Raw genomic sequence first — 56,027 nt, 5'->3', positions numbered from 1 at the left:
CGTCCTGGTGCCGTGGCCGGACGGGACGATCACCCGCTGCTTCGGCGCGGACCAGCTCCGCGAGCTCCTCGCCGAGGTCGGGCTGGAGGTCTGCTGGATCCGGCCGCGCACGGCGCTGTCCCCGTCGACCGTCGAGCACGTCCTGGCCTCGTCCCCGGACGCGCTGCCCCGCCTGGTCCGCACCGAGCTGAACGCCCCGCCCGGGGACGAGTCGCTGGGCTTCCACCTCCTCGCCAGCGCCAAGCGGCTCTAGCCCGCAGCCACCGGACGGCTCAGCGCCCCCGCCGGTCGTGCCGGGCCTGGCAGGGCACGCAGCGCGCGGCGTCCGGACGGGCCTCCAGGCGGCCTTCGGGGACCGGGCGGCCGCAGCCGACGCACTGCCCGTAGGTGCCCGCGCCGACGCGGTCGAGGGCGGCCTGGACGGCGGCGCGGTGCCGGCGCAGCGAGTCGACCGCGGCCTCGACGCGGTCGCGGTCGGAAAGGCCGGAGCCCGCGTCCGCCGGGGAGTGGTCGCGCTCCGGGCTCTCCCCGCGCAGAATGGCGATGGAGCGATCCAGATCCTCGATCATGGCCTGCAGGCGGGAACGGGCTGCGGCTGCGTCCACGGGGTCCGAACTCCTCCCGGTGGGGGTCTCCGGGCAATGCCGTCCGGCAATGGCGCTTCCGGTCCCGGCCGCCGGCGCCGGGAGGGCCGGGCGGCGGTCGGAACCGGTCAGAACAGAGAGCCGGAATGGTTGTCGGAACTATCCCCGTTGCCGGACGGTTCTATGAGTTCCGGCCCGTTGTTTTTCACGCTGTTGACCGCTTTCGACACCGGATAGGCGTCCATCGTGCCGGCCATCGCGGGGACCAGCAGCCCGCGCACCCGCTCGGGATCGGTCAGCTCCGGGTCGAGCCAGGCGTCCCACCGGTCGGGCTCGACGATCATCGGCATCCGGTCGTGGATGCGGCCGAGGTCGTCGGGCGCGTTCGTGGTGATCACCGTGCACGTCCACAGCCAGTCGGCGTCCTCGTCGTCGCGCGGCTTCCACAGTTCGTAGAGCCCCGCCATCGCCATCACGGCGCCGTCCTTGGGGCGGATGAAGAACGGCTGCTTCTGCGGCTTCCTCTTCGCCTTCTTCTCCCCCTCCGCCGGGTCGTCCGGGGATTCGAGCGTGTACCACTCGAAGTAGCCGTCGGCGGGCAGCAGGCAGCGCCGCTTGGCGAACGCCCGCCGGTACGACGGCTTCTCGTGGACGGTCTCGACCCGCGCGTTGATCATGCGGGAGCCGATCGACAAATCCTTGGCCCACGACGGGACCAGGCCCCAGCGGAGCGTGCGGAGCTGGCGCACCGCCTCCTCCTCGCCGTCGCCGGCGTCCTTCGGGCGCCGGTTCAGGACGGCGGGGACCTGCTTGGTCGGGGCGACGTTGTAGTCGGGCTGGATCTCCCCGCCGGCCGCGTCGACCTGCACCTGGAACTCGTCCAGAAGCTCCTGACGCGCACGGGTGGTGGCATATCGACCGCACATGGTCCCCATACTGCCGCGCTTGAGGCGCCTTGTGGCGGGCATGTAGCGGGTCATGCGACCCATCGAGACCCTGGCCCGCCCCCTGGTGGCGGCCCCGTTCATCATGACCGGTCTGGAGGCGGTCCGCGATCCGCGCCCGCGCGCCGAGCAGGTCGGGCCGTCGGTGAAGCCGATCGCCGACCGGATCGACTGGATGCCGAAGGACCCCGAGACCCTCGTCCGGATCGAGGGCGCGATCAGCCTGGGCACCGGCGCGCTGCTGGTCATGGGCAAGTTCCGCCGGCTGACGACGCTGCTGTTGGCCGCGCAGATGGTGCCCGCCCTGGCGACCGAGCACCGCTACTGGACCGAGGACGACCCCGAGCGGCGCGCCGACGAGCGCGCCCACCTGCTGAAGAACGGCGCCCTGTTCGGCGCGCTGCTGATGTCGGCGACGCAGCCGCGCCGCGCGCCGCGGCTGGCCGAATTGCGCCGCGTCGCCCGCGAGTCGCAGATCAGGACCGGCGCCGAGGCCAAGGCGATGCGCAAGGAGGCCGCGGCGACGCTGCGGGAGGCCCGCCGCGAGGCGTCCCGGCAGGTCCGCGTGGCCCGCGCCGAGGGCGGCCGGAAGGCGGCCAAGCGGGCCGCGAAGGCCGCGAAGGCCGGCAGCGGCGGCGGTGCCCTGCTCGGCGCCAAGCTCGGCAAGGCGTCCGCCAAGGCCGGGAAGGCGTCCGGCAAGGCGTCCGGCGTGATGACGCAGGCCGGCAAGTCCCTCAAGGCCGGCGCCGCGACGCAGGCCGCCAAGGCCGCGAAGTCGGGCCGGGGCGGCGGCGCCAAGCTCGGCATGAAGCTCGGCCGGAGCTCCGGGCGGGCCTCCGGCCGGGGCGGCGCGCTGCTCGCCGGGCTGAAGCTCGGCAAGGCGTCCCGCAAGGGCGGCCGGTTCGGCCTGAAGGGCGGCAAGGCCGCCGGGAAGGCCGGCTGGGCGTCCGGCAAGGCGTCCGGCATGGCGTCCCAGGCCGGCAAGACCGTGAAGGCCCAGACCAGCGCGCAGGCCGCCAGGGCCGCGAAGGCCGGCCGGACGGTCGGCAGCGGCACGGCGGTGCAGGCGGGCAAGGTGCTCCAGGCCGTCAAGCACTGACCGCCCGAGCGCCCGGTTCCCGAAGGAAGCCTTAACGCGGTCTCAAATCGGTTGAACCGCGTGCAGGGTCGCCCGCGTACTGCCTGGTGACCGCCCGCTCGTGGGTTCTTCGACCGACACGGAGACGCCCGGCCATGGCAGTACCCGGATCGACCCGCCGGACCGGCGGCCTGCGGAGCCTGCTCCGCAGGCCCGGCCCGGACGGCGGCCCGCGCCCCGCACCGGAGGGCGAGGAGCTGGTGGCGCGGCTGTACCGGGAGTACCAGCGGCCGCTGCTGTCGTTCGTGCTGCGGCTGACCGGCGGCGACCGGCAGTGGGCCGAGGACGTCGCGCAGGAGACGATGATCCGGGCGTGGCGCAGCGCCGACCGGCTGGACGTCCGCTCGTCCTCGCTGATGCCCTGGCTCGCCACGGTGGCCCGGCGTATCGTGATCGACGACCGGCGGTACCGCGACGTCCGGCCGCCCGAGGTCGGCGACGCCCCCCTGGAGAACCTCCCGATGGCGGACGAGATGGACGGCCTGCTGCGCAAGGTCGTCGTGACCGAGGCGCTGGCCTCGCTGTCGCCCGCGCACCGGCAGGCGCTGACCGAGACGGTGCTGCGCGACCGGACGGTGAACCAGGCCGCCGAGCACCTCGGCATCCCGGTCGGCACGGTGAAGTCCCGGGTGTACTACGCGCTGCGCGCCCTGCGCGTCGCCTTGGAGGAGAGGGGGGTGACCTCATGAGTTCCCAGGTCGAGCACACCGACGTCGGCGCCTACGCGCTGGGGCTTCTCGAAGCCGATGATCGGCGGGCCTTCGAGGCGCATCTGGCGGGGTGCGGCGCCTGCCTGGCCGAGCTGCGCGAGATGGGCGCGATGGCCGAGGCGCTCTCCGGGATCGACCCGGCGGCGGCCGAGCCGCCGGGTGAGCCGGCGAGGCCGCCCGCGCCGGTGATCGACCTCGTCCGGCGCAAGCAGGCCCGGGACCGGCGGACGCGGCGCTTGGCGTACGCGGCGGGCGCGGCGGCGGCCGCCGCGCTGGTGGCGGTCGGCGTCGGCGTCGGGACGACGCTGGGCGGCGACGAGGAGAAGCCGCCGCCGCAGCCGCAGGCGATCGTGGGCGAGCGGCACCAGGCGACCGACGCGCGGACGGGCGCGTCCGGCACTGTCGGGCTCGTGAACAAGAAGTGGGGCACGCAGATCAGCTTCGAGCTGACGAAGGTCAAGGGCCCCCTGAGGTGCCATCTGGAGGCGGTGTCGGCGTCGGGCGCGCGGACGGTCGTCGGCGGATGGCGCGTTCCCGCGCCCGGCTACGGCGTCCCTGGATCCCCGAAACCGCTCACCATGCAGGGCGCGACGGCGCTGTCGCGCACCGAGATCAGCCGCTTCCAGGTGGTCGTGGACGGCGGCGGGACCCTGCTCACCATCCCCCTCTGACCCGGAAACCGGTTCGCCCGGCCCTCGCGCGCGCCCGATAACCTTGGGGCATGCCCTCTCCGCACTGGAAGGCCCCGGTCGCCGGCGGCCCGATCGACGCCACGGTCCGGCTGCCCGGCTCCAAGTCGATGACCAACCGGGCGCTGATCCTCGCGGCGCTCGCCGAGGATCCGGTGCGCATCACCCGGCCGCTGCACAGCCGCGACACCGAGCTGATGGCGGACGCGCTGCGCGCGCTGGGGGCGAACATCGACGAGGACTCCGCCGACTGGCAGACCGTTCCGGGTGAACTGCGCGGACCCGCGCGGGTGGACACCGGGCTCGCCGGGACGGTGATGCGGTTCGTCCCGCCCGTCGCGGCGCTGGCCGCCGGCGAGGTCGCGATCGACGGCGACCCGTACGCCCGCAAGCGCCCGATGGGCCCGATCATCGCCGCGCTGCGCGCGCTCGGCGTCGCGATCGACGACGGCGGGCGCGGCGCGCTGCCGTTCACCGTGCACGGCACCGGCTCGGTCGGCGGCGGTCCGGTGACGATCGACGCGTCGGGGTCGTCGCAGCTGGTGTCGGGGCTGCTGCTGGCGGCGGCGCGGTTCGACAAGGGCGTGGAGGTCCGGCACGAGGGGCCGCCGGTGCCGTCCGCGCCGCATCTGGCGATGACCGTGGCGATGCTCCGCGAGCGCGGGGTGACGGTCGAGACCGAGGAGAACCTCTGGCGGGTCGCGCCGGGGCCGGTCCGCGGCGGCGAATGGGTGATCGAGCCCGACCTGTCGAACGCGGCGCAGTTCCTCGGCGCGGCGCTGGTCACCGGCGGGCGCGTGACCGTCCCGGACTGGCCGGCGGAGACGACGCAGCCGGGCGACGCGCTGCGCGGCCTGCTCGCCCGGATGGGCGCGGAGGTGACGCTCGGGCCGGACGGGCTGACCGTCCGCGGGCCCGGCGGGTTCTCCGGGCTGGACGCCGACCTGCACGACGTCGGGGAGCTGACCCCGGTGCTCGCGGCGCTCGCCGCGCTGGCCGACTCCCCGTCCCGGCTGACCGGGATCGCGCACCTGCGCGGCCACGAGACCGACCGGCTGGCGGCGCTCGTCACCGAGATCAACGGGCTCGGCGGCGACGCGCGGGAGCTGCCCGACGGCCTGGAGATCCGGCCCCGCGCGCTGCACGGCGGCGTGTTCCGCACCTACGACGACCACCGGATGGTGATGGCTGCGGCGGTGCTGGGCCTGGCCGTCCCGGGCGTCGAGGTGGAGAATCCGGGCACGGTGGGCAAGACACTTCCAGGCTTCACCGAGCTGTGGACGTCGATGCCGGCGTCCGCCTGAGAACGGGGACGGACCACTGGCACGACGAGTACAGGACTACGACGAGGACGACGTCCGGGTGCGGCCCGGGCGCCGCGGGTCGCGGCCGCGCACCCGCCGCCGCCCGGCGCACGAGGACGCCTCCTCCGGTTTCGTGACGGCGGTGGACCGGGGCCGGTACCGCTGCCTGGTGGACGGCGGGGCCCGCGGCGAGCGGGCCGTCGTCGCGATGCGCGCCCGCGAGCTCGGCCGCAAGGGCGTGGTGGTCGGCGACCGGGTCGCGCTGGTCGGGGACGTGTCGGGCGCGCCGGACACGCTGGCCAGGATCGTCCGGGTGGAGCCGCGGACGTCGTCGCTGCGCCGCACCGCCGACGACACCGACCCGTTCGAGCGGATCATCGTGGCGAACGCCGAGCAGCTGGTGATCGTGACGGCGCTGGCCGATCCGGAGCCGCGGCCCCGGATGATCGACCGGCAGCTCGTCGCCGGCTACGACGCCGGCATGGACCCGCTGCTCTGCCTCACCAAGGCCGACCTCGCCGACCCCGCCGAGCTCGTCGCCGAGTACGCGCCGCTCGGCGTCCCGTACGTGGTGACGCGGCGCGGCGGCGACCTGGCGGAGCTGCGCGGGCACCTGTCCGGCCGGATGAGCGTGCTCGTCGGCCACTCGGGGGTCGGCAAGTCCACGCTGGTCAACGCGCTGGTCCCGGACGCGGAACGCGCCGTGAGCCATGTGAACGCGGTGACCGGGCGGGGCCGGCACACCTCGTCGTCGGCGATCGCGCTGGAGCTGCCCGGCGGGGACGGCTGGATCATCGACACCCCGGGGGTGCGCAGCTTCGGGCTGGCGCACGTCGAGCCGGAGAACGTGATCAACGCGTTCGAGGACCTGGCGGAGGGCGCGGCGGAGCGCTGCCCGCCGCTCTGCGACCACCTGCAGGAGGCCTGCGGCCTGGACGGATGGGTGGCGGACGGGCACGCCAGCCGGGCCCGGCTGGACTCGCTGCGCCGGCTGCTCGCCAGCCGGGAGGGCGAGCCGGAGTAGCCCTCCACTGCCGGCGACTCGCCGCGATCCGGGCGAAAACGGCGCTTCACAACACGGGGGACATCGGTATCGTCGCCCGCATGCCGCACACGATCCACGAGGGCCGCTACGAGCTTGTGGAGGAGCTGGGCCGGGGCGGGATGGGCGTGGTGTGGCGGGCCCGCGACACCAAGCTGCGCCGCGAGGTGGCGATCAAGGAGGTGTCCCCGCCGCGCGGCCTGGACGAGGCGCAGGCCGAGCGGATGTACGCGCGGACGATGCGGGAGGCGCAGTCGGCGGCGAGCCTCGGCCAGCACCACGGCATCGTCACCGTCTACGACGTCGTCGAGGAGGACGGCCGGCCCTGGATCGTGATGCAGCTGGTGCGGGCCCCCGCCCTGGACGCGGTGATCCGGCGGGAGGGCCCGCTGGCCCCGGACCGGGTGGCGCGGATCGGGCTCGACCTGCTGGAGGCGCTGCGGGTGGCGCACCGGGCGGGCGTCGTGCACCGCGACGTCAAGCCGGGGAACGTGCTCCTCACCGACCGCCGCGCCGTCCTCACCGACTTCGGCATCGCGACCATCGTCGGCGACGAGACGCTCACGCAGACCGGCGCGATCGTCGGCTCCCCCGCCTACCTCGCGCCGGAGACGGCCCGCCGGGAGGAGGCCACCCCGGCGTCCGACCTGTGGTCGCTCGGCGCCACGCTCTACGCGGCGGTCGAGGGGCGCCGCCCGTACGAGCGTCCGGACATCTTCGGCCTCATGGGGGCGCTGCTCAGGGAGGAGCCGGACCCGCCGCGGCTGGCCGGCCCGCTGGAGCCGGTGCTGCGCGGGCTGCTGCGCCGGGACGCGGCGGACCGGATCGGCCCCGACGAGGCGGAACGGCTGCTGCGGGCGGCGGCGGTCCCGTCCGGCCCGCAGCCGGTGCTGGAACCGGTCCGGCTCGACACGACCATGGGAGGCGGCGGCGAACGGACGCTGCCGCCCGGACCCTCGCCTCAGCCAGGACCCGCCTTCCCCGGGCCGCCGCCTCAGCCAGGACCCGCCTTCCCCGGGCCGCCGCCTCAGCCAGGACCCGCCTTCCCCGGGCCGCCCTCTCCGCATCCGCCGTCTCCGGGATCTGAGCCGGCGCCGCCCCGGCCGCGGCGCCGCTGGGAGCTGATCGTTCCGGCGGGCGTCCTGGCGGCCGCGCTGGTCGCGGCCGTGGTCGTGTTCGTGGTCTTCGTCGGCGACGGCGGTGACGGCGAACCCGGTCGCGGTGCCACCCCGTCCGCCTCGGGCACCGCGAGTCCAGGCACCGCGAGTCCGAGCACCGCGAGCACCGGCATCCCGTCCGGATACCACCAGTACCAGGGGTCGGCGTTCGTGGCGGCGGTCCCCGACGGCTGGAAGGCGGACGGCTCCGGGGACGACGTCACCTTCTCCGACCCCGCCAAGGGGGTGACGCGCGGCGTGGCCGTCTCGCGGGTGCAGCCCGGCCTGCTCGACTCCCGCGACCCCGGGGACGCGCTGGCGTCGGCGGCCGAGGGCTTCGACGACAAGGACTCCGGCTACACCGGCTACCGGCAGGTGTACTTCCGCCGGAACGTCCCCTACCGGGGCCAGGACGCGGCGGAGATCGACTTCACGTTCGTCAAGAACGCGACGCCGGCCCACGCCCGCGTGCGGGTGTTCGCGTTCGACGGCGCGCTGTACCAGATCATCGCGGTGGCCGACCAGGCGCACTGGGACGCGACGCTGCCCGTCTACGACACGTTCCTGAACACCTTCCGCGCACCCGGCTAGCGGCCGGCCGCTAGCCGGGCGGCTCGCCGGAGGGGTCGCCGAACAGGGTGCGGGCGCGGGCCTCGGCCTCGTTCAGCGCGCGGACGTGCTCGGGCGCCAGCTCCTCCACGCAGCGGGTCATCTCCTCGGTGACCCGGCTGAACGCGCTCTCCTCCGCGGCGCGCAGCGCGGCCCGCACGCTGGCGGAGCGGGCGCCGAGCGCGGCCCACTCCAGCTCCAGCCGCATGACGGCCTCGTCGAACGCGTGGGCGGTGTCGGCGCCCGCGTCCTTCAGCGCGGCGGGGATCGGGCCGCGGCCGGACTTGCGGGCCTGCGCGGACAGCCCGGAGATCCGGCTGGCGAGCACCAGTCCCTCGCGGGCCAGCGGCAGGACCTCGGTGATCAGGTCGGTGACGGTCTTGGCCAGCTCCTCCACCCGGGTCAGCAGGGTCTGCGTCGCGTCCTCCAGCGCGGTGGAGGTGCGCGCGGCGACCCGCTCGGCCACGTCCTGCCGGCTGCGCGCCAGCACGGGGACGACGTCGCTGTCCAGCCGGCGGCGCAGGTCCTGCTCGCGGGCGTCGCGCTCGCCGGTCCCGGCGCGCCGCGCCCAGTCGGCCCAGAGCCGTTCGAGGCGCTCGTCCCCGGACGCGGCGATCTCCGCGGTGATCTCCTCCAGCGCCTCGCCGGAGCGGGCCTTCAGCCGCTCCACCCGCCCGTACAACGCCTCCCGCTTGAACGGGTCGTTCAGCTCGTTCAGCTGGGCCTGCAGGCGGCGGGAGACGTCGATGGCGTGCTCGGCCAGGGGGACGAGGCGGTCGGCGAGCTCGTCGAGCGTCCGCGCGCGGCGCGGGTCGGTGAGCTCGGCGACCCACCCGGGTAGGTCGTGGGCCATGCGCCCATGCTGCCAGGTGCGCGCCGCGCGGACCGGCCGCCGCGCCTCACGGCCCGGCCGAAAAGCGGTAACGGCACGGGCGAGTGTGTCGGCGCGGGGCGTGATCGCGGTAGCGTGGCACGCCGTGGCGGGCTATTCCGATGACCTGCGTCTCGCGCACGTGCTGGCGGACGGGGCCGACGACATCACGACCAGGCGTTTCCGCGCCCTCGACCTCAGTGTCGAGACCAAGCCGGACCTGACGCCGGTGAGCGACGCCGACCGCAGCGTGGAGGAGCAGATCCGCGGCACGCTGAAGCGGGCCCGGCCGCGGGACGCGGTGCTCGGCGAGGAGTACGGCCGCACCGGCTACGGCAACCGGTGCTGGATCATCGACCCGATCGACGCCACCAAGAACTTCGTGCGCGGCGTCCCGGTGTGGGCGACGCTGATCGCGCTGATGGAGAACGACGAGATCGTCGTCGGCGTGGTGTCGGCGCCGTCGCTGAACCGGCGCTGGTGGGCGGCGCGCGGCGGCGGCGCCTGGACGGGCCGCAGCCTCACCCGGGCGTCCCGGATGACCGTGTCGGCGGTGGCGGAGCTGTCGGACGCGTCGCTGTCGTTCTCCAGCCTGGGCGGCTGGGAGGAGCAGGGCCGCCTCCCCCACTTCCTCGACCTGACGCGGCAGGTGTGGCGGACGCGGGCGTTCGGCGACTTCTGGTCGCACATGATGGTCGCCGAGGGCGCGATCGACATCTCCACCGAGCCGGAGGTGTCGCTGTGGGACCTCGCCGCCCTCCAGGTGATCGTCGAGGAGGCCGGCGGGATGTTCACCGACCTGTCCGGCGTGCCGGGCCCGGACGGCGGCAGCGTCGTGTGCACCAACGGCCGGCTGCACGCCGAGGTGCTGCGCACCCTGGGCGGCGGGCAGCTGTCGCTGCGGGTCTGAGCACTGGCTTCGCGCGGACTCGCGACATATCGTGGAACAGCGGTCGGCGGACGGCCGTTGAACCATGTGAGCGGCCCGCAAACGGAGGTATCGGATGTCGACCCAGACCAAGATCGCGATCGGCGGCGTCGTCGTCGGCCTGATCACCCTGTTCATCCTGCCCGCGTGGGTGAGCCTCGTCATCATCCTGGTGGCGCTCGGCATCCCCGTGGCGGGGTACCTGATGCTCGACCCGTCGCAGCGCAAGCGGCTGCGCGCCCAGGGGCGCAAGCGCCTGGGCAGCTGACGCAAGCGCCCGGGCGGCTGAGCAGGCACCCGGGCCCGGGCATCTGGCGCAAGCGCCCGGGCGGCCGACGCCCGCCCGCACGACGGGCCGTAGCATTCCGCCGTGGCGGAGATACGGGTCGGTGTCGTCGGGGCCGGGATCCTGGGGCTGGCCATCGCGCGCCGGCTGACCCGGACGCGGCCGGACATGAAGGTGACGGTCCTGGACAAGGAGGCCCGCGTCGCGGCCCATCAGACGGGCCACAACAGCGGCGTCGCCCATGCGGGCCTCTACTACGCGCCCGGATCGCTCAAGGCGACCCTGTGCCGCCGCGGCATCGGCCTGCTGAAGGAGTACTGCGCCGGCAAGGGCCTGCCGTACGAGGAGTGCGGCAAGGTCGTCGTCGCGCGCGACGCGGGCGAGATCGGCCCGCTGGAGGAGATCGAACGGCGCGCGGCCGCCAACGGGGTGCCGGGGCTGCGGCGGCTGACGGGCGCCGAACTGCGCGAAATCGAGCCGCACGTCGCCGGCGTCGCCGCGCTGCACTCGCCCACCACCGCCATCGTCGACTTCCCGGCGGTGGCCCGCGCCCTCGCCGCCGACGTCACCGACGGCGGCGGCGAGGTCCGGCTGGGCTTCGAGGTCGTCCGGCTCGGCCGGGCGGGCGAGCGGGTCCGGGTCGGGTCGCCGGACGAGGAGCTGGTCCTCGACCTGCTGATCGTGTGCGCGGGCCTGCAGTCGGACCGGGTCGCGCGGCTGGCGGGCGACTCCCCCGAGCCCGCGATCGTCCCGTTCCGGGGCGAGTACTACCGGCTGGTGCCGTCCCGCACGGACCTCGTCCGCGGCCTGATCTACCCGGTGCCCGACCCGCGCTACCCGTTCCTCGGCGTCCACTTCACCCGCCGCGTCGACGGCGGCGTCGACGTCGGCCCGAACGCCGTGCTGGCGCTGGCCAGGGAGGGGTACCGGCGCCGCGACGTCCGCCCCGCCGACCTGTGGGAGACGCTGCGCTTCCCCGGGTTCCGGCATCTGGCGCGGCAACACTGGCGGACGGGCGCGAAGGAGCTGTACGGCTCGGCGGTCAAGCGGGCGTTCGTCGCGCAGGCGCGCGGGTTCGTGCCCGAGCTGACCGCGGACGACGTCGTCGCCGCGCCCGCGGGCGTCCGGGCCCAGGCCGTGGACCCGGACGGCTCGCTCGTCGACGACTTCCGGATCGGCCGCCTCGGCCCGATCGTGACCGTCCGCAACGCCCCGTCGCCCGCCGCGACGTCGTCGCTGGCGATCGCCGAGCACATCACCGACCGCCTCTGACGGTCAGGGCCAGAGCTTCCGGTCGTCGCCGCGCGGGTCGTGGACGATCCCGTCCGAGGGGTGGTCGAACAGCTTCACCGCGCGGGCGGACGGGTCGAACCGGTCCCAGCCGGGGTCGCCGTCCACCGCGAACGACACCCAGGCGCGGTGCATCCGGTCGGCCAGCTCCTGCGGCGGGTTCGGGCCCGCGAGGCCCTCGGGCTCGGCGGTGAGGTTGTCGAAGACGAACCCGAGCTCCAGCGCGTGGCAGGCGCCGAGGTCGTGGTTCGGGGACTTCCAGCCGAACTCGTACATCCACGTCCCGCCGGCGCCGCCGGACGCGGCGTGCCGCTCGGCGAGCCGGTTCGCCGGGACCCGGAACAGGCTGTCGGTGATGATCGTCGCCATCAGCTCGCCGGGCGCGGCGCCGGGGTGCCGCTCGCGGTAGGCGGCCGACACCGCCGGCGGCACGCCCATCCCGGCGGTCGCGGCGAACACCAGGTCGTCGGTCAGGGCGGCGGCGATGCCGGTCGGCATCAGGAACAGCCGGAACTCCTCGGAGGTGTAGCCGGTGAGCAGGTCGACGTCGCGTCCGGCGCCGTCGCCGACCGCGTCCTCGGGCCGCCGGGCGAGCAGCTCGCCGTCCAGGACGGGGGTGAGCGACATGCCGCCCGCGGCGGTCGTGGCGCCCCACCGGCCCGGGTCGGGCAGCGCGGTGACCTCGGCGGCGATGGCGGACTGGATCGGCAGGACCGCGGCCGGGGCGAGCGCGGCGAACCCCTCGGCGGTCGGTTCCACGCCGAGCCGCGCGGCCATCTCCTTGGTGACGAGCAGCGCGTCGGCCGGGTCCTGCGCGATGGAGCCGGCGCCGCTCTGCGCGATCGCCCGGTGGAACAGGCCGAGGTCGAGGGAGAGCAGGGTGCTGACGCTCATCGCGCCGGCCGACTCGCCGAACACCGTGACGCGGGCGGGGTCGCCGCCGAAGCCGGCGATGTTGTCGCGGACCCACTCCAGCGCGAAGATCTGGTCGAGCAGCCCGCGGTTGGCCGGGGCGCCCGGAAGGTGCGCGAAGCCTTCGACGCCGAGCCGGTAGTTGATGCTGACGCAGGCGACCCCGTCACGGGCGAAGTTGCGGCCGTTGTACACGTCGACGGCACCGGACCCGTTGCGGAACGCGCCGCCGTGGATCCACACCATGACCGGCAGCCCCGACCCGCCGGGCTCGGGCGTCCAGACGTTCAGGTTGAGGCAGTCGTCTCCCGGGACGACCGGGTCGGGCAGCAGCCGGTCGTAGGGACGCGGATAGCCGGGCTTGGGGGCCGTCGGCCCGAACTCGACGGCATCGCGAACGCCGTCCCAGGGCTCGGGCGGCTGCGGCGCCTTGAACCGGTGCGCGCCGAACGGGGGCGCCGCGTAGGGGATGCCGAGGAACGCGGTGACGCCGTCCCTGGTCGTGCCGCGAACATCGCCGTACGCCGTCCGAACGACCGCCTCCATGCCGCGCCTCCGATTCTAGAACGAAATTCGACAAACCAGAGAGTACGGGACGCCCCCAAGCGAAGGAACCACCTTGCGAGAAGCACGTTCTTCCCCAGCCACGCAACAACCCGAACCGTCGCGATCGCGAGCGAAGCCAAGTTCGAGCTTGCGAGAACTTGATCGCGCAGCGAGGCCCCCAGGGCCGAGTCGAAGCGATGCAGCGATCGCACGCAGTGCCCGCCGAAGGAAGGCGCCCTGGCGCCTGACGCCAAGGGCGCTGCCTTAGGAACGCAACATTCGGGTGAGGTAGTCGCGGGCGAAGGTGCGGATGGCGTCCTCGTCGTCCAGGGCGAGGCCGCCGCCGGGGACGAGCAGCAGCGACACCGCGACCCGCAGCAGCACCTCGGCGACGGCGTTGTGCTCGTCGGCGCGGTCGGGGCGGGCGCGGCGCAGGCGGTCGGCGAGGATGTCGCGGGCGGCGAGCATCACCGCGCCGCCGTTCATGCTGAGCTGCGGCAGGAACGCCTCCGGTTCGCTCTGCAGGACGCGGGTCATCAGCGGGTGCGTGCGGGCGCTCTGCAGTCCGGCCACGAACCCCTCGACCACCGCGTCCTCGGGCGAGGCCAGGCCCTCGGTCGCCCGGGCGATCCCGGTCAGGAAGCGGCGGCACTCGCGCAGGATCACCGCCTGGAGGAGCTGCTCCTTGTTGGTGAACCGCCGGTAGATGGTGGTGCGCGCGACGCCGGCCCGCTTGGCCACGTCCTCCACGCTGACCCGGCGCAGCCCGTAGGTCTCGAACTCGCCGAGCGCGGCGTCCAGGATCCGGGCGTCGAGGCCGTCGCCGTCGGCGGCGGGGTCGGAGAGGCGGGCGAGCAGCCCGTCCGCCCGGCGGTCGTCGGACGGCCGGGCGCCGGTCAGGGAGGTCGCGTCCGTGGTCATGCAGGCACCCTAACCGCCCCGAAGGGCCCCTCCGCGCCCGCGGGTGCAACATAGCTACAATTATCGTTGTTCTGTTCCATCCGCGTCTCCCCCCGGCGGTGCCCATGTCCGACCCAGCGCCCACTCCCCTCGGTCCCGGCTCGCTGACCTGGCGGTACTTCGGCGACACCCGGATGCTGCTGGTCGGCCCGCGCGCCGCCGTGCTGCAGAACATGCTCCCGGCACTCGGCCAGGGCGTCCTGGACCACTCGGTGTTCTTCTCCGAGACGTTCGCGCGGCTGAAGCGCTCCGCCGGACCGATCCTGGACACCGTCTACGGCGGCGACCGCTCCGCCGCGACGGGCCGCCAGGTCCGCGACTTCCACGTCGACATCAAGGGGACGATGCCGGACGGCTCCCGCTACCACGCGCTCGACCCCGAGACCTACTACTGGGCGCACGCGACCTTCCTCGACGCGATGCTCTACTGCATCGAGACGTTCGTCCGGCCCCTCGGCGAGGCGGAGAAGCGCCGCATCTACGACGAGTCGAAGACCTGGTTCCGCATGTACGGGGTCAGCGACCGGGCCATGCCGGACGACTGGGAGGCGTTCCAGGCGTACTGGAAGCGGATGCTGGACGAGGAGATCGTCGCGCACAAGACCGCCCGGTACGGCGTCGGCTACGTCACCAAGGGCCTGCCCGCGCCGCCGAAGGTCCCGGCGCCGGTGTGGCGGGCGGTGTCGCCGCCGCTGAACGCGGTCGCCCGGTTCATCACGGTCGGCGGCCTCCATCCCCGGATGCGCGAGCTGCTGGACCTGCCGTGGACCGAGGCCGACGAGCGCCGGTACCGCCGGTTCGCGGCGATCGTCCGGAGCGGGAACCGCCTGTGGCCGCTGCTCCCCGAGACCGTCCGCTACCTCCCGCAGGCCCGCCGGGCCTTCCGCCGCGCCCGAGCCACCCACCCCCCGCGTTGAAAATCACGGGGCGGAGCGGATTCTGGCGTCATAGGCCTTGCGCGCTTCGGGGTCGTAGTCGAGGAAGAGCGTGTCGAGGCCGTAGCGGCGGGAGACGGCCTGCTTGAGCCGGTCCGGCAGCAGGGCGCCGAACCGGATCTGCCGGCCCAGCGCCTTCGGCACCACGACCTGCGGGCGCGGCCGGGCGATCAGTTCCGCGACGGCGGCGGCGATCTCCTCCGGCTCGCAGTTGCGCATCCCCTTCGGGCTGCGCGTCCCCGCGATCAGGTCGGTGTTGGTGAACGTCGGCAGCACCGCGGACACGTGGACGCCGCGTCCCTGCACCTCCAGCCGCGCCGCCTCGGTGAACGCGACGACGGCGGACTTGCTGGCGTTGTAGAGCGCGAGGCCCGGCGTCGGCAGCACCCCGGCGACGGACGCCACGTTGATCACGTGGCCGCGCCCGCGCGGCAGCATCCGGGCCAGCGCCAGCTTGGTCCCGAGCATGACGCCGTGCACGTTGATGTCCAGGCAGCGGCGGGCGTCGGCGTCGCTCTCGCCGGTGACGGGGCCGATCGGCATGATCCCGGCGTTGTTCACCAGGACGTCCAGCGGCCCGGCCGCGTCCTCGGCGTTCGCCAGGAACGCCTCGAACGACTCGCGGGCCGTCACGTCCAGCGGGAACGCGGCGACGCCCAGCGACTCGCCCGCCTCCTTCACGGCGGCCTCGTCGATGTCGCCGATGACCACCGAGGCGCCCCGCGCCTTCAGCGCGCGGGCGGTCGCGAGGCCGATCCCGCGCGCCGCACCGGTGATCGCGATGACCTTGCTCATGGCGGCCTCCTAGAGCCGGTCGAGGCGGACGGGCAGGCCGTCCTTCGGGGACGGCAGCGACGTGGTGTCCAGCGGCCATTCGTACCGCGCGGGCACGCTCCACCGGTACCGCTGGAGCACCTGGTGCAGGATCGTCTTCACCTGCATCCCCGCGAAGTACATCCCGATGCACTTGTGCGCGCCGCCGCCGAACGGCGACCACGCGTACTTGTGCACCTTGTCCTCGCGGCGCTCCGGCGAGAACCGCTCGGGGTCGAAGGTGTCGGGGTCCTTCTACCACTGGGCCATGTGGTGGTTGCTGAGCATCGGGACGACGACGGTCGTGCCGGCGGGGATGTGGTAGCCGAGGATCGAGGTGTCCTTGACGACCCGGCGCGGCAGCGCGGGGACGGGCGGGACCATCCGCAGCGACTCCTTCATCACCATGTCGATGCCGGTCAGCGCGTCGAGGTCCGCGTACTCCAGCGACGGCCGACCGAGCCGCTCGGCCAGCGCCTGCGACTCGTCCCGCAGCCGCTCCTGCCATTCGGGGAACTTGGCCAGGTAGTAGGCCATCGTGGTGAGCGTGATGGTGGTGGTGTCGTGCGCCGCCATCAGCGCGAAGATCATGTGGTTGACGACGTCCTCGTCGGTGAAGCGCTGCCCGTCGTCGGTCTCCGCCTCGCACAGCGCCGCGAACAGGTCGTCGCCGCCGTCGCGCCGCTTGGCGGGCAGGTGCTGGTAGAAGAACGCCTCCAGCTCCTTGCGGGCCCGCAGGCCCTTGTTCCAGCGCAGGCCGCGGACGTTGAACCGGACGTAGGCGGTGCCCGCGCGGACGGCGTCGATGAACGCGCCGTTGACCCGGTCGGCCTCGGCGCGGTCCAGCTCGACGCCCATGAAGACGTCCGTGGCGAGGTCGAGCGTGAGCTGCTTGACGTGGTCGTAGACCTTGAAGCCGGACCGGGCGTCCCACGCCTCGACGCCCCGGACGATGCCGGGCGCCATCGCCTCCATGTACGCCTGCAGCCGGGGCCGGGTGAACGCCTGCTGCATGATGCGGCGGTGGTGCAGGTGCTCCTCGAAGTCCAGGAGCATGATGCCGCGGTGGAAGAACGGCCCGATGAAGTAGCTCCACGCGGGCCCGTTGGCGAACGCCTTGTCCCGGTTGACCAGCACCGCCTCGGCGGCCTCCGGGCCCTGGACGGTGCAGGTCCGCATGCCGAGCAGCCAGCCCCACGCGATCGGGCCGTACTCCTCGTAGCGCCGCCGGGCCATCCCGATCGGGTCGCGCATGACGCTGAGGGTGTTGCCGACGTACGGGATTCCGGGGACGCCGGGGACCGCCTTGAGACCGCTGCCCTCCGGCGGCGGCGCGAGCACGCTCGTCATGAACCCTCCGGACGCGCCGCCCGGGCCGATGCCGGGCGTGCAACAAAAGTGCAGTTTCTGTCGCTTTGTTGTAACGCAGCGGACGTCCGTAAGTCCAGGCTTACGCCGGGTGAGTTATGCCTCCGGGACGGCACGGGAGGGATGCGGGTCCGGGCGCTCAGCGCGCCTCGCGGGCCGCGGGCGCGCGCAGCAGCCGCCGCCGCGCCGCCTCGGTCAGCGGACGGTACGCGCCCGACCGGTCCCGGTAGTAGACCCGGCCGTCGTCCACCGCGGGGATGCCCTCCTCGCGCAGCGGCGCCGTCCGCAGCCGCCGCCCGCCCGTGACGGGCACCTCGTCCACCACCCGGACGATCGACGGCCGCAGCCCAGGATCCACCCGCAGCAGCGCCTCCGACAGGTCCACCGGCTTCAGCCCGGCGCCCTCCGCGGACGAGGCGCCCCCGCGCAGGCTGACGGCCGCCGCGGCGAGCTCGCGGTCACCCACCGGGACGCCGTAGACGGCGACGGTGTCGATGTAGGGCAGGTCGCCGAGCGCGTCGCGGATCGGCCCCGGCGGGACGATCCCCTCCGCCGTGCGGATCAGCTCGGCGTCCCGGCCGACCAGCCAGAAGTCGCCGTCGGCGTCGCGCCGGAACAGGTCGCCGGTGATCGTCCACGCGTCCTCGGGCCGGAACACCCCGCGCACCGTCCGGGAGCCCGATCCGGGGGGCCGTCCTCCCTCGTGGGACGCGGCTGCCGCGAGCGCCGACGGGCGGACCCGCGCGAGCAGCATGCCGATCTCCCCGGGCTCGCACTCGATCCCGAGGCCGTCCGGGCCCTGCACCAGCCGGCCGCTCTCCAGGTCGTAGCGGGCCAGCCGCACCTCGGCGCTGCCGGGCAGCGGCCGGCCGAGCGACCCGGGCTTCTTGCCGCTCAGGTTCACCAGCACCGCCTCGCCCTGGGTCGAGGCGTAGAACTCCAGCACCCGGGCGGGCGCGAACCGGTCCTCGACCCGCCGCCACAGGTTGCGCGGCATCCCCGACCCGATGAACAGCCGGACGGCGTGGTGCCGCTCGGCCGGGTTCGGCGGCGCGTCGACCAGGTCGCGCAGCAGCGTCCAGGTGTAGGACGCCACGGTCACCCCGTAGCGGCGCGCCTCGTCCCAGAACGTCTCGGGGTCGTAGCCGCCGGCGAGCGCCAGCCGCGCGCCGCCCGCGACCGCGCCGCCGAGGCTCATCAGCAGCGCCGACGGATGCTGCAGCGGCGTGATGCTGTAGACGGTGTCGGCCGGGGACAGCGCGGCGGACGAGGCCGTGCCGAACGCCGACAGCGCCCACCGCCGGTTGGTGATCCGGTTCGCCCGCAGGTGCTCGCCGTCCCCGCTGAAGAGCACGAACGCGAGGTCGCCGGCCCGGCCGGGGTTCGGCCGGAACCACTTCGGCGGTTCGACGGCGTCCGGGTCGATCAGCTCCATGTCGGTCAGCGGGCCCCGCTCGCCGTTCCGGCCGCCGTGCCGGCCGCCGCCTCCCCCGCCGCCGAGCACGAACCCCTCCACGCCGTCCAGCCGGGCGGCGCGCGCGGCGTGCTCGGGGTCGGCGATCACCCGGGTGATCCCGCCGAGCGCCGCCTCCGCCGCCGGATCGCCGTCCGGGCGCAGCAGCACCGCGACCGCGCCGAGCCGGCTCAGCGCCGCGACCAGCGCCAGCGCCGACGGGCGCGTCCCCATCAGCACGCCCACCGCCTCGCCGTGCCGGACGCCGATGTGGAGCAGCCCCCGCACGATCGCGTCGATGCGCCGCTTGGCCGCGTCGTGGGTGTGCGCGCGCCCCTGGTAGAGGAAGAACACCTCCTCCGGCATGCGCCGGGCCTGCTCGTCCAGCAGCAGCCCCATCGACATGCGGGTGTTGGAGTGGATCCGCTCCAGCCGGGCGAGCCGCGGCAGGTTCTGCGCGGCCTCGCCGGTCAGCTGCCGCGTCCCCTGGACGGCCCGCGCCGCCGTCCGGAACGCCGAGCGCGCCGCGCTCGTCCCGACGCCCATCGCCAGCTGCAGCCCGTAGCCCGCGGGGCCGCCGGGCAGGGCCGCGGACGGCACCTCCTCGTCCCCGGTCACCGGCGCGACGATCTCCGGCAGCTCCCCCTCGCCCTCGCGCCAGCGCACCCAGGCCGCCACCGACGGCCACGTCCGCGAGATCGCGTGGCTCCCGACGACGAGCCCGAAGTGCCCGGCCCGCAGGCACGCCTCGTACACCTGGGCGCGCGGCGCGGCCCGCCGGATACCGCGCACCATCGGCGGCGCCGCGATCTCGTCGACCTCGCCGACGAACGTCAGCACCGGGCAGGTGATGTCGGCCAGCGTCACCAGCCGGTCCCCGATGACGAACCCGCCCGTCAGCATCCGGTTGTGCTGGATGAACTGCCGGATGAACTCCGCCAGCGCCGGGCCCGGCCACGACACCCAGCCCTCCCGCTCCAGGAACCGGCGCTGCCGCTCGCGCGGCGCGAGCCGCTCCCGGTCGTGCAGCTGCATGATGAACTCGGCCCGCGACCGCACCGACTTCACCGGGCTGAGCAGCTGGAACCCCAGCCGCGTCACCCAGCCCGGCACCGCGAACCCGCCGAGCATCCAGTCCGGGATCCGCTCGGCGCCCTCGGTCGCGATCCAGCTCGGCAGCCCGAACGGCAGCCCGACGCTGGTGTCGGCCGGGCTGCCGAACGTCACCACCGACGCGACGCCCTCGCTGCGCCGGTACGCGGCCGCCTGGTAGACGAACATGCCGCCCTGCGAGTACCCGGCCAGGTGGACGTCCCGCCCGGTGGCCGCGCGGATCCGGTCCACGGCGTCGGAGACCGCCACGACGTGGTCGGTGACGGTCCGCTCCAGCCCGCCGGGCTCGCGCTCGGGCGCGCCGAAGTCGACCACCCACGGGTCGGCGCCGAGGTCGCGCAGCACCCCGACCGCGCTGACCCGCGAGGAGATGTCGTACACCTCGGCGGTGATCATCAGCGGCGGGACGAGCAGCACCACCGGGCCGCCCGCCGCGTCCGGGAAGTAGTGCCGCAGCCGGTACACCCGCTGCTCGGTCACCACCTCGAACGGGGAGGCGTCCTCCTCGGTGTCGAGCCCGCCGAACCGGGCGACTTCGAGGGCGTTCTGGGCGGTGGAGCCCAGGCGGGCGCCCAAACTCAGGAGCGCAGCGACCCGGGGGGCGTGGGGGGTCGTCCCCCCTCGAACTACGCGGAACAGCGACTTGGCAACCGGCATCGTCGACCCTTCAGAGCGTCAACGCCATGTTGTCCGTTATCACCGGCATTAGCAATTGGACGTCGCGTTCAGCGGCTCACTTCACAGTGCGGGCACCGTCCATCTGGCCGTCCTTGAGCCGCTCCCACATGTACCGGCGGCGCGGCTTGCCGCTGGACGTCCGCTGGATGAGCCCGGTGCCGACCACGATCGTCACCTCGACGTCCTCGCCGACGCGGCGGCGCAGCATCTCCCGCACCTCCGGCACCCACGCCTCGTCCAGCGTCTCGGCGAACAACGCCAGGCCCTTCTGCCCGGCGCCCGGCACGCCGACGACCACGATGCGGCCCTTCCCGAGCCCGCTCACCTCGGCGATCTTGGACTCGAGGTCCTCGACGTAGACGGACCGGCCGCGCACCTTGATGCTGTCGCCCATCCGGCCGAGCACGAACAGCTGCCCCTCGTGGAAGAAGCCCGCGTCGCCGGTGTAGACCTTCCCGTCGATGAACCGCGTCGACTTGGCCTCGGCGCCCGCGTAGTAGCCGGGGCACGCCGACGCGCCGCCGACGACGATCTCGCCGAGCACCCCCTCGGGCATCTCGCGGCCGTCGTCGTCGACGATGGTGACCGGGACGTCCTCCTCCGGGGTGCCGCACCCGACGACCCATCCGGCCTTCGCGCCGCGCGACCGCGGACCGAGCGTGTGCTGCTCCAGGATCCGCACCGGCTCCCCGAACGACAGCGACTCGGGGTCCGGCCGGACGGCCAGCGGGTCGCGCAGCTCCTTGTCCATGGTGACCAGCAGCGTCGTCTCGGCCATCCCGTACGCCGGGCGGAACGCCGTGCGCGAGAACCCGAACGGCTCCAGCAGCTCGGCGAACACCTCCAGCGAGTGCGGGTCGATGGGCTCCGCGCCGATCAGCGCCATCTTCCAGCCCGACAGGTCGAGGCCCTCCAGCTGCTCCGGCTTCACCCGCCGCGCGCAGTACGCGTACGCGAACGGCGGCGCCGCCGTGTGCTGGGCGTCGGCGAAGCAGCGGATCCACCGTGCGGGGTCGCGGATGAAGTGGTCGGGGCGCATCAGCCGCAGGCTCCCCTGCCGCGCGATCGGGGTGATGAACGTCCCGATCAGGCCCATGTCGTGGTAGAGCGGCAGCCACGACGCGACGACGTCGGTGTCCTCGAACCCGGCCGTGCGCGCGATCAGCTCGCTGTTGGCCTCCAGGTTGTCCCAGGTCACCATGACCCCGCGCGGCGCGCCGCTGGACCCGGAGGTGAACTGCAGCAGGGCCAGCTCCCCGGCGGGCTGCACCTCGGCCTCCGCCTCGGCCTGCCGCGGCAGCCAGGGGCTCCCGCCGAGCCCCGCCTGCTCCATCGCGCGTCCCGCGTAGTCCGAGAGCCCCTCGGACGCGACGACCAGCGCCGGCCGGGCCTGCGCCAGGATCGCCGCCACGTGCGCGACGTAGTCGTCGCCGTCCTGGAAGAGCGGGGGCGTGATCAGGCACACCGTGGCGCCGGCGGCCCACACCCCGTAGTAGGTCTCGATGCAGGTGAAGTCCGTGGGCAGGATCAGGCAGACCACATCGCCCGGCCGGACGCCCTCCTCGATCAGCGCCCCGGCCGTGCGGCGCGCGGCGGAGGCCAGCTCACCGTAGCCGCGGAACTCCCAGCCGCCGTCGTCGGCCGCCAGGTGTACGCCGCGTCCGGTGTTCGGCTTGTCCAGCCAGTCCCGCAGCGCAGATGCCATCGTGTCCCCTTCGACATGCTTGCTCGGTCACCCACGTGACTCGCGGGTAACTTCACCAGCACCGCGCATCCGGCGTCAATCGGCCCGACCGGCAAACAGACCGCCCGGTCATTTGGAGAGATCCAACAACTCAGACACGCTCGGGTTTGTCACCCCGGACGGCCTCCAGACCCCGCACCGCGCCCCGCCAGCCGACCAGCACCAGTCCCAGGAACACCAGCGCGACCAGCACGAACGTGAACGCGATCCCCTGCCCCGAGACGACCCGCAGGACCATCCCCACCGCGACCGTCGACAGCCAGACGCCGGCCCCCACCGGAACCGCGTCGGCCCGGCGCCGCCACACCCGCAACAGGGCCCACCCGACCGCAACCCCCACCAGGAACGGCCATGCGGTGTTCAGGAACCCCGTCACACTGGCCGCCTCGTCATGCGAGCTGCGCCCGATCCCCACGAACACGAGCACGCAGCAAACATCGAGCACACCCGCCACCACGTTCCGCATAACTCCAGGTTATGTCCGCCTTCCCGAAGTCCCGCGACGCCCCCGACACATCGTCCTACGATGGTTCTGCCGCCGACGAGAGGACCGGCCATGACGTTCGTCCTGGTGCACGGAGCCTGGCACAGCCCCTGGTACTGGCGGGAGGTGACGCCCCACCTGAACGCGCCGGCCGTCGCCGTCGACCTGCCCAGCTGCGGCCCGCCCCACGGCGACATGCATGACGACGCCCGTGCGATCCGCGACGTCCTGGACGCCCACACCGACGTCACCCTCGTGGCCCACTCCTACGGCGGCATGCCCGCGACCGAAGCGGCTGCGGGCCACCCCGCCGTGCGCCACCTCGTCTATGTCGCCGCCTACAACGCCGACGAGAACGAGACCCTCATGACCTTCGCCGCCATGGCCGGCACCGAACCCAACATCAACCCCCAAGTCGACTGCGACTTCGAGGACGGCCTCCTCGTCTTCAAGCCCGACCGCGCCGAGCACGTCCTCTTCCACGACTGCCCCGACCCCCGCGAGGCCGCAAGCCACCTACGCCCCATGGCCCCACCCTTCGCGCAGCAATCCCCGAACGCCGTCGCCTGGAAGACGATCCCCTCCACCTACGTCATCTGCACCGAAGACCGCGCGACCGCCGTGGGCGTCCAGCGAACCCTCGGCACCCGCGCCACCCACGTCCACGACCTCCCCTCAAGCCACTCCGCGTTCCTCTCCCACCCCACCCGCCTAGCCGAAATAATCAACACCGCCCACTAGCCGCCACAGCTACCGCGCTTGCCCTTCAACGCGGCCGTGAGCGCGTTCGCGAACGCTTCGGCAGTCGGCTTCCTGGCGCCCCGCATCCCGGCACGGGCGTTGAGCACCTGCTCGACGCACCCGCGGAACGTCTCGCTGAACTGCGCGTAATACGGCGTGACCGGCCGGAGACGGGCCTGGTACAGCGCGGCCTTGAGGGTCGTGGCGAATTGCGCGAACCGCTCGGGCGTGGGCAGCTCCTCCGGCGTGTACTTCGGGTCCTTGCAGGGCGTCGTGTCGTCGAAGACCGATGTCCGGGTCGGAGTGAACCCGCCGCAGACGAACAGCTGATGCTGGGAGTCCTTGCTTGTGAGGAAATCGATGAGCCGTCCCGCCTCCGCCGGGTGCTCGGAGCGCGCGGACACCGCCAGGTCCCATCCGCCGAGCACGGTGAGCCCGGGCTTCGGCAGGGTCGCCACATCGAAGCCGCTGCCGACCCGCGGATCGGCGGTGAGCGCCCTGAACGCGAACGGCCAGTTCCGCATGAGCCGGGCGTGGCCGCTCGCGAACGCCTCGAGGGAACCGTCCTCCATATAGGCGCGCGATGCCGACAGGGCCGGTCCGGCGCCCGCGAGGCGGTCGAGCCCGTTCAGGACGACCTGCGCGGTCTTCGCGTCCACCCGGCCCACGTCGCCGCTGAGAACCGCCCCGCCCTGGGTGTTCCAGATGACCTCAAGGGCGTTGGCGGTGAGCCCCTCGTAGTTCTCGAGCTGCGCCGCATACCCCTGGCGGAGCAGCTCGTCCCACGACTCCGGTGCCTTCTCGCCCTTCCGCACATAGAGCAGTCCGGCATCGGTGAACCACGGAACCGCGTACTGATCCCCGTCCCACCGTCCCGTCGCCATGGTCTGCGGAACGAAGTCGGCCGGGTTGTCGATCCATGACCGCCGGACCTTCTCCAGGAAACCGCGCCGCGCGTATTCGGGCAGCCACGCGACATCGACGAGCAGCACATCGTAGGCGCAGCTTCCGGACTCCAGGGCGGCGGCGATCTGGCTGCGCGTCGTGTCCGTCGACCGCGACACCTCGATCAACGTGGCCGGCTGCTCCGGGTGCGTCCTGTTCCACCCCTCGACCAGGGCGCGCCGCTGGAAGTCCGGGCTGACGTCGACGTCCGTCGCGATGGTCAGGCCGCGGTGCTTCCCGCACCCGTGGAAACGGGGACGGTAGCCCATCGACCACCTCACCCCGAGCCCAGCGGCCACCAGCAGGACCAGCGCCGCCAGCGAGGAGCAGAGGCGCTTGTGCCTTGCGAAGAAGCGGACGTGCACCGTCACCCCCAGAAGACGTCGGCCATCACGAGGCTCACGAGGTCCTCGACGGCGGCCTGGGGCCTTCCGATGCAGGACCCCGGGCCGAACGTGGCGGCGATCGATGCGACGGGCTCGGCCCCGCAGTCCCCCGGCCCGGTCGGCACGATGAGCAGGCGCAGTCCGGGCTTGTCCGCCCGCAGCCGTCCGGCCAGACCGCGGGCCTGAGCGGCGCCGTCGCGGTTGGTGGCGGCGGCCTGCCCGTCGGTCAGCACCACCAGCGTCTGCTTGCCGCGGTGCAACCGGCCGGCCGCCTGCTCAATGGCGGTGGTCAGTGCCAGATCCCGCCCGTTGGTGACGGCCCGCTGGATCGCGGCCTGCACGTCGGGACGCGTCGCCTCGTTGCCGGACGAGGCGATCGGCCCGGTCTCCGGCCTGGTCACGGCGGAGAAGAGGAACAGCGATGTCGGCGCGGTCGGCCGGACGTCGCCCACGATGCGCAGTGCCAGGTCCTGCGCGCGGCCGAGCCGCGGGCCGCCCTTGGTCACGGGATTGGCCATCGAGCCGGAGACGTCGACCAGCAGGCTCAGCGGATACGCCGGCCGCGCATCGGCATAGCAGTCCTTCACCTCCTGCAGCGACCCGACGCAGCCGGCGTCCCCGCGCAGGTGGTGCGGCGGCATGGCGTCGGGGACCACATGACCGTCCCGCAGGCTCCGCACCACACCGTTCCCGGCGGCGAGCTTCCCGGAAACGGTGCGCAGACCCTCCCGCGCGAGTTCTCCGCCGTCGAGCCATTTCCGGAAGGCCGCCACCGCCTCGTCACGCCGGGCGGTGTCCTCTCCGGGCCAGCGGACGTGCACGAAGGGGTGATCGAGCGCCGGAAGGTCCGCCGTGTAATACGGAAAGAGCCGCCATTTCTGGGAAGGCGGCCCGCTCCGGCAGCCCGTCCCCAGCACGTCACCATGGTCGTATCTCGCCAGCAGATCCTCGGGCACAATGACGGCGACGTCACCGGGCGGATTCTTCCCGGCCGCGTCATCGTCCCGGAAAGCGCACAGCATCGAAGCCGCGTCACCAGCGGAAATCCTGCTCTGATCGAGTATCTTCTCCACCGGCTCCCGGTCGCCGCCGGCCCACCCGCTCCGCAACGCCTGATGCAACACCGGCGTCGCCAGCAACGCCGAATCCGAAGTGTCAGGAGAAGGCCGCGCCACGGAATTCAGCACTTGGTCGGCACTGAACACGTGGAGCAGCGCCGTCAGGCTCTGCCGCCCCTGATCGCCCGCCAGATCCTGGCGATCCGCATCACCGAAGACCCCGACGACCACCGGGGACGTCCCGACGGACCCGCCGATGTCCAGGTCGGCCTTCGCCCGCAGAGGATTCTGCTTCGCCGAACACGTGCCCCCACCTTCGCTGTACTGCCGCACCCCTTCCGCGACCGTCCGGTCGGCGGGTATCCAGACGTCCGGCTGCGAACCGAGGAGCGTCGCCCGTGCAGGCAGGGACGTGCAGTCACCATCGTTCAGGTCGATCCCCGGGCTGGTCCATCCACGGGCGAACCCGTTCTTGACCTCGTCGGTGGGCGCGTCACCCGCGACGTCGACGGTCACCCGCCGGCATCCGTGCTCCGACTTCTCCGTCACGTACCGCTGAGCCGCAGCGGCCAACGGGGCGACATTCTCCGCGTCGGTGACGACCCGCAGGTCGACCGGTTTCCCGCACTCCCCATTCGCAGTCACCAACGGCGGTACAAGGACAACACCCGAGATCACGACCGCCGCGCCGACGATCCCGGGCCAGGACCACTTGACCACTCCCACCACCTGAGCGAGGACGATCTTCACTTTCGCCCAGACGCCGGAGCCCCCGGTGGTCATGACGGCCACGGCCCCGAAAAAGGCGCCCACGGCACCGGCGATGAAGAGCGCCTGCCCCCACCACGGCAGACTCAGCAACCGGCCGCCATAGACCCCGAGAAAGGCACAGAACAACGCGACCGCGAACCCCAGTACCGTCAGTTCCTGACGGCCTCTGCTCCGCCGATCGGGGCCACCCTCCGAGGACATCCCACTCCCATCGGATGAGCAAGAATGCACGTCCCCCCGGCTCGTATCGCCCAGTCTAGGCAGCGCCCACCCGACCGCCCACAACGTGTTCGTAACACTCGATCACCCCAATTCGGACGCAAATAATCCACCATTAAGCACGCGCCCGGCCCGGCCGGAGGGCCCCGCGACACGGAACGATCACCTCCCCGGCGGCCGTCGATCATGCGAGGATCGGACGGTCGCGATGGCTCCCCCGTCCCCAGGAAGAACCCCTCATGACCGACGCCTCACCCCCCGTGGACCTGCGCACGGACGTGCCGCATCCGGCCCGGGTGTACGACTTCTACCTCGGCGGCAAGGACCATTTCGGTGCCGACCGCGAGTTCGGCCAGAAGATCCTCAGCTTCTGCCCGCAGCTGCGGCCGCTGGCCCTGGCCAACCGCAGGTTCCTGGCCCGCTCCGTCGGCGTGCTCGCGCGCGACTACGGGGTCCGCCAGTTCCTCGACCTCGGTACCGGCCTGCCGACCTCGCCCAACCTGCACGAGGTCGCGCAGAGTGTCGCGCCGGAGTCCCGGGTGGTGTACGTCGACAACGACCCGATCGTCCTCGTCCATGCCCGCGCGCTGCTGACCAGCCGCCCGGAGGGCAGCACCGACTACGTCGACTCCGACGTCACCGACATCGACCGCATCATGCGGCAGGCGGCCCGGACGCTGGACTTCGGCCGGCCCGTCGCCGTCAGCGCGCTGGCCCTGTTCCACTTCCTGCCCGACCCCGCCCCCGCCGACCTGCTGGCACGCCTTCGCGACCGCCTGGCGCCCGGCAGCTTCCTGACGATCAGCCACGTCCTCCCGGCCCTGCGCGAGGTCGCCGATGCCTACCAGGGCGCAATGGGCCTGGGCACCCTGCGCGGCAAAGACGAGATCACCGCCCTGTTCGGCGATTTCGAACTCCTGGACCCCGGCCTTGTGGACCCGTACCTCTGGAGGCCCGACCTGGCGCCACAGGAAGTGGCCCCAGCCGAAGACCTGGCCGGCCTAGGCGCAAGCGCCGTAGCCCGCAAACCGACCAACTAACCCCCATGCCGGCTGTACAAGGCGAGCCGGACGCCGCCGAATGCCCAGGAGCCGGTGGAGGTGAACCGCCCGTCCCTGCGGAGCGCCGTGAGGTTGCGCAGCGGCAACGGGGTTCGGTACCGGTGGCCGGGCGGAGGGATCTCCACGACCCAGATCCGGGAGCGGGAGCCCAGCGCGGTCCGGAAGCGATCGGTCGGCAGGTCCCTGCCGTGGTCGTGCAGCGCCGCCGCGTCCAGGCGGGCGAAGGCGTCGGCGTAGACGGTGGCGAAAACCCGCTGGTCCGCGGGGACGTACAGGACGGCATCGCCCGGCCGGGACCGTTGCCGCAACACGGCCGCGAGCGAACGGAGGTCGTCCGGCCGGCTCCGCGGCTCCCGCAGTTCGAGCTGGGCCGGGAGAACCGCCACCGCCAGGCACGCCAGCGCGAGGACGGCCACCGACAAGCCACCCGTCAGCCGCTCGGTCACGGCCTCCAGCCCTACCCCGGCCAGAAGCGCAAGCGCGCAGACGCAGTACAGAACGTAGCGAGGGTGATACACCGGGTGCGCCTGCGAGATCGTCCACGCCACCACGAATGGCACGATCAACCACGGGACGACCAGCGCCGCGGCGTTGCGGTGGTCGCGACCGGCCAACCGCACCGCACCCGCCACGACGGCCGCCGCAAGGGCCAGCAGGACGATACGGCCACCCCCGGCGACCAGTAACCCGTAATCGTAGGGCGCCGCAAGACCGGGACGGCGCAACCACGACACCTGCGCACCTTCCTGACCTCGCGCGACGAGAACGAGCGGCAACACCGCTGCCACCGCCGCGAAAGCCGCGAGGCCCCACGCGACCAGATGGTGGAGCCGCCGCCGGTCCCACAGCAGCGCGGTGACGGCATGGGCCGGGAGGAGGAACAACGCATACAGGTGAAGCCATCCCAGCAGTCCCATCGACGCCGCGTAGGCGATGTACCAGCCGGCCCGGAGACGCTGCTGGTCGAGGGAGCGCAACAACAGGTACGAGGCCAGCACCGCACCGGCGCTGACCAGCGCATACTGGCGGACCTCCTCCGCATACCGGCTGGTGATCGGCAGCAGGCCGTAGAGCAGGCCGCCGTACAGCCCCGCCCGCGCCGAGTACAGACGCCTGCCCAGCACGGCTATCCCCGCAGCCGCCAGCGCCGCCGCGACCGCGGACGGCGCACGCGTAAAAACCTCGCTGGTACCCACCTCCGTCACCAGGTGGATCAGCAGGTAGTACAGCGTGTGGACGGCATCGATGCGTCCCGTGAACTCACGAATCCCACTGACACCAGAACGTCCGACGACCACGCTCACCGACTCGTCGCGCCAGTAGGTAGGCGTGCCGATCCGCCACAAGCAAATCCCCAGCGCGACAACACCGGCGACCACCGGATACAGCCGCCCAAGCTCGCGCCTGGCGCCGCCCACAGCGTCCTCGGCGGTCGCGAACCGACCGGTCGTCGACGTCATGCAGTCCCTTTCACCACAACCGAGGAGCGCACAATAACGGAAAAAGCGTAGAAACGCGGCCACACTTCTGCGCACCCAGATGACAATCAGATGAACGCCCACAGAAGAAAACTTTGCAAGTCCTCTCACCCACTGAACACCATTCCGAGAACCACCACGACGAACCACCGAGCTTCACAGCGCCCCCTACCCGCCGAGCTCCAGAACACAGAAGCAACCAAGAGCCGAAGCCCCAAAGGGGGCAGGGAGCAGGGGGCGAAGCCCCCGAGGGGGCGGGGGCTCGGGGCGTCACCCCAAGACCCGTAGCGGGGGCAGGATTGAACCCTGCGAACTCGTCCGCCACTACGGCGAAACCGGAACCACGGCCAAGGCCCTCCCACTAACCGTGGACGGGCTCATCGCCACCCTGGGCGCCAACATCGCCCACGGACTAGACCACGGACCCGTAGGTGCCGCAGTCGCTGCCTGGCCCGCCCTGGTCGCCACCGGTGCCTTCGAACTACTGATGAAGCTCATCCGGGGGGTCCCGTACACCTCTCAACACGCCACGAGGCCGCCCCGCGCCCGAGGTGAACCCGCGCGTACCCGTGGCACTCCAACCCGTCACCAGCACTTACCCCGGCGCCGCAAGCGCGCTGGACGCCGCCACCGCCGCATTGGCGGCCCAGGCAGGCGAGCTGTTCGCCGACGACATCGCAGCAGGCCGCCACCCCATCATCTGAGCCATCCGCCAAGCGCTTCACATCGGACAAGCCAGAGCCAACAAGTCCAGGCATACTCAACTAATGAGGCTCCAGCACACTTGCGCTTCGGTGGAGGCGCCGATCGCGAACCTCCGTCATCGCCGCCTGGGGCGGCCCGGAAGGTGATCAGATCCAGACTGTGGTCTAATGCCGCCCTTATGCCTCAAAAGTGGCACACTTGGTCCTCCAGCCCCCATCCTCACTCGGTGAGTCACACGTGTCCGATGATCCATTCCACTACCCTGCCGAGCTGCTCAGCCTCCTCATCGACGCCATCCCGCGCCTGGTGCGCTCCAAGCTCGACGTCTTGGACTTCTTCCGCAGCGCTGGCGTGCCCGAGCCCATAACAGCCGATCTGCACCTCCAAGTCGAAACAGATCGAAACTCGATCAACAAATTCACGATCGTTCGCACGGTGCTTAACCGTCTCAACACGGAGGGCGACCGCGGGCTCAGGTCTCGTCGTGAGGTGGTCCGGCGAGTCTGCGAGTTCGAGGAGTTCTCGACTTGCTGGCCAGAGGATGCCCTCAAAGCCAAGGGCCTCGTCGCGGATGTACGGCGCGTCGTAAACGCGAAGGACTCCTTCACCCGGATGCAGCAGGCTCAAGAGAAGGAACGGCAGGAGCGGCTACGGCAGCAACGGGGAGGCAGCCGAGGCGCTACAACAACAGCGTACCCAGCGTGAAGCGCTCCGAAAGCGTCTTGTCGGCCTGTCGTCGATGTCAGACGCCCATCAGCGAGGCATTGCCTTCGAAAGCGCGCTCAATGATCTTTTCACGCTTGACGGTTTGCTTGTTCGTGAGGCCTTCACCGTAAGGAAAGACGGCGAAGTGTTGGAGCAAATAGACGGGCTCATCGAGTTGGAGGGGCAAGCCTACCTCGTCGAAGTGAAGTGGTGGAACAAGCCCCTCGGCCCTGGGGTAACTGCCCAGCATCTGGTGCGCGTTCACAACCGAGCCGGCGTCCGCGGACTCTACATCTCAAACTCCGGCTATACACCAGCCGCAATCGACCAATGCGTGGAGGCGCTAGCGAGCAGGGTCGTCGTGCTGGCCGAAACTCACGAACTACTTCTCCTCCTGGAGCGGGGCGGGAGCATCACTGACTGGCTGAAGGCAAAAGTGCACGCCGCCGCGGTCGATCGTCAGCCGCTGTTCAATCCGTTTGTGTCACCAGCAGCAGGTTAGCGTGGGCAGAGACGAACGACTTGCCGTCCCCACAGGGATCATTTATGTACGACTGCGCGATCATCTAGGCCAAAGGTGCGACGAACCATCTGGGCCAGTTCGGCGCGCCCGCGTGTGATAACGTCCATCGTCACGGACAGATCGGCGGTGGCCGGGAGTGTCAGGTCCCCCAGCAATTCTCGTTCGGAGAAACGATGGGTCAGCCACCACCAAAGGGCGTGGAGATCTTCCGGCCATGGCCCCTCGTCAGCAACGAGACCAAATTCGTACTGGGTTTCGTCCCGGCCAGTGGCACTGAGCAGTCCCGCGCGGCGCACGAGACAGGGGAAGCAACGTCCGCAATGGAAGCTCGCTGCCCCCCGCTTGACCGGCGGACGCCCACAACTCACTGTGGTCCACAGCGCCTTTTCCGATAGGCCTGCCTCAAGTGCCTTGATACAGACCTCGCCTTTGGTCAACTCGGCGAAGGGGTTTAAGATCTCGATGTCGCCTCCGATGTTGGCGACCAACCGGTTGAGCTCCGCCAGCGTGGTGGGATGCACTGAACGAGTAGAGCATGCTGCCGGCCGGGCTGGAGTCAGCGGCGGATTGATCGCCAATTGACCGTTTTCAGGAACAGTCACTGTCGTCACCTTGTGGCCGGAGGCGACATAGAGAGCGGTCGCAAGAAAGAGTAGTCCACGTGAACGTGCGGAGAGTTCAAGAGCCTTTCCGTTCTCAGCGAAGGTTTGGAGCGGGAGCTCGTTGGGAAAGACCGGGCGCTCTCCCAACCCTTTCAGCATCCCCACCAGCTTCCTCTGGTAGCCGATATCGTCTGGCTCGTGATATGAGACCAGGACGAGCGCTCCTCCGCCAGTGCGCATCCGGTCTGCAGCATATGCGGTGGAGTCCAGGCCGCCAGAGAACAAGGCGACCTCGGCGCCCTCCAATGGGAATAGGGGAGCATCTGAAGGCGCGTACCGAGCCCCGCCAGCAACAAAATCGATGTGCCATCGGTCGCCGGTGAGCAAGGCGAGTAGCCGGTTAACGTCGGCGGTGCGGGATTGCCAGGGCTCGGGGTCTACAACTTCGACGGTCAAGGAGATAGTGCGAGTCCATCCGTCATCTGCCGCACGGCGTGTGGACCTCTTGTCCGCCAGGAACACGGCCCGCGCGATGTGAAGGAGGTCATCGGCCCATGGTGCTACCTCACCCGCACGCCTCCCTAACTGGTGCATGGTTTTATCGGTTGCCCGGAAATTTTCGTCCTTCAGCTGGGTGATACCACTCTCCGGGAGCTGAAAGCGGCGTCCGAAGTGATAGGTGAAGCAGGCTGCTGTAGTCATGACAGCGTCCCATCGCCTGGGGCGATCCCCAGGGCCCGATCCACCGTCTCCACCAGGAGGTCACGCCCCAGGTCCGCGATTGAAGGAGCGCCTTCACCCGCATCCGCCTTGGCTTCGCATGGCAGAGGCAGCACTGCGCGAATACGCTCGGCGACCCAGGAGGCGACATGGCCCGCAGGGTCAATTACGTGGAGGACCGGCACGGCAAGTTTGATTTTTTCGGCGATGATGGTCTTGATGAACTCACTCACCGCATCAGCGAAGAACAGTTCGTAGATCGCACAGAATAGATCGTCGGGAAAATGCATCCCTGCGTTGGGGGATGCCTCCTCAGCCCCCTCACCCCCAAGCCCGGCGATCAGACGATCGAGGATTGGGCCGGCTGTCGCTCGGCGGACCGCAGCCGTGGCAACGGTGCTCCCATCTCCGGCTACCGCATCCACGAAGCGCGCAGCGAAGGCGCCATCCCACTCTGCAGCCGTCCCCGGGCTTGAGCCCAGCGGCGAGTCGTCTCCCTCCTGCAGCCACTCCCAGGCCTCGATCAGGCGTTGGCCAGCTTCAACGAGGGCCGCCCGGAGCCCAAAAGCATCTGGATCTTTCCGTAGCGTCTCCGCCAACGCTTCGCGGTAGGCCCAGGCTGCCTCTCTGCCCGAAGCCTCCGTCTCCTGAGCGTCTCCAGGGTCGAGCCCCTCTCGTACCCAATCCCGTACCTGCTTGGCAGCACTGTCCCAACTGCTCCCCCGCGGCCCGCGCAGCTTCGATGAGGTACCCATGCACACCCCAAATCAGGACAAACCCCTTCAGAGTTGCAACTTGACCCCGTATGGCCCATCGGAGTCAATAGTCTGGCGAGTGACTTATTGTTTGACGTGCGGACAGGCGACTAGCCCACAGAGGACGTCTCCCTCGTACCTGCCCTTGCGCTCGGGCGGCCCTCAGCCCGCTGCCTGGTAGGCCGCCCACTCCCTCGCCGCCAGTTCCATGGCCTTGGTCCATGACGACTGGTCTTGCCCGGCGATCTCAGTCCACAGGTTCACACTCGCCACCGCGAAGGCAGCTAGAGCAGCACGTGAGGCCGTCGACCAGGCCGGGAGCGGAGTTACCAACTCTTCGGCTTGTGCGGCGCTGTGCCCGCTGGCCATGAGCCGCAGAACCAGACACGCTGGGTCCACCCATCCGGCGCCCCTGGTCGGCCACGCCCAGTCGATCAATACCGCCCGTCCGGTGCTGATGATGACGTTGTCCGGCACGTAGTCGGTGTGCAGGAGCGCTTGACCGGCCAGTAGTTGCGCGTGTTCGGGCTCAACGACGTAGGGCTTCCAGCGCTGCTCGGCCCGCTTGATGGGAAGGTCGGGAGCAGGGATCGAGCCCAACTTCTTCATGGTCTCGATCAGTAGAGGAAGATCGGGCGAATCGGGTGCGTAACTGGCGTGCCGACCTTCAACGACGTCGAAGACGAGCAGATCCCAGTCATCGCTGACATGTCGAAGGAGGCAGCGGGGAGAGATCTCTTCGACGAACGGCGCGACCGTCGCCTCCATCTCCTGCGTCCAACGGCGCGCATAGTCTCGGCGCAGTCCCTTGACGAAGAGCCTCCCTCGTTCGGCGTCGAGTACAGCGGCGATCGCAGAGTTCTTGCCCTCGGACATGGTCGTTGCCGAGTAGATGCTCCCGGTACAGCCTTCGACCGTCTCTCGGGCGGCCGCTGGCATGTCGGCCCAATGCATCCGTTCGACTGCCATCAACTTCCCCGTCTTCCCCGACAGCCAGGGCCGCCCCCTACGTTAGGGGACGGTCCCGCTGACTAGCCTCTAGTACGGCTGGTCGTCACCGACCGCGCACGAGCACCGGTCGTCCGACACCAGGTCATCCACGTCCGAGACAACCTGGATCTCGTCGTCGTCCAACGGCCGAGGACCGATCTCGACAGCGACAGCGGCCATCAGGCGGTCACCACCTTCCTGTTTCCGTGCTGGCAGTAGGTCGACAGCGGGGCTTGGGCCTTGCGATACAGCTGGACAAGCGGCATACAGGTGCCGCACGTTCCCTGGAGGCTGCATCCGGTGCAGCCGCCCTGCCGCAGCAGCAGTCCATCGGCGATGTCGTTGAGGCGGAGCAGACCTTCGACCCCTTCGGTGATGAGGTCCACGTTCGGTTCGCGGCCGATCTTGCAGATGGACGCCTTGCCGTACGGGTCGACGTGGAAGAAGGTGTGACCGGCGTTGCAGCCCGCGAAGGGCTTGCGCTTGCGCAGATGCTCTGTGACGGCAAGGGTCTCGGCGCCCCCATGGATGGTGGGCGACATGTTGGAGTAGACGTCGTTGGGCACGCCCAACCGATCGGAGAACGCCTTCATGGCGTCAAGCTCTGCCGCGTTGTGCTGAGTGATGACCAGGCTGAAGGACAGCGGAAGGTCCGCTTCGAGGGCAGCGTGGACGCCGTTGATGAATGACTTGAACGCTCCCCGTCGCCGGGTCAGCCCCTCGTAGCTCTCGGCCGTCGCGCCGTAGACGCTGACCGTGATCTGGTGAGGTCGGCGCTCGGCGAGGAGTTCGATGATCGAGGGAATATGGAGGCGGGAGCCGTTCGACAGAATGGAGAGCATCATCCCGAGGTCGTAGGCCAGCCTGTAGACCTCGGGGAAGAACCGGTCGATCAAAGGCTCGCCGCCGGTGAGCTGGAGCCAGAGCACGCCGGCGTCGCGGAGAACGCGGAGCGTCTTCTCCCTGTTCTCCCATGACATGCCCTCGAATTTCTTCAGCCCCAGGTAGCAGTGCTCGCAGTCGAAGTTGCAGCCGAGGTTGACCTCGTGCGTGGCTCTGACGAAGCCGTACGGGGTCGGCCGCCGGACGACGACTGTGCCGTCCATGAGGGCGTTTCCGAGGTCCAGTCCCCATACTTGTCGGCTCGCGTCAACGAGCCAGGCAGGGCAGACCGTAGCTCGCTGGAGTTCGCGGAAGCGGCCGGCGCCGATGCGTAGGGCCTTTTTCGATCCGGGACGGAGTAAAACGTGCTCATGGGTGGTCGGGCTCGCGATGAGCTGATGCATCGTGTCCCCTCCAGTGGGGTGGTCCAGGCCCGGCGCGGCCTCGCCGTGAGCCCAGAAGTGTCTTTGCGAGGACTACTCCTCGTCCTCCAGTGCCGTGATGTTCTGCTCGGCCATCGCCCGGATGGTCTTGATGGAGGCAGGCAACAAGCCGTGCTGCACCATCGCCTGCTCGTATGCGCCGTGGGCGATCTCCAACGCGGCTCGAACGGAAACGAGGGTCTGGCCAGCGACGACCGCAGTGTTCTCAGACATTGGGAGGCACCTCCAGAACGGCGAAGACCCACTTGCCTTCATCGCCGGGCCGCCAGCCGTAGTGAGCGGCCAACTGCTCGACGATGAGGAGCCCACGCCCGTCCTCGGCGTCGAGACTCGGAGCCTCGCGGTGAGGCGGCGCCGGGACTGAATCCCAGACCTCGATGGTGAGTGTGTTGATGACCTCTTCGCAGATCCGGACCTTGATCCTCTTGTGCCGTGCCTGCGTCACCGCGTTCGTCACCAGTTCGGACACCACCAGCTCGAAGTCTTCCGCTTGGGCCTCGGAGAGCCCCCACACGACGAGAGCGCGTACCGCAGCGCGGCGGGTGATGCTCACCGCGGCCGGTGTCGAGAGGAACTCGTGATCCATCAGGATCTTGCGGGTCTCCTGCGCTGCTGTCGTCATCGGTGACTCCCGAGTCGGAACCGGGCCCGTCCTGTAGCGCCACGCCAGGCGACGGACTTCGTGTCACACACACTGGCTCTTCACAGGTGTCCGATGCCAGAAGAGAGGCAAAAGGAGGCAGGCAACTTCAGCCGTAGGTGCCGGCTGCTGCCTCGATCAGCCTCCCCGCCTCGTCCCCGAAGACCGCTGAGCGGTAGAGATCCTCGAACGCCGCCAGATACAGGGAGACCTCGCCAGGCGCGGTGATAGTGACCAGTGCCGACAGGATCTCCACCTCAACCTTGTTGCCGTCGAACACGGTGAAGTTCTCCAGCACCCACTGAGAACGCGGGCGCGAGAAGGGCAGCACTCCCAGCGCCACCGAAGGGATCGCGGAGGCAGTGATGTCGGCCAAGTGCGATAGCTGATTGACCATCACCTGTGGCTCACCGAGCCGGTAATACAGCGCCGCCTCTTCCATCAGGAACAGGAACTTGCGACCAGGTCGCCACAGCACGCGCTGCCGATCTATGCGGGCCGCCGCAGCTCCTGGAACATCGTCATCGGGCCCGCCTGATCGGCGGGAGACGAGAGTAAGCAGCTCAGTGACGTAGTCACGAGTCTGGAGGAGACCAGGCACGACCTGAGAACAGTACGTCCAGTCGGTGGAGGCGCCCTCGTACAAGGCAAGGCGGCTCTCCTGGAGCCGCCTCAAGCCGCCCTTACCTCGCTGGAGCCGCTTCCAGGTCGCGTAAGCGGAGTCCGCGGACTGCAGAGCCGCGATGAGGTCGTCGCACTGGTCATCGGCGTCACAGATGCGGCACCAGGCCCTGATGTCGGCGACGGTCGGCGCCCGCTGGGCGTGCTCGATCTTGCCGACCTTCCACCGGTCCCATCCGGCGGCCTCGGCGAGGTACTTGGTCTTGATCCCGGAGTTCAGCCGGATCTCGCGCAAACGGTCGGCGAGGGCCTGCCGAGCCGCCTGAACGGCCGGGTACTGGGGTGGAGGCACGGTCTCAGTGTCGAATCGGCTACTGCGGGCGGTAGTCCTTATGCGGAATCGCTCGTTTCCATGCTGCCTCGAAAGCGCTGCCGCACTGCTCCACCAGCGCCGGATCGTCGGTCAGTTCCGCGCCAAGATAGTCCCCGACACCGGAGAAGTAGCCGAACCGGACGAGACGACCGTCCAGGACCCAGTAGTCGTTGGCGGGCAAGCACAGGCCAGCCGCCTGCCGACGAGGCAACCAGCGGACCTGTTCGCCGGCCGCCTCATTGAGCACCCCCGCCCCGTCGTACTCGAATCGGGTGAATGGCGCCAGAGGCTCAGAGACGACCCGGGCACGGCGCATGGTGACACCGCGTCCGACCGTCGCCCGTACGATCTCGGCCCACTCGTGCTCGTGCTCGGCGATGTCGGCAGGGGTCACCTGACCGTCCAGCCAGCGCTGGAACAGCGGATCATCGGGCGTGTAGGCATCCCTCAACTCCAGGTGAACCGCCGTACGCCGCACCGTCGCGAACAGCGCCGCGAAGTCCTCTGCGTCGAGATCGTCAGGTCCCGGCGTCGTCACGAAGCGCCTCCAAGATGGTCTCCCGCATCCGGGCAGGGAACCTCACCAGCGTCTCGTGAGGCGCGAGAGGACTGCTCTTCTCGGCCTCGGCGAGCACCTGCGGATCAGCTTCGGTCCAGCCCTGAAAGAGGATGTCGCCGGTGTCCTCGTCGAGGTGGACAGCCAGGCAGTTTCCGCCCTGCGTGTTGGGGTCGATCACTAGCAACCGTAGCGCCATGACGGCCTCCGTCATCGATAGAGAGGCAAGGAGAGGCACCTCACACATGAGGCTCTCCTTCCCGCGGCGCTCTGGTCAAGGGGTTCGAGAGCGGGCTAACGTCCGCGCATGACCACGGCGAGGGTGTCGAAGAGCACGGCGTGGAGAACGTCGACCTACACCAGAGAGGGCAACTGCGTCGAGACAGCCGAACTCGGAGCCCGAGTCATCGGCTTCCGAGACTCCAAAGACCCAGATGGCCCGCACCTGGCCTTCACCCGCGACGAGCTGGCAACCCTTCTCAGCCAGATCAAGGCCGACGCCCTCGACCTCTGACCCTGGCGGGCATGAGACCCACACTCCAATTATCGGAGATCTTGCGCCGGAGAGTCCACTGCCAACGAATCTAATCCCTACTTAGCCGTTCCTAACAAGCGGCCAATAACACGGGGCGTCACACTACATCATCCCCAACGACGCACCTACCGGGACGTCTCTCTGACAAGCGCTGCATCGTGGAGCAAGTTATAAGCCTTATAGCTACTCTTCTGGATATCGCGACATCCAGAATGCACACTTAAGCATGAGACCGGTCACGACAAGGCAATCCTCGATTGAGAATGCTGCTGCGTGAACTGTATTCGAATTTGGACGCCGCAACGCGAGCCATGAACCGGGTCGACGTGAACCTCAATCAGGTCGTCCAGGAAATGCCCGCGACCGGACAAATACCAAGGAACATGGAACGCTACGCCGAAGTATGATTCGTACGGTGCGGCGACTGGACGACGTCCAGCCGGGCTCCTGTATTACCTGTTCGGGCCAAGCCGAGCTAACGAGCACCTCACCCCGCACGTGGTCGCCGGTTTCCGGCATGCGGCGCAGGAGCGCACGGGATTCGCGCAGCCAGTCTGGCACTGCGCGATGCGCACCGCGGCGACGAACCGCTGAGGTTCGCAGCGTCACCTACCCACCGAGTTCCGGAACACAGAAGCAACCAAGAGCAGAAGCCCCAACAGGGCGCAGAGCACCAACCCGCACAGACAAGACGAGGGCGAAGCCCGAGGGGGCAAGGGGCGAAGCCCCAAAGGGGGCGTGGGGGCGAAGCCCCCACATCGGGGGGCCCGGGGGGTCGCCCCCCCGAAAACGGCGAAGGGGCTCGTGGGGAAGCGCCGAAGGCGCGACCACACGAGCCCCAAGACCCGTAGCGGGGGCAGGATTTGAACCTGCGACCTCTGGGTTATGAGCCCAGCGAGCTACCGAACTGCTCCACCCCGCGGTGATGTCTCAACTGTATGGGGCGGGGGGTGCTTGCGCAAACCGGTTAGGGCGGTGGTGTTGCGGGTGCGTGAACGGGCGCTTGCAGGGCGGCGGTGAGCATGGCGGTGAGGTCGGCGGTGAAGGTGTCGTGGTCGAGGAGGGTGGGGTCGGGGTGGCCGGGTTCGATGCGGCCGGTGCGGTCGGCGAGGGCGGCGGTGAGGAAGGCGATGGCGACGGCGATGCGTTCGAGGGCGAGGGGTTCGGGGAGGCGGGTGCGGCAGGCGGTCTGGAGGAGGTCGAGCTGGCGGGTGAGGGCGGTGCCGGCGAGCAGGGGCGGGACGCGGTGGCCGCGGATGCCGGCGCGGCCGGCGAGCTGGGCGGTGATGCGCAGGAAGTCGCGGCCTTCGGGGGTGCGGAGTTCGGCGGCGGTGGGTTCGACGATGGCGGCGACGACGGTGTGGAGGTCGGCGGGGTCGAGGGTGGGGAGGGTGGCGGCGCGGGCGGGTTCCATGCGCTGGACGCCGGCGCGGAGGATCGCTTGGAGGAGGCCGGCGCGGGAGCCGAAGTGGTAGGTGATGGCGGAGTCGTTGCCCTGTCCGGCGAGGGCGACGATGTCGCGGGTGCGGGCGGCGTCGATGCCTTCGGCGGCGAAGAGGCGGGCGCCGGCGCGGATGAGTCGTTCCCGGGTGGCGCTTGCGTCTCTCGGCACGCGGTGATACTAACAGGAGACGTTAATAACGGTGCTCGTTATATCCCCCGGAGGGCCGCGCCATGGCGGACGTCTACGACCCGTTCGATCCCGCATTCCAGGCCGACCCGTACCCCGCGTACCGCCGGCTCCGCGACGAGGACCCGGTCCACCACCACGACGACCCGCCGTTCTGGGCGCTGTCGCGGTTCGAGGACATCTGGGCGGCGACGCGCGACGCGGAGGCGTTCTCGTCCGCGCAGGGCCTGACGTTCTACCCGGACGAGATCGGCACGCTGGGCCTGGCGCCGACGATCGTGATGCTGGACCCGCCGCGCCACACCGTCCTGCGGCGGCTGGTGAGCCACGGGTTCACGCCGCGCCGGATCGCGGCGCTGGAGGACATGCTGCGCGGGTTCGTCCGGGAGAACATCGCGCGGATGGAGCGGAAGGCGGCCGACGGCGAGGTCCCCGACCTGCACGGGGACTTCTCCGCGCCGCTGCCGACGTTCGCGCTGGCGCACCTGCTCGGCGTCCCGGAGGCCGACCGCGCGCGGTTCACGCCGTGGGTGCGGGCGCTGACCACGCTGCAGGACGACGGGTTCGACCTGAAGGCGCTGAAGGACGACGCGGTCGCCGCCGTCGCGGAGATGTTCGCGTACTTCACCGGCGTGATCGAGGCCCGCCGCGCCGACCCGTCCGACGACCTGATCAGCGCGCTGACGGTGGCCGAGGCGGACGGGGAGCGCCTCACCGACTGGGACATCCTCGGCTTCTGCTTCGTGATGGTCGCGGGCGGCAACGACACCACCGCGAACCTGGTCTCGCACGCGGTCGCGCTGCTCGACACCGACCACGCGCAGCGCGAGCGGCTCGCGGCGGACTCCTCGCTGATCCCGAACGCGCTGCTGGAGTTCCTGCGGCTGGAGGCGTCCGTGCAGGCCCTCGGCCGGACGACGATGCGTCCGGTGACGGTCCGCGGCACCGAGATCCCCGCGGGGCAGAAGGTGATGATGCTGTTCGGGGCCGCGAACCGGGACGAGCGGGAGTTCGGCCCGACCGCCGGGGACCTCGACATCACCCGGGAGATCCCGCGCCACCTGGGCTTCTCCAGCGGTGTCCACTTCTGCATCGGCTCGCACCTGGCGAAGCTCCAGGCGCGCGTGGCCCTCGAGGAGCTGCTCCGGGCGCATCCCCACGTGGGCGTGGACCGGGAGAACGCCCGGCGCATCGCGTCCCCGTTCACCCGGGGCTGGATCTCCCTCCCGGCGACCGGGATCGGGTAACTGAACGTCAGCCGGTCGACGGCGCGGCCGAGGCGGAGCCGTCCCAGCCGAAGGGCGCCTGGTACAGGCAGCTGACGCTGGCGAACTGCCCCTCGGCGGAGCGCTGCTGGATGACCTTGCCGTCCACGGAGATGCTGCAGTGGACGGTCCCGGACTCGATCCCGGTGTTCCCGCCGATGCTCAGGAAGGTGAAGCGCGACGCCTCGTACTTCTTGCTCCACGGCGGCTTCACCGACTGCCTGGTCATGCCGCCGTCCGGCGGGAAGATCATGACCGTGAGGGGCGACACGCTCCCCGTCACCTTGTAGACGATCTTGTGGACCGCCGGTTCGGACGGCGACGGCGACGCGGACGCGGAGGTCGGGACGACGGTGGCGGCCGGTGACGACCGGCCCCCGGCGCTCGCCCCGGCGTCGTCCGGCGGTCCGCTGAAGACGGCGAGCGCGACGGCCGCGACCGCGATGACGGCGACGGCGAGCGCCGCACCGGCCGGTATCAGGATCCGCCCGGACGGCCGGCCCCCGCGCGGCCGTCCGGGCATGATCGCCGTGCCGGGGTGCGTCGCCGGGCCCGCGGGCGCGAACCCCGCCGGCGGCGGACCGGCGGGCGGCGGGACCACGGGAGGCGGCGGGGGCACCGGGCCGTTCGCGGTCGCGCGGAGGAAGGACGCGACCGCGGCGGCGCTCGCCGGACGCTGGTCCACCGCCTTCGCGAGCAGGTCGAGGACGAGCCGCTCCAGCTGCGGCGGCACGTCCGGGCGGACGGCGCCGACGCGCGGCGGCGGCTCGTTCAGGTGCGCGTACAGCAGGCCGGGCAGTCCGGAGCCGGAGCGGAAGGGCGGGTCGCCGGTGAGGAGCTCGTGGAGGACGCACCCGAAGGCGTAGAGGTCGGACCGGAAGTCGGCGGCCTCCCCGCGGAACTGCTCGGGCGCCATGTAGAGGGGCGTGCCGACGGACCCGCCGTCCTGGGTGAGCCGCGTCGCGGCGTCGGCGAGGCCGGCGATGCCGAAGTCGCACAGCTTGAGGCGCCCGTCGGCGAGGACGAACAGGTTCGCGGGCTTGATGTCGCGGTGCACGATCCCCCGCGAGTGCGCGGCGGCGAGGGCGTCCGCGAGCTGGACGGCGAAGGCGACGGCCTCGCCGACCGGTAGCCCGCCGGGGTGCCGGCGGACGACCGTCCGGAGGTCCTCGCCCTCCAGGAGCTCCATCACCAGGTAGGCGAGGCCGTCGTCGGTGCGGCCGACGTCGAACACGACCGTGATGCCGGGGTGCTGGAGCGCGGCGGCGGCCTCCGCCTCCCGTTCGAAGCGTTCCATCGCGCCCGGCACGTCGGCCAGTTCGGCGGGCAGCGCCTTGACGGCGACCGGGCGGCGCAGCCGGGTGTCGACGGCGCGCCAGACCTCGCCCATGCCGCCGCGGCCGAGCACGCTCTCCAGGCGGTACCGGCCGTCCAGTTCCGTTCCGGCGGCGAGCCGCGGCCCGTCCGTCATGCCCGCCTCCCGGCGGCCTTCGCGCTCACGAGCCGATTATGGATTCAGACGAACGTCGTTGTCCATTTGGCTCGCGACCGCTCCGGACGGCACCGGGCGCCCGCGGCCGCGAGCGGGGCTCCGGCCGCGGGCGCTGCGCCGCGTCAGCCCATGTGCGGGTACCGGTGGTCGGTCGGCGGGACGAACGTCTCCTTGATCGAGCGCGGGGACGTCCAGCGCAGCAGGTTGAACACCGAGCCGGCCTTGTCGTTGGTGCCGGACGCCCGCGCCCCGCCGAACGGCTGCTGCCCGACGACGGCGCCGGTCGGCTTGTCGTTGACGTAGAAGTTCCCGGCGGCGAAGCGCAGCACCTCGGAGGCGTGCGCGATCGCGGCCCGGTCGGTGGCGACGACGGCGCCGGTCAGCGCGTAGTCGGCGACCGACTCCATCTGCGCGAGCATCTCCTCGTACCGGTCGTCGTCGTAGACGTGGACGCCCAGGATCGGCCCGAAGTACTCGGTCGTGAAGATCTCGTTCTCCGGGTCGCCGGACACCAGGACGGTCGGCCGCACGAAGTACCCGACCGAGTCGTCGTAGCTGCCGCCCGCGACGACCTCGACCGACGGGTCCTGCTTCGCCCGGTCGATCGCCGCCTTGTTCTTCGCGAACGCCCGCTCGTCGATCACCGCGCCGATGAAGTTGGACAGGTCGGACACGTCGCCCATGGTGAGGCCCTCGACCTCGTCCACGAGCCGCTCCTTGAACCCGTTCTCCCAGATGGAGCGCGGGACGTAGGCGCGGGACGCGGCGGAGCACTTCTGCCCCTGGTACTCGAACGCGCCGCGCACCAGGACGGTCTTCAGCACGTCCGGGTCGGCGGACGGGTGGGCGACGACGAAGTCCTTGCCGCCCGTCTCGCCGACGAGCCGCGGGTAGCCGCGGAACTTCTCGATGTTGTTGCCGACCGTCTTCCACAGATGCTGGAACGTGGCCGTCGAGCCGGTGAAGTGGATCCCCGCGAGCTCCGGATGGGCCAGCGCCACCTCGGACACGGCCAGCCCGTCCCCGGTCACCAGGTTGATGACGCCCGGCGGCAGCCCGGCCTCCTCCAGCAGCCGCAGGGTGAGGACGGCCGCATAGGTCTGCGTCGGCGACGGCTTCCACACCACGACGTTGCCCATCAGCGCGGGCGCGGTCGGCAGGTTCGCGGCGATCGCGGTGAAGTTGAACGGGGTGATCGCGTAGACGAACCCCTCCAGTGGCCGCAGGTCCGACCGGTTCCACACGCCGGGGCTGCTGATCGGCTGCTCGGCGAGCAGGCGCCGCGCGTAGCTCACGTTGAACCGCCAGAAGTCGACCAGCTCGCACGGGCTGTCGATCTCCGCCTGCTGGACGGTCTTGGACTGCCCGAGCATCGTCGCGGCCAGGATCGTCTCGCGCCACGGCCCGGCGAGCAGGTCGGCGGCGCGCAGGAAGACCGCGGCGCGCTCGTCGAACGGCAGCGCCCGCCACCCCGGCGCCGCCTTCAGCGCGGCGTCGATGGCGTCGCGGGCGTCGTCCTGCGTGGCGGTGCCGAACGTCCCGAGGACCGACGCGTGGTTGTGCGGCTGCACGACGGCGACCTTCGCGCCGGCGCCGAGCCGCCGCTCGCCGCCGATCGTCATGGGCAGGTCGACCGGGGCTTCGGCGGTCAGCTCCGCCAGCTTCGCCTCCAGCCGGGCCCGTTCGGGGCTGCCGGGCGCGTACCCGCGCACCGGCTCGTTCGCGGGCGTCGGAACGGTGGTCACGGCGTCCATGAAGGGGCCTCCTAGTTAGCGAGAGACGAACGAACGGAGAAAGAACACGAGGTTGGCCGGACGTTCGGCCAGGCGGCGCATGAAGTAGCCGTACCAGTCGCTCCCGTACGGCACGTAGACGCGCATCCGGTGGTCCTGCGCGAGCCGCCGCTGCTCGCCCGCACGGATGCCGTAGAGCATCTGGAACTCGTAGGAGTCGGGGGCCCGGTCGTTGACGACGGCGAGCGTCCGCGCGATGTCGATGATGCGCGGGTCGTGGCTGCCGACCATCGGGTACCCGTCCCCCGCCATGAGCACCCGCAGGCCCCGCACGTAGGCGCGGTCGATCTCGGCCTTGCTCTCGAACGCCACCGACGCGGGCTCGGCGTAGGCGCCCTTGACGAGCCGGACCCGCGACCCCTCGTGCGCCAGGTCGCGCAGGTCGCCCTCCGTCCGGCGCAGCATCGCCTGGATCGCGACGCCGGCCCACGGGAAGTCGGCGCGCAGCTTGCCGAGGATCTCCAGCGTGGAGTCGACGGTGGTGTGGTCCTCCATGTCCAGGGTGACCGTCATGCCGATCCGGTCCGCCGCCGCGCAGATCTCCCGCGCGTGGTCCAGCGCGAGATCGCCGGGCAGCGCCTGCCCGAGCGCCGACAGCTTCACCGACGCGTCCGCGCCCTCGGCCAGGCCCTGCTCGGCGAACGCGCCGAACATCGCCAGGTAGGCGTCCCGCGTGGCCTCGGCCTGCGCCCGCTCCCGCGTGTACTCGCCCAGATGGTCCAGGGTGACCCGCAGCCCGTCGCCGGTCAGCTCCCGCACCGCCCGGACGGCGGCGTCCAGATCCTCCCCGGCGACGAACCGGTCGACGACCCGCCGCGTCAGCGGCACGGAGGTCACCAGGCCGCGCATCCGGTCGCTGCGCGCGGCGGCAAGCAGAAGGGGGCTGGGCATGAGGGCCTCCTACGAAGTCGGTCACCTCGCACGTTAGGAGCCATGGCACCTCATCTCGTATAGTCAAATGCCACTTTCATCCCGCTGCCTCTTCATACAGATGTCACATGGCCCCTGACCTTCAAGAGATCGTGGAACTCGCCGCCGACCTCCTCGGCGCCCCGGCGACCCTGGAGGACCGCGACTTCCACCTCGTCGCCTACGCCGCGCACGGCGACACGATCGACCCCGTCCGGATGGACTCGATCCTGCACCGCCGCGCGACCGAGGCCGTCCGCACCCGCTTCGAGTCCTACGGCATCGCCCGCGCCACAGGGCCCGTGCGCATCCCCGCCGACCACTCCCTCGGCCAGCTCGGCCGGCTCTGCCTGCCCGTCCGCTGGAACAACGTCACCTACGGCTACCTCTGGCTGCTGGACGACCAGGAGCGCATCACCGACTCCGCCCGCGCCATGCCCCTCTGCGAGCGCGCCGGCCTCCTGATGGCCCGCCAGGCCCGCGAGCGCGACGACCTCGGCTGGAAGGTCGCCGACCTCCTCTCGACCCAGCCGGACGTCCGCGCGCAGGCCGCCAACGAGCTCGCCGAGGCCGGCGTCCCCGACCCGCCGCTCGCCGTCGCCGTCCTGCGCACGCCGAGCACCGACCCGCTGAACCCGTGGCTGCTCCCCCACTCCGTCCTGACCACGGTCTGGCAGCGCGACCACGTCCTGGTGATCCCGGCGTCGGCGTCCCCGCGCACGGTCGTCGACCGGGCCCGCCGCCTGCTGGAGGAGCGCACCACGCCCGTCCGCGCGGGCTTCTTCTCGCCCTGCCCCACGCTGGAGACCGTCCACGAGGGCTGGCTGCGCGCCCGCGTCGCCGCCCGCACCGCCGCCGCCGGCGAGACCCGCGACTGGACGTCCCTCGGCGTCCTGCGCCTCCTCAGAGCCGCCGGCGACGAAGCACTCACCCAAACGACGCAAACCCCAGGAACCGAGCGCCTCCTCGCCCACCCCGACCTGGCCCTCACCGCCCGCACCTACCTGGACCAAGCGGGCAACGTCCAGAAGACAGCCCAGGCCCTCAACATCCACCGCCAGACCCTCTACCACCGTCTCCGCCGCATCGAGGAACTGACGGCCCTGACCCTGACCAACGGCCAGGACCGCCTGACCCTCCACCTGGCCCTCACCCTCGCCCCCTACATCGACCAGGAGTCTCAGCGGAGCGCGGGCGCCGAGAACTGAGCCCTGGCCACCTCGCCGGAGCGGAGCAGCGGCGGCGACAGCAACCACGCCGGGCCCCGGCGGTACAGGGCCGCCGGACGGCCCGTCTCGGCGACCGTCCGGCCGCCCGTCGCGTCGAGGAAGCCCTCCGCCCGCGTGACCTTCCGCCGGAAGTTGCTCGGGTCCAGCGCCACCCCCCACACCACCTCGTAGACGCGCCGGAGCTGCGCCACCGTGAACGGCTCCGGGCAGAAGGCCGCCGCGACGGTGGTGTACTCGAGCTGCGACCGCGCGCGTTCCAGCGCCTCCCGCAGGATGACGCCGTGGTCGAAGGCGAGACCGCCCTCCCCCGCGAGCAGCGCCCTGACCGGCGCCCATCGGGCCGCTCGCGCATCGGTCCCCGCCTCGGGGACCGGCAGATCGGGGCCGAGCGCGAGATAGGCGACCGTGATGACCCTTCCCCTCGGGTCGCGGTCCGGATCGCCGTAGGTCCGCAACTGCTCCAGATGGAGCGCGGCACCGTCCAGCCCGGTCTCCTCGCGAAGCTCCCGGCGCGCCGCGTCGTCCAGCGTCTCCCCCTCCCGGACGTAGCCGCCCGGCAGCGCCGGAAGGCCGAGGTACGGCTCCTTGCCGCGCTCGATCAGCAGCACGTGCAGCTCGTCGGACCGGATCGTGAAGATCACCAGGTCGACGGTCACCGCGACGCGGCCGTGCACACCCGCAGCCATCTCGCCTCCTCTAAAGGTCGTATTGACTCTAACCCGCCCGGCCATTTAAGGTCATACCTACCTGAACTGCGGAAGCCGAGGGGGCCGTCATGACCAGCCCGGCGGTGTCGTTCACGAAGAACCGGACAGCCCGCACCGAACGCGGCGACGAGACCACGCGCATGCTGTGCGCCGCCGCCTACCACGACCGCCGGTTCCAGTCGCTGGTGGTCCGGCACGTTCTCCTCCCGCACCAGCGGGCGGTGGCCCCGTCCTACGGCTTCGACCTCGTCCCCGTGGCCGACCACGCCTGGCGCGCCTTCACGCTGGACACCGTCCAGCACGCGACCGTCCTCACGGTCTTCGTGCTGGCGGCGCTGCAGAGCCCGTCCGCCGCGATCACCGCCGGCTGCCTGCTCGGGCTGTGGTCACTGAGCGGCTACGCCTCCCGGCTGGCGCCGGAGGTCGTCAGGAGCCGCACGAGGAAGAGCGTCAACCATTTCTGTCCCTGGCTGAAGAACGACGAGAGGCCCCGGGAGGAGTGGCTCTGGATCAAAGGCCCGCCGCGACGCGACCTGGACGAGCAGACGAGACGGCTCAAACTGAGCCTCTACGGCTGCGGCCTGCTCGTGGCCGCGCCGGTCCTGTCGGCGAGCATCGAGCACACGCCCTTGCATCTGATGGCCGTCCGGGCCGTGGTCCCTCTACTGCTGTGCTCCGTCGTCACGGTCATGGTGGCCGCCGTCCGGCACCGGTCCATGGTGCTCACGCAGGAACCCGGACCGCTGCGGCCCGACCAGCTCAACCGACGGCTGGCGGCCATCGACGTGCAGCAGACCGACCCCGTCATCGCCTACCGGAGGCCGCGGCCCCCCAAGCGCGACCCCGACACCGGCCGACCGGACTTCTACGACTTCGGGGACGATCCCAACTTCTTCGTCGGCAGCGGCCAGCTCGTCCACCGGTGGCTTCCGCCGCTGGCCATCCAGTTGCTCCGCCCGCAGACCGTCGACCTCACCAAGGGGAAGAAGGCCGACGACATGACGCGGCGCGGATACGTCCATCCCCCCTTCCGGGCGGACGAGCTGGTCACGCACCTGCGCAAGATGATGCGCCCGATTGGGCACAGTTCCGACCCCATCAGGCTGCCGGGCTACCGGATCAGCGACCGGTACTACGTGGAGGAGGCGGACGCGCCGGAGGTCCGCCGGCAGCTCGCAGAACTCGGCGACGCCGCCTTCCGCCGCAAGGTCGTCAACACGCACGACGGCAAATGCCAGCACTTCCTGGAGATGCGCGTCACCTCGTCCGGCGAACTGGTCACCACGGTCTTCGTCCGCGTCACCCTGAAGGGCCGCTCGCTCAGCCTGGACTTCGCCGCCTGCGCCCTCACCCGGACGCCGAGGAGCTTCCACCGCGCGGCGCGCCGCGCCCGGAGCGGCAGGACGGCCGCCGTCCTCGGGGCGCTGTCCACTCTGGGGGACCTCCCCGGCGAGGTCGCGCGGTGCTGGCAGGCGCTCGCCGTCCTCCTCCGGCTCCCCCTGTACGTCGAGGCCTTCACGAAGTGCACGGTCCGCGGCAGCGCCCCGCGGTTCAGCGTCCGCGAGGTGACGGCGGCCACCTGGCAGGAGGCCGCCTTCGACGAGCCGGCCATCCTCGACCAGATGAAGATCATCGAGCTGCGGCTCCTCCAGGTGACAAAGGACTTCCTGCGCGCCCGCAACGTCGACACCTCCGTCTTCGAGAAGCGGGCGGAGACCATCATCAGCGCGAGCGTGCTGAACATGGGCGGCCGCGTCGACATCAACAACTCCGCGGTCGGCAACAACGCGCAGGTCAACCAGAACGCACAGACGTCCCAGCCCTCCGCGCAGAAGGCGGCGAAATGAACGAGCAGTACCGGGTCAGCGGCATCATGACCACCGGCGGCACCACCAACGTCGAAACGTCCGCGGTCGGAGACAACCCGGTCGTCAACCTGACCGCGCCCGCCGTCGGCGCCCCCGGTGGGAGCCACGCCGACGTCGGCGTCATCACCCTGCTCAGCGAGGAGACCCAGGCGGTCCGGACGGCCCTGGACCTCCATGAGGAGACCACCGGCGGGCTGCGCTTCTACACCGGCGACGTCCCCACCGCGGGCGGCCCCGTCCGCGTCGCGGCGGTCCGCGCGCTGGGCCAGGGCCAGCGGTCCACCATGGCGGCATACGGGAATCTGCGCCGCCATCACGACCCCCACGTCATCGTGCTCGCGGGGATCGGCGGCGCGATCCATTCCTCCGTCAAGGTGGACGACGTCGTCATCGCGACGCGCGTCGTCTACTACGACCTGCGGAAGGAAACCCCACAGGGGACCCGCCGGCGCGGCGAGGAGCGGGAGGCCCCCGCCGAACTCGGGCACGCGGTCAACGCCTTCTTCACCGACCACGACCCTGGCGAGTTCTCCGTGACGGACCCGGCCGGGACCACCCGGACGGCGCGGTTCCACCATGGGCCGATCGGCTCCGGCGAGGCCGTGATCGCCGATCGGGAGGCCGACGTCGTCCGCTATCTCGCCGCCTTCAACGACAAGATCCTCGCTGTGGACATGGAGGCGGGCGGGCTCGGCCAGGCGAGCCACGAGGAGTCCGCGGGCACGGGCTGGGTCGTCGTCCGCGGCATCTCCGACGACGCGAGCCCCGCCAAGAACGACGACCACCACCGCACCGCGTCCTGGCACGCCGCGGTCGCGCTCCGCGAACTCCTCCCCTACCTCAGGACTCGGCGAGACGAGCGTGCAAACCCCGGAGTTCCCGCTTGAGGATCTTGCCGCTCGGGTTCTTCGGCAGCGACTCCGCCAGCACCACGTACTTCGGCCGCTTGTACCCCGCGAGCCGCTCGCGCACGTGCGCGTGCACATCGTCAACGCTCAGCGCAGCCCCTGGCTTCGGCACCACCACAGCCGTGACGGCCTCGATCCACCGCGGATGGGCGATCCCGAACACGGCGACCTCAGCGACGCCGTCCAGCTCGTAGATCGCCTCCTCGACCTCCCGGCTGGCGACGTTCTCCCCGCCCGTCTTGATCATGTCCTTCTTGCGGTCGACCACGGACAGGTAGCCGTCCTCGGTCATGACGCCGAGGTCGCCCGAGTGGAACCACCCGCCCCGGAACGCCTCCTCGGTCTTGTCCTCGTCGTTGTAGTACCCGAGGGCCGCGTGCGGGCTGCGATGCACGATCTCGCCGACCTCGCCCGCCGCCACGGGATTTCCGAGGTCGTCCACGAGCATCGTCTCCACGTTGACGGCCGCGCGCCCCGCACTGCCGGCCCGCTCCAGCTGCTCGTCCGGACGCAGGATCGTCGCGAGCGGCGCCATCTCGGTCTGCCCGTAGAAGTTCCACAACCGCACGTCCGGCAGCCGCCGCAGCAGTTCGCGCAGCACCTCGACGGGCATCGCGGACGCCCCGTAGTACCCCTTCCGCAGGCTGGACAGGTCCCGCCGGTCGAAGTCCGGGTGCCGCAGCAGCGAGATCCACACCGTCGGCGGGCAGAACAGCTTGGTGACCTTCTCCCGCTCGATCGTCTCCAGCAGCAGAGCCGGATCGGGCCCCGGCAGAATGACACTGGTCGCGCCCAGATAGACGTCCACCGAGAAGAAGCAGTCCAACTGCGCGCAGTGGTACATCGGCAGCGCGTGCACCTCGACGTCGTCGGCGGACATCTCGCCGTCGACGATGCAGCTCACGTACTGGCTGATCAGCGACCGGCTGGTCAGCATCACGCCCTTGGGCCGCGACTCGGTCCCCGACGTGTACATCAGCCGCAGCGGGTCGTCGTCCCCCACCGGCACCTCGGGCGCCGCCGCAGAGCCCTCCCGGCACCAGCCGTCGACGTCCTCCCACCCATCGGCCGCGCCCCCGATCCGCCCCCGGACACCCCCGTCGACACCCGCCGTGGCCAGCGCCTTCTCGGCCGTCGGCACCAGCGCGCCCTCCGCCACGATCCCGGACGCACCCGAATGCCCGAGAATGTAGGCGATCTCATCGGCGCCCAACATGAAGTTGACCGGCACCAGCACGACGCCCAGCTTCGCCGTCGCGAACGCCAGCACCGCGTACTGCCAGCAGTTGTGCGACAGCAGAGCAAGCCGGTCGCCCTTCCCGAGCCCCCGCTCCGCCAACGCGTTCGCCGCCCGGTTAACCGCCGCGTCGAACTCCGCGTACGTGAACCGGACCTCCCCGCTCACCACAGCGAGCTTGCCCGGATACCGCCGAGCCGTCCGATGCAACAGATCCCCGTAGGAGTGCTGCCGCGCCCGCACCACCGACGCATTCATGGGACACCTCGCCTTTCCGGACGAACCCCCTGGTAAGGGCTGTGATCCGGATCATAGTGGCCGGGTGCGGGCCAGCAGCAGCGTCACGTCGTCCTCGGCCGCCTCGGTCACCATCGTGTCGATCACGCTGGTGCAGAGACCGTCCAGCGGGGCGGTGCCGTCGGCCAGTGCGGCGCTCAGGCACCGCATGCCCTCCTCGAGATCGGACCCGCGGCGCTCGATCAGCCCGTCGGTGTAGAGGGCCAGCAGGGTCCCCGCCTCGAGGTCGAACTCGACGGACCGGTGCGAGCCCAGCCCGAGCCCGATCGGCGTGCCGGTCGGAAGGTCGGGGAAGGCGGCCTCGCCGCCGGGCGGGACGATCGCGGGCGGCAGGTGCCCGGCCGAGGCCATGACGCAGCGCCGCGTGGCCGGGTCGTAGAGGACGTACAGGCAGGTGGCGGCGATCGGGGACAGCGCGCTGCGGTCCTCCTCCTCGTCCTGCCGGGCGTACAGCTCGTCAAGGCGGCTGAGCAGCTCGTCCGGTGGCAGGTCGAGGTAGGCGAGCGTGCGCATGGCGGTGCGCAGGCGTCCCATGCTCGCGGCGGCGTTGATGCCGTGCCCGGTCACATCGCCCACGACCAGCGCGATGCGGGAGCCGCTCAGCGGGATGGTGTCGTACCAGTCCCCTCCGACGCCCTGGTGGACGTCCGAGGGCAGGTAGCGCGAGGCCAGGTCGATGGCGTCGCCGCCGCACAGCTTGCGCGGCAGCAGCTGCCGCTGCAGGGCGAGGGCCGCGTCGTGCTCGACGGTGTACTGGCGTGCGTTGTCCAGGCTCAGTGCGGCCCGGGCGGCGAGCTCCTCGGCGAGCACCAGGTCGTCCCTGGTGAAGGGCGTCTTGTCGACGGTGCGGACGAAGGTCGCGACCCCGAGGAGCCGGCCGCGCGCCTTCAGCGGGACCATCATCAGCGTGTGCATGCCCATCGTGCGCACGACGTGGGCGCGGTGCGGGTCGTCGTCGAGCCAGGTCCCGGGCGAGATGTGCACCACGGGCTCGAAGAACGAGGTGCCGGACTCCAGGACCGCGCTGAGCGGGGACGAGGGCGGCACGTAGACCGGCTGCCCCTGCGGCCACAGCGCGTCGGGGACCCCGCCCTGCACCGAGGTGAGCGCGGCCCGGCGGAACACCGGGACGCCGGCGCCCATCGGCCCGAGGCGCTCCAGCGGCTCGGGCCCCGGCATGACCGCTTCGGTGAGGTCGACGCTGACGTAGTCGGCCAGGCGGGGCACGGCCAGGTCGGCGAGTTCCTGGGCGGTCTGCTGGACGTCCAGGGTGGTGCCGATCTCGACGCTGGCCCGCCGCAGCAGCGCCAGGCGTTCGCGGGCCCTGCTGTAGGTGATGTCGACGGCCATCAGGCAGACGCCGAGATGGCGTGCGTCGAGGCCGTCCACCCGGAACAGGAAGGTGGAGAAGGTGCGCTCCTCACCGTCCTGCGACCACCGGACCTCGCGGTCCAGCACGGGCTCGCCGCCGGCGAGCACCGTGCGGACGAGCTCCGGCGGGGCCAGGGAGTCGTCCTCGGGCAGCGGCCGGCCGACCTGGAAGTGGGGGAAGACCTCCGCCCGCTCGTTGCGCCAGGCCGACCGCAGGTCGGTGTCCCAGGCGACCATCACGACGGGGACGGCGGCGAGCAGCGGCTCCAGCACCGAGGTGCCGATGGCGAAGGCGGACGCGGGTATCGCCGCGATCACCCAGGCGGGCGCCCCGGCGAGGGTGTCGATGCGGATCCGCTCGGATCGCGTGACGATCTGCGTGCCGTCCCGGTGCCGGAGGTCCAGCATGCCGACCCGGTGGTCCTCGTCGCCCTGGCCGCCCCGCCACGTCCAGATCCGCTCCGCGCGGTCCCGCTCCATGCGCAGGTCGGTGCCGGGCCGTCCGAGGATCTCCTCAGACCGGTAGCCGAGGAGCTCCTCGGCCACCTTCGACCAGCCCACCAGGACGCCCTCGGCGCTGAGCACCCCGATCGCCGGAACGGGAGCGTCCGCCCCCCGCCCCCACATGTTGCTCCGAACCATAACCGCCATACAACCACGCCCCCCGCAGAAGCCCCCCGGCTGACCTGCAGCAACAGCAAAGGCCGAAGCCCGAGGGGGCAAGGGGCGAAGCCCCAAAAAAGCGCGCGCAACGCGCGCCGGGGGTGTGGGGGCGAAGCCCCCACATCGGGGGCCCGGGGGGTCGCCCCCCCGAAAACGGCGAAGGGGCTCGTGGGGAAGCGCCGAAGGCGCGACCACACGAGCCCCAAGACCCGTAGCGGGGGCAGGATTTGAACCTGCGACCTCTGGGTTATGAGCCCAGCGAGCTACCGAACTGCTCCACCCCGCGGTGATGACTCAACTGTATTGCATGGCGGGGAGTGCTCCAAACCGGTTTCGGGGCGGGGGTCATCTGGTGCAGGCGGGGACGGTGCCCTTGCCGGTGGTGAGGGCGTTGACGGCCTGGACGGCGGAGTGGAGGGTGTCGGCGCGGACGAGGCGGAGGCCGTCGGGGCGGGCGCCGAGGGCTTCGGAGCAGTTCTTCCTGGGGGTGAGGAAGACGGTGGCGCCGGCGCGGCGGGCGGCGATCATCTTCTGCTGGATGCCGCCGATGGGGCTGACCTGGCCGTCGGGGTCGATCTCGCCGGTGCCGGCGATGAACTTTCCGGCGCTGAGGGGGCCGGGGGTGAGCTTGTCGTAGATGGCGAGGGCGAACATGAGGCCGGCGCTGGGGCCGCCGATGTCGCCGACGCTGATGTCGATCTTGAAGGGGAACTTGTACTGGTCGCCGAGGACGACGCCGACGACGGCGCGCTTGCCGGTGGGGTCGGCGACGGTGGTGAGGGTCTGGTTGCTCTCCTTGCCGCCGCGCTGGACGGTGAGGGCGACCCGGTCGCCGATCTTGCGCTTGGCCATGGCGCCGGTGACCTGGGCGGTGCTGGTGACCTTGGCGCCGTCGAGGGCGGTGACCTGGTCGCCGGGCTGGAGCCTGCCGTCGGCGGGGCGGCCCTTCTGGACGCCCTGGACGATCACCTGGGTCTGCAGCGGGACGCCGAGCTCGTGCAGGGCGGCGGCCTTGGCGCTCTGCTGGGAGTCCTGCATCTGGCGGGTGTTCTCCTGGTCGACCTGCTTCTGGCTCTCGTCCTTGGGGAAGTAGAGCTCCTCGGGGACGATCGCGGTGTCGTGGTCGAGCCAGCCGCGCAGGGCGGTGAACAGGTCGATGCGCCCGCCGGGGCCGCCGCGGTAGGTGACGGTGGTGAAGTTGAGGTGCCCCTCGTCGGGGTAGGTCCTGCGGCCGTCGATGGCGATGACGGGCTGGCCCTTCTCGTTCGTGCCGAGGGTGTTGCTCGTCGGGCCGGGCATCAGTGCGATGTAGGGCACCGGCATGAGGGACCCGACGAGGGCCAGCGCGAGGACGAGGACGCTCGCGACGGTGAGCGTGGCGGCACGACGAGACATGGTCGGAACTCTATGCGCCCGGGGGCCTTCAGCAGGCGCCGACCCACTCGTCTCCGCCGTCGGCGAAGGTCTGGTGCTTCCAGATGGGGACCTGCGCCTTGAGGTCGTCGATGAGCCGGCGGCAGGCGTCGAAGGCCTCGGCGCGGTGCGGGCAGGACGCGGCGACGACGACGGCGAGGTCGCCGATCCGCAGGTCGCCGACGCGGTGGACGGCGGCGAGGGCGCGGACGGGGAAGTCGGCGGCGACCTTCTCCATGACGGCGCGCAGTTCCCGTTCGACGGTGGGGTGGGCGCTGTAGGACAGGGCGCTGACGTCGCGGGCGTGGTCGTGGTCGCGGACGGTGCCGACGAACAGCGCGACGCCGCCGGCGGCGGGGTCGCCGACGGCGGCGAACACCTCGTCGACCGACAGGGGGGTGTCGCGGATCTCGGCGAGCCGGATGGCGGTCCCGGCGGCGGCGCTGTCTTCGCTCACGTCCCGCAGGCTACCCCGCGCGGGCCGGACCCGGCGGGCCCGGCTCGTCCGGTTCGAAGGTGGCGGCGAGGGCCTCGGCGAGGGCGGGGACGAGGTCGGGGCCGGCGAGGACCTCGTCGTCGGCGTCGTGGCGGCGCAGCCGGAGCGCGGAGTGCCGGGCGCCGTCGCGCAGCACTCCGACGATCATGCGGACGTCCTCGCGGCCGGGGTGGCCGGCGGCGTACGCGGCGGCCTCGTCCTCGTCCTCGGGGATCTCCTCCTCGGCCTCGGGCGGCAGCACGACGCGTTCGATCACCAGCGCGCAGCCCTCGACGGTGTCGGGCCAGGCGATGGCGGCGAGGGCGTCCTCGACGCCGGCCTTCTCGGGCAGGGCGGGCTGTTCGAGGGCGGCGAGGGTCTCGGTGTCGGGGGGCAGGCCGAGCTGGTCGGCGAGGTCGGGCTCGGCGCGGCGCAGCTCGGTGCTGCGGACGAGGGCGTACAGGCGGGGAGCGGTGTCCCAGCCCTCCTGCGCCGAGTGGCGT

The 56,027-nt window shown here is 71.3% G+C and carries 53 protein-coding genes, 2 tRNA genes and 1 pseudogene (2 of these 56 cut by a window edge); 20 read left to right on the top strand and 36 right to left on the bottom strand.

Annotated elements, in window-relative coordinates; all coding sequences use genetic code 11:
- On the top strand, positions 1-253 hold the 3' portion of the coding sequence (locus QP089_RS33195) for a class I SAM-dependent methyltransferase (RefSeq protein ID WP_285917036.1). The gene continues 548 nt to the left of window position 1, outside the view; the window shows 253 of its 801 coding nt (coding positions 549-801); the start codon falls outside the window, past its left edge; the stop codon is at positions 251-253.
- A gap of 19 nt (positions 254-272) precedes the next feature.
- On the opposite strand, the gene QP089_RS33190 is transcribed toward QP089_RS33195, so the two are convergent.
- Positions 273-605, bottom strand: coding sequence for a TraR/DksA family transcriptional regulator (locus QP089_RS33190; protein WP_285917034.1), 333 nt, complete (start codon positions 603-605; stop codon positions 273-275).
- 107 nt (positions 606-712) lie between these two features.
- Positions 713-1,510: an SOS response-associated peptidase gene (locus QP089_RS33185; protein ID WP_285917033.1), complete on the bottom strand. Its 798-nt coding sequence runs from the start codon at positions 1,508-1,510 to the stop codon at positions 713-715.
- Between the two features lie 52 nt (positions 1,511-1,562).
- On the opposite strand from QP089_RS33185, the gene QP089_RS33180 reads away from it, so the two are divergent.
- From QP089_RS33180 to QP089_RS33155, 6 genes are all read left to right on the top strand, one after another.
- Positions 1,563-2,627 carry a DoxX family protein gene (locus tag QP089_RS33180; RefSeq protein ID WP_285917031.1) on the top strand — a complete coding sequence of 355 codons (1,065 nt, stop codon included), beginning with the start codon at positions 1,563-1,565 and terminating at the stop codon, positions 2,625-2,627.
- Positions 2,628-2,761: 134 nt separating this feature from the next.
- Positions 2,762-3,355, top strand: coding sequence for a sigma-70 family RNA polymerase sigma factor (locus tag QP089_RS33175; protein ID WP_446474105.1), 594 nt, complete (start codon positions 2,762-2,764; stop codon positions 3,353-3,355).
- Complete coding sequence (locus QP089_RS33170; protein WP_285917029.1) at positions 3,352-4,047, top strand: anti-sigma factor family protein; 696 nt, start codon at positions 3,352-3,354, stop codon at positions 4,045-4,047. Before QP089_RS33175 ends, QP089_RS33170 begins: the two co-directional genes overlap by 4 nt.
- Positions 4,048-4,097: 50 nt before the next feature.
- Entirely contained in the window at positions 4,098-5,369 is a 1,272-nt protein-coding gene (gene aroA, locus QP089_RS33165; protein WP_285917027.1) for a 3-phosphoshikimate 1-carboxyvinyltransferase, read from the top strand.
- A gap of 58 nt (positions 5,370-5,427) precedes the next feature.
- Entirely contained in the window at positions 5,428-6,393 is a 966-nt protein-coding gene (rsgA, locus tag QP089_RS33160) for a ribosome small subunit-dependent GTPase A (RefSeq protein WP_285917025.1), read from the top strand.
- A gap of 80 nt (positions 6,394-6,473) precedes the next feature.
- The gene (locus QP089_RS33155; protein WP_285917024.1) at positions 6,474-8,159 is read left to right on the top strand and encodes a serine/threonine-protein kinase; all 1,686 of its coding nucleotides are present in this window, start codon (positions 6,474-6,476) and stop codon (positions 8,157-8,159) included.
- Positions 8,160-8,169: 10 nt separating this feature from the next.
- Here QP089_RS33155 and QP089_RS33150 read toward each other — a convergent pair whose 3' ends face one another.
- The gene (locus QP089_RS33150) at positions 8,170-9,030 is read right to left on the bottom strand and encodes a hypothetical protein (RefSeq protein ID WP_285917022.1); all 861 of its coding nucleotides are present in this window, start codon (positions 9,028-9,030) and stop codon (positions 8,170-8,172) included.
- Positions 9,031-9,154: 124 nt separating this feature from the next.
- On the opposite strand from QP089_RS33150, the gene hisN reads away from it, so the two are divergent.
- From hisN to lhgD, 3 genes are all read left to right on the top strand, one after another.
- Positions 9,155-9,958: a histidinol-phosphatase gene (hisN, locus tag QP089_RS33145; protein WP_285917020.1), complete on the top strand. Its 804-nt coding sequence runs from the start codon at positions 9,155-9,157 to the stop codon at positions 9,956-9,958.
- 94 nt (positions 9,959-10,052) lie between these two features.
- A complete protein-coding gene (locus QP089_RS33140; protein ID WP_285917018.1) occupies positions 10,053-10,244 on the top strand; it encodes a tail-anchor membrane protein in 192 nt (63 codons plus the stop codon).
- 102 nt (positions 10,245-10,346) lie between these two features.
- Complete coding sequence (lhgD, locus tag QP089_RS33135) at positions 10,347-11,534, top strand: L-2-hydroxyglutarate dehydrogenase (protein ID WP_285917016.1); 1,188 nt, start codon at positions 10,347-10,349, stop codon at positions 11,532-11,534.
- Between the two features lie 3 nt (positions 11,535-11,537).
- Here the strand turns inward: lhgD and QP089_RS33130 are convergent, their stop codons facing one another.
- Positions 11,538-13,010: a carboxylesterase/lipase family protein gene (locus QP089_RS33130; RefSeq protein ID WP_285917014.1), complete on the bottom strand. Its 1,473-nt coding sequence runs from the start codon at positions 13,008-13,010 to the stop codon at positions 11,538-11,540.
- 264 nt (positions 13,011-13,274) lie between these two features.
- Positions 13,275-13,931: a TetR/AcrR family transcriptional regulator gene (locus QP089_RS33125; RefSeq protein WP_285917012.1), complete on the bottom strand. Its 657-nt coding sequence runs from the start codon at positions 13,929-13,931 to the stop codon at positions 13,275-13,277.
- A 104-nt stretch (positions 13,932-14,035) separates the two neighbouring features.
- On the opposite strand from QP089_RS33125, the gene QP089_RS33120 reads away from it, so the two are divergent.
- The gene (locus QP089_RS33120; protein ID WP_285917011.1) at positions 14,036-14,887 is read left to right on the top strand and encodes an oxygenase MpaB family protein; all 852 of its coding nucleotides are present in this window, start codon (positions 14,036-14,038) and stop codon (positions 14,885-14,887) included.
- 3 nt (positions 14,888-14,890) lie between these two features.
- Here the strand turns inward: QP089_RS33120 and QP089_RS33115 are convergent, their stop codons facing one another.
- The 5 genes and pseudogenes from QP089_RS33115 to QP089_RS33095 all read right to left on the bottom strand — a co-directional run bounded on the left by QP089_RS33115 (position 14,891) and on the right by QP089_RS33095 (position 22,540).
- A complete protein-coding gene (locus tag QP089_RS33115; protein WP_285917008.1) occupies positions 14,891-15,700 on the bottom strand; it encodes an SDR family oxidoreductase in 810 nt (269 codons plus the stop codon).
- Between the two features lie 9 nt (positions 15,701-15,709).
- Positions 15,710-17,068, bottom strand: a pseudogene (locus QP089_RS33110) (cytochrome P450).
- A 157-nt stretch (positions 17,069-17,225) separates the two neighbouring features.
- Entirely contained in the window at positions 17,226-20,228 is a 3,003-nt protein-coding gene (locus tag QP089_RS33105) for an AMP-binding protein (protein ID WP_285917006.1), read from the bottom strand.
- A gap of 157 nt (positions 20,229-20,385) precedes the next feature.
- Positions 20,386-22,035, bottom strand: a complete 1,650-nt coding sequence (locus tag QP089_RS33100; protein WP_285917004.1) for an AMP-binding protein — start codon at positions 22,033-22,035, stop codon at positions 20,386-20,388.
- 130 nt (positions 22,036-22,165) lie between these two features.
- Positions 22,166-22,540, bottom strand: a complete 375-nt coding sequence (locus QP089_RS33095; RefSeq protein WP_285917002.1) for a DUF3054 domain-containing protein — start codon at positions 22,538-22,540, stop codon at positions 22,166-22,168.
- A 90-nt stretch (positions 22,541-22,630) separates the two neighbouring features.
- Between QP089_RS33095 and QP089_RS33090 the strand changes: the two genes are divergently transcribed.
- Positions 22,631-23,299: an alpha/beta fold hydrolase gene (locus QP089_RS33090; protein ID WP_285917001.1), complete on the top strand. Its 669-nt coding sequence runs from the start codon at positions 22,631-22,633 to the stop codon at positions 23,297-23,299.
- Here QP089_RS33090 and QP089_RS33085 read toward each other — a convergent pair.
- Both QP089_RS33085 and QP089_RS33080 read right to left on the bottom strand, forming a co-directional pair.
- A complete protein-coding gene (locus QP089_RS33085; RefSeq protein WP_285916998.1) occupies positions 23,296-24,615 on the bottom strand; it encodes an extracellular solute-binding protein in 1,320 nt (439 codons plus the stop codon). The two genes, QP089_RS33090 and QP089_RS33085, sit on opposite strands and share 4 nt — an antisense overlap.
- A complete protein-coding gene (locus QP089_RS33080; RefSeq protein ID WP_285916996.1) occupies positions 24,612-26,660 on the bottom strand; it encodes a VWA domain-containing protein in 2,049 nt (682 codons plus the stop codon). The genes QP089_RS33085 and QP089_RS33080 overlap by 4 nt, the downstream gene beginning before the upstream one ends.
- Positions 26,661-26,917: 257 nt before the next feature.
- Between QP089_RS33080 and QP089_RS33075 the strand changes: the two genes are divergently transcribed.
- Positions 26,918-27,718 (top strand): SAM-dependent methyltransferase, encoded by an 801-nt coding sequence (locus QP089_RS33075; protein ID WP_285916994.1) that lies wholly within the window; start codon positions 26,918-26,920, stop codon positions 27,716-27,718.
- Here the strand turns inward: QP089_RS33075 and QP089_RS33070 are convergent.
- Entirely contained in the window at positions 27,715-29,199 is a 1,485-nt protein-coding gene (locus QP089_RS33070) for a glycosyltransferase family 39 protein (protein ID WP_285916992.1), read from the bottom strand. The two genes, QP089_RS33075 and QP089_RS33070, sit on opposite strands and share 4 nt — an antisense overlap.
- Before the next feature lie 587 nt (positions 29,200-29,786).
- Between QP089_RS33070 and QP089_RS33065 the strand changes: the two genes are divergently transcribed.
- Positions 29,787-29,921 carry a hypothetical protein gene (locus QP089_RS33065; protein ID WP_285916990.1) on the top strand — a complete coding sequence of 45 codons (135 nt, stop codon included), beginning with the start codon at positions 29,787-29,789 and terminating at the stop codon, positions 29,919-29,921.
- Between the two features lie 232 nt (positions 29,922-30,153).
- Here QP089_RS33065 and QP089_RS33060 read toward each other — a convergent pair whose 3' ends face one another.
- Positions 30,154-30,549, bottom strand: a complete 396-nt coding sequence (locus QP089_RS33060) for a hypothetical protein (protein ID WP_285916988.1) — start codon at positions 30,547-30,549, stop codon at positions 30,154-30,156.
- 112 nt (positions 30,550-30,661) lie between these two features.
- Between QP089_RS33060 and QP089_RS33055 the strand changes: the two genes are divergently transcribed.
- On the top strand, positions 30,662-31,129 hold the full coding sequence (locus QP089_RS33055) for a restriction endonuclease (RefSeq protein ID WP_285916987.1): 468 nt from the start codon (positions 30,662-30,664) through the stop codon (positions 31,127-31,129).
- A 38-nt stretch (positions 31,130-31,167) separates the two neighbouring features.
- Here the strand turns inward: QP089_RS33055 and QP089_RS33050 are convergent, their stop codons facing one another.
- The 10 genes from QP089_RS33050 to QP089_RS33005 all read right to left on the bottom strand — a co-directional run bounded on the left by QP089_RS33050 (position 31,168) and on the right by QP089_RS33005 (position 37,979).
- Positions 31,168-32,454 (bottom strand): 7-cyano-7-deazaguanine synthase, encoded by a 1,287-nt coding sequence (locus tag QP089_RS33050; RefSeq protein ID WP_285916986.1) that lies wholly within the window; start codon positions 32,452-32,454, stop codon positions 31,168-31,170.
- A complete protein-coding gene (locus QP089_RS33045; RefSeq protein WP_285916985.1) occupies positions 32,451-33,071 on the bottom strand; it encodes a hypothetical protein in 621 nt (206 codons plus the stop codon). Before QP089_RS33045 ends, QP089_RS33050 begins: the two co-directional genes overlap by 4 nt.
- A gap of 318 nt (positions 33,072-33,389) precedes the next feature.
- Positions 33,390-34,196: a protein kinase family protein gene (locus tag QP089_RS33040; RefSeq protein WP_285916983.1), complete on the bottom strand. Its 807-nt coding sequence runs from the start codon at positions 34,194-34,196 to the stop codon at positions 33,390-33,392.
- A 69-nt stretch (positions 34,197-34,265) separates the two neighbouring features.
- Positions 34,266-34,397: a hypothetical protein gene (locus QP089_RS33035; protein ID WP_285916981.1), complete on the bottom strand. Its 132-nt coding sequence runs from the start codon at positions 34,395-34,397 to the stop codon at positions 34,266-34,268.
- Complete coding sequence (locus QP089_RS33030; RefSeq protein ID WP_285916979.1) at positions 34,397-35,503, bottom strand: radical SAM protein; 1,107 nt, start codon at positions 35,501-35,503, stop codon at positions 34,397-34,399. Before QP089_RS33030 ends, QP089_RS33035 begins: the two co-directional genes overlap by 1 nt.
- A gap of 72 nt (positions 35,504-35,575) precedes the next feature.
- Entirely contained in the window at positions 35,576-35,755 is a 180-nt protein-coding gene (locus tag QP089_RS33025) for a hypothetical protein (RefSeq protein ID WP_285916978.1), read from the bottom strand.
- On the bottom strand, positions 35,748-36,164 hold the full coding sequence (locus QP089_RS33020) for an ATP-binding protein (RefSeq protein ID WP_285916976.1): 417 nt from the start codon (positions 36,162-36,164) through the stop codon (positions 35,748-35,750). The genes QP089_RS33025 and QP089_RS33020 overlap by 8 nt, the downstream gene beginning before the upstream one ends.
- Before the next feature lie 127 nt (positions 36,165-36,291).
- A complete protein-coding gene (locus QP089_RS33015; RefSeq protein WP_285916974.1) occupies positions 36,292-37,155 on the bottom strand; it encodes a helix-turn-helix domain-containing protein in 864 nt (287 codons plus the stop codon).
- Between the two features lie 19 nt (positions 37,156-37,174).
- Positions 37,175-37,714, bottom strand: coding sequence for a DUF6879 family protein (locus QP089_RS33010; protein ID WP_285916972.1), 540 nt, complete (start codon positions 37,712-37,714; stop codon positions 37,175-37,177).
- The gene (locus QP089_RS33005; protein WP_285916971.1) at positions 37,695-37,979 is read right to left on the bottom strand and encodes a hypothetical protein; all 285 of its coding nucleotides are present in this window, start codon (positions 37,977-37,979) and stop codon (positions 37,695-37,697) included. Before QP089_RS33005 ends, QP089_RS33010 begins: the two co-directional genes overlap by 20 nt.
- Before the next feature lie 60 nt (positions 37,980-38,039).
- Between QP089_RS33005 and QP089_RS33000 the strand changes: the two genes are divergently transcribed.
- The gene (locus tag QP089_RS33000; protein ID WP_285916970.1) at positions 38,040-38,246 is read left to right on the top strand and encodes a DUF397 domain-containing protein; all 207 of its coding nucleotides are present in this window, start codon (positions 38,040-38,042) and stop codon (positions 38,244-38,246) included.
- Between the two features lie 869 nt (positions 38,247-39,115).
- Here the strand turns inward: QP089_RS33000 and QP089_RS32995 are convergent.
- Positions 39,116-39,189, bottom strand: a tRNA-Met gene (locus tag QP089_RS32995).
- A 45-nt stretch (positions 39,190-39,234) separates the two neighbouring features.
- Entirely contained in the window at positions 39,235-39,879 is a 645-nt protein-coding gene (locus tag QP089_RS32990; RefSeq protein WP_285916969.1) for a TetR/AcrR family transcriptional regulator, read from the bottom strand.
- Positions 39,880-39,941: 62 nt separating this feature from the next.
- Here QP089_RS32990 and QP089_RS32985 point away from each other — a divergent pair, with 62 nt between their 5' ends.
- Positions 39,942-41,144 carry a cytochrome P450 gene (locus QP089_RS32985; RefSeq protein ID WP_285916967.1) on the top strand — a complete coding sequence of 401 codons (1,203 nt, stop codon included), beginning with the start codon at positions 39,942-39,944 and terminating at the stop codon, positions 41,142-41,144.
- A gap of 7 nt (positions 41,145-41,151) precedes the next feature.
- Here QP089_RS32985 and QP089_RS32980 read toward each other — a convergent pair whose 3' ends face one another.
- The 3 genes from QP089_RS32980 to QP089_RS32970 all read right to left on the bottom strand — a co-directional run bounded on the left by QP089_RS32980 (position 41,152) and on the right by QP089_RS32970 (position 45,338).
- On the bottom strand, positions 41,152-42,633 hold the full coding sequence (locus QP089_RS32980; RefSeq protein WP_285916965.1) for a serine/threonine-protein kinase: 1,482 nt from the start codon (positions 42,631-42,633) through the stop codon (positions 41,152-41,154).
- A 143-nt stretch (positions 42,634-42,776) separates the two neighbouring features.
- Positions 42,777-44,408, bottom strand: a complete 1,632-nt coding sequence (pruA, locus tag QP089_RS32975; protein WP_285916962.1) for an L-glutamate gamma-semialdehyde dehydrogenase — start codon at positions 44,406-44,408, stop codon at positions 42,777-42,779.
- A gap of 15 nt (positions 44,409-44,423) precedes the next feature.
- On the bottom strand, positions 44,424-45,338 hold the full coding sequence (locus QP089_RS32970; RefSeq protein WP_285916960.1) for a proline dehydrogenase family protein: 915 nt from the start codon (positions 45,336-45,338) through the stop codon (positions 44,424-44,426).
- A 107-nt stretch (positions 45,339-45,445) separates the two neighbouring features.
- On the opposite strand from QP089_RS32970, the gene QP089_RS32965 reads away from it, so the two are divergent.
- Positions 45,446-46,564, top strand: a complete 1,119-nt coding sequence (locus tag QP089_RS32965; RefSeq protein ID WP_285916959.1) for a PucR family transcriptional regulator — start codon at positions 45,446-45,448, stop codon at positions 46,562-46,564.
- Here QP089_RS32965 and QP089_RS32960 read toward each other — a convergent pair.
- Positions 46,537-47,271 (bottom strand): NUDIX hydrolase, encoded by a 735-nt coding sequence (locus QP089_RS32960; protein ID WP_285916957.1) that lies wholly within the window; start codon positions 47,269-47,271, stop codon positions 46,537-46,539. The two genes, QP089_RS32965 and QP089_RS32960, sit on opposite strands and share 28 nt — an antisense overlap.
- An 89-nt stretch (positions 47,272-47,360) precedes the next feature.
- On the opposite strand from QP089_RS32960, the gene QP089_RS32955 reads away from it, so the two are divergent.
- Both QP089_RS32955 and QP089_RS32950 read left to right on the top strand, forming a co-directional pair.
- The gene (locus tag QP089_RS32955) at positions 47,361-49,139 is read left to right on the top strand and encodes an AbeC-like domain-containing protein (RefSeq protein ID WP_285916955.1); all 1,779 of its coding nucleotides are present in this window, start codon (positions 47,361-47,363) and stop codon (positions 49,137-49,139) included.
- Positions 49,136-50,047: a 5'-methylthioadenosine/S-adenosylhomocysteine nucleosidase family protein gene (locus tag QP089_RS32950; RefSeq protein WP_285916954.1), complete on the top strand. Its 912-nt coding sequence runs from the start codon at positions 49,136-49,138 to the stop codon at positions 50,045-50,047. The genes QP089_RS32955 and QP089_RS32950 overlap by 4 nt, the downstream gene beginning before the upstream one ends.
- Here QP089_RS32950 and QP089_RS32945 read toward each other — a convergent pair.
- The 6 genes from QP089_RS32945 to QP089_RS32920 all read right to left on the bottom strand — a co-directional run.
- The gene (locus QP089_RS32945; protein ID WP_285916952.1) at positions 50,001-51,563 is read right to left on the bottom strand and encodes an acyl-CoA synthetase; all 1,563 of its coding nucleotides are present in this window, start codon (positions 51,561-51,563) and stop codon (positions 50,001-50,003) included. The two genes, QP089_RS32950 and QP089_RS32945, sit on opposite strands and share 47 nt — an antisense overlap.
- 51 nt (positions 51,564-51,614) lie before the next feature.
- The gene (locus QP089_RS32940) at positions 51,615-53,600 is read right to left on the bottom strand and encodes a SpoIIE family protein phosphatase (protein WP_285916950.1); all 1,986 of its coding nucleotides are present in this window, start codon (positions 53,598-53,600) and stop codon (positions 51,615-51,617) included.
- A 248-nt stretch (positions 53,601-53,848) separates the two neighbouring features.
- Positions 53,849-53,922: transfer RNA gene (locus tag QP089_RS32935), tRNA-Met, on the bottom strand.
- A 59-nt stretch (positions 53,923-53,981) separates the two neighbouring features.
- Positions 53,982-55,031, bottom strand: coding sequence for a YlbL family protein (locus QP089_RS32930; RefSeq protein WP_285916948.1), 1,050 nt, complete (start codon positions 55,029-55,031; stop codon positions 53,982-53,984).
- 28 nt (positions 55,032-55,059) lie between these two features.
- Positions 55,060-55,506 (bottom strand): molybdenum cofactor biosynthesis protein MoaE, encoded by a 447-nt coding sequence (locus tag QP089_RS32925; RefSeq protein WP_285916947.1) that lies wholly within the window; start codon positions 55,504-55,506, stop codon positions 55,060-55,062.
- 10 nt (positions 55,507-55,516) lie between these two features.
- Positions 55,517-56,027: the 3' portion of a PPA1309 family protein gene (locus QP089_RS32920; RefSeq protein ID WP_353070656.1), read on the bottom strand. Its footprint extends 44 nt past the window's final position; 511 of the gene's 555 nt are visible here — the last part of the coding sequence; the start codon falls outside the window, past its right edge; it ends in the stop codon at positions 55,517-55,519.

The sequence above is a fragment of the Actinomadura opuntiae genome, from assembly GCF_030283205.1.
Classification (GTDB): Bacteria; Actinomycetota; Actinomycetes; order Streptosporangiales; family Streptosporangiaceae; genus Spirillospora.
This window is presented reverse-complemented; position numbering and strand designations above follow the sequence as displayed.

Bases quoted from the DNA above. Each gene is read 5' to 3' on its own strand.
- QP089_RS33175 (WP_446474105.1), top strand. From the start codon at position 2,762: ATGGCAGTACCCGGATCGACCCGCCGGACCGGCGGCCTGCGGAGCCTG.
- QP089_RS33170 (WP_285917029.1), top strand. From the start codon at position 3,352: ATGAGTTCCCAGGTCGAGCACACCGACGTCGGCGCCTACGCGCTGGGG.
- QP089_RS33000 (WP_285916970.1), top strand. From the start codon at position 38,040: ATGACCACGGCGAGGGTGTCGAAGAGCACGGCGTGGAGAACGTCGACC.
- QP089_RS33005 (WP_285916971.1), bottom strand. From the start codon at position 37,979: ATGTGTGAGGTGCCTCTCCTTGCCTCTCTATCGATGACGGAGGCCGTC.
- QP089_RS32970 (WP_285916960.1), bottom strand. From the start codon at position 45,338: ATGCCCAGCCCCCTTCTGCTTGCCGCCGCGCGCAGCGACCGGATGCGC.
- pruA (WP_285916962.1), bottom strand. From the start codon at position 44,408: ATGGACGCCGTGACCACCGTTCCGACGCCCGCGAACGAGCCGGTGCGC.
- QP089_RS33025 (WP_285916978.1), bottom strand. From the start codon at position 35,755: ATGTCTGAGAACACTGCGGTCGTCGCTGGCCAGACCCTCGTTTCCGTT.
- QP089_RS33100 (WP_285917004.1), bottom strand. From the start codon at position 22,035: ATGGCATCTGCGCTGCGGGACTGGCTGGACAAGCCGAACACCGGACGC.
- QP089_RS33040 (WP_285916983.1), bottom strand. From the start codon at position 34,196: ATGGCAGTCGAACGGATGCATTGGGCCGACATGCCAGCGGCCGCCCGA.
- QP089_RS33180 (WP_285917031.1), top strand. From the start codon at position 1,563: ATGCGACCCATCGAGACCCTGGCCCGCCCCCTGGTGGCGGCCCCGTTC.
- QP089_RS33120 (WP_285917011.1), top strand. From the start codon at position 14,036: ATGTCCGACCCAGCGCCCACTCCCCTCGGTCCCGGCTCGCTGACCTGG.
- QP089_RS33090 (WP_285917001.1), top strand. From the start codon at position 22,631: ATGACGTTCGTCCTGGTGCACGGAGCCTGGCACAGCCCCTGGTACTGG.
- aroA (WP_285917027.1), top strand. From the start codon at position 4,098: ATGCCCTCTCCGCACTGGAAGGCCCCGGTCGCCGGCGGCCCGATCGAC.
- QP089_RS33020 (WP_285916976.1), bottom strand. From the start codon at position 36,164: ATGACGACAGCAGCGCAGGAGACCCGCAAGATCCTGATGGATCACGAG.
- QP089_RS32960 (WP_285916957.1), bottom strand. From the start codon at position 47,271: ATGGCTGCGGGTGTGCACGGCCGCGTCGCGGTGACCGTCGACCTGGTG.
- QP089_RS33125 (WP_285917012.1), bottom strand. From the start codon at position 13,931: ATGACCACGGACGCGACCTCCCTGACCGGCGCCCGGCCGTCCGACGAC.
- QP089_RS33140 (WP_285917018.1), top strand. From the start codon at position 10,053: ATGTCGACCCAGACCAAGATCGCGATCGGCGGCGTCGTCGTCGGCCTG.
- QP089_RS32985 (WP_285916967.1), top strand. From the start codon at position 39,942: ATGGCGGACGTCTACGACCCGTTCGATCCCGCATTCCAGGCCGACCCG.
- QP089_RS33155 (WP_285917024.1), top strand. From the start codon at position 6,474: ATGCCGCACACGATCCACGAGGGCCGCTACGAGCTTGTGGAGGAGCTG.
- QP089_RS32940 (WP_285916950.1), bottom strand. From the start codon at position 53,600: ATGTGGGGGCGGGGGGCGGACGCTCCCGTTCCGGCGATCGGGGTGCTC.
- QP089_RS33050 (WP_285916986.1), bottom strand. From the start codon at position 32,454: ATGACTACAGCAGCCTGCTTCACCTATCACTTCGGACGCCGCTTTCAG.
- QP089_RS33030 (WP_285916979.1), bottom strand. From the start codon at position 35,503: ATGCATCAGCTCATCGCGAGCCCGACCACCCATGAGCACGTTTTACTC.
- QP089_RS32965 (WP_285916959.1), top strand. From the start codon at position 45,446: ATGGCCCCTGACCTTCAAGAGATCGTGGAACTCGCCGCCGACCTCCTC.
- QP089_RS33115 (WP_285917008.1), bottom strand. From the start codon at position 15,700: ATGAGCAAGGTCATCGCGATCACCGGTGCGGCGCGCGGGATCGGCCTC.
- QP089_RS32930 (WP_285916948.1), bottom strand. From the start codon at position 55,031: ATGTCTCGTCGTGCCGCCACGCTCACCGTCGCGAGCGTCCTCGTCCTC.
- QP089_RS32945 (WP_285916952.1), bottom strand. From the start codon at position 51,563: ATGAATGCGTCGGTGGTGCGGGCGCGGCAGCACTCCTACGGGGATCTG.
- QP089_RS33070 (WP_285916992.1), bottom strand. From the start codon at position 29,199: ATGACGTCGACGACCGGTCGGTTCGCGACCGCCGAGGACGCTGTGGGC.
- QP089_RS33095 (WP_285917002.1), bottom strand. From the start codon at position 22,540: ATGCGGAACGTGGTGGCGGGTGTGCTCGATGTTTGCTGCGTGCTCGTG.
- QP089_RS33035 (WP_285916981.1), bottom strand. From the start codon at position 34,397: ATGGCCGCTGTCGCTGTCGAGATCGGTCCTCGGCCGTTGGACGACGAC.
- QP089_RS32980 (WP_285916965.1), bottom strand. From the start codon at position 42,633: ATGACGGACGGGCCGCGGCTCGCCGCCGGAACGGAACTGGACGGCCGG.
- QP089_RS33185 (WP_285917033.1), bottom strand. From the start codon at position 1,510: ATGTGCGGTCGATATGCCACCACCCGTGCGCGTCAGGAGCTTCTGGAC.
- QP089_RS33055 (WP_285916987.1), top strand. From the start codon at position 30,662: ATGTCAGACGCCCATCAGCGAGGCATTGCCTTCGAAAGCGCGCTCAAT.
- QP089_RS33130 (WP_285917014.1), bottom strand. From the start codon at position 13,010: ATGGAGGCGGTCGTTCGGACGGCGTACGGCGATGTTCGCGGCACGACC.
- QP089_RS33075 (WP_285916994.1), top strand. From the start codon at position 26,918: ATGACCGACGCCTCACCCCCCGTGGACCTGCGCACGGACGTGCCGCAT.
- QP089_RS33150 (WP_285917022.1), bottom strand. From the start codon at position 9,030: ATGGCCCACGACCTACCCGGGTGGGTCGCCGAGCTCACCGACCCGCGC.
- QP089_RS33080 (WP_285916996.1), bottom strand. From the start codon at position 26,660: ATGTCCTCGGAGGGTGGCCCCGATCGGCGGAGCAGAGGCCGTCAGGAA.
- QP089_RS32950 (WP_285916954.1), top strand. From the start codon at position 49,136: ATGAACGAGCAGTACCGGGTCAGCGGCATCATGACCACCGGCGGCACC.
- QP089_RS32955 (WP_285916955.1), top strand. From the start codon at position 47,361: ATGACCAGCCCGGCGGTGTCGTTCACGAAGAACCGGACAGCCCGCACC.